Annotated in this window: 42 protein-coding genes; 21 read left to right on the top strand and 21 right to left on the bottom strand. The window is 71.4% G+C overall.

The features are described 5' to 3' along the window. Both ACTZWW_RS14635 and ACTZWW_RS14630 read right to left on the bottom strand, forming a co-directional pair. Window positions 1-1,549 (bottom strand): GumC family protein (locus tag ACTZWW_RS14635; RefSeq protein ID WP_444781703.1); only part of this gene is annotated, 1,549 nt, incomplete at its 3' end. Between the two features lie 122 nt (window positions 1,550-1,671). Next, a complete protein-coding gene (locus ACTZWW_RS14630; RefSeq protein WP_444781702.1) occupies window positions 1,672-2,229 on the bottom strand; it encodes a flavodoxin domain-containing protein in 558 nt (185 codons plus the stop codon). Between the two features lie 139 nt (window positions 2,230-2,368). Here ACTZWW_RS14630 and ACTZWW_RS14625 point away from each other — a divergent pair, with 139 nt between their 5' ends. Together ACTZWW_RS14625 and ACTZWW_RS14620 are read left to right on the top strand one after the other, a co-directional pair. Then, window positions 2,369-3,274: a MurR/RpiR family transcriptional regulator gene (locus ACTZWW_RS14625; protein ID WP_444781701.1), complete on the top strand. Its 906-nt coding sequence runs from the start codon at window positions 2,369-2,371 to the stop codon at window positions 3,272-3,274. 123 nt (window positions 3,275-3,397) lie between these two features. Next, window positions 3,398-3,622, top strand: a complete 225-nt coding sequence (locus ACTZWW_RS14620) for a hypothetical protein (protein ID WP_444781700.1) — start codon at window positions 3,398-3,400, stop codon at window positions 3,620-3,622. A 12-nt stretch (window positions 3,623-3,634) separates the two neighbouring features. Here the strand turns inward: ACTZWW_RS14620 and ACTZWW_RS14615 are convergent, their stop codons facing one another. Next, the gene (locus ACTZWW_RS14615) at window positions 3,635-4,930 is read right to left on the bottom strand and encodes a lipopolysaccharide biosynthesis protein (protein ID WP_444781699.1); all 1,296 of its coding nucleotides are present in this window, start codon (window positions 4,928-4,930) and stop codon (window positions 3,635-3,637) included. A 35-nt stretch (window positions 4,931-4,965) separates the two neighbouring features. Then, window positions 4,966-5,853, bottom strand: coding sequence for an alpha/beta fold hydrolase (locus ACTZWW_RS14610; protein ID WP_444781698.1), 888 nt, complete (start codon window positions 5,851-5,853; stop codon window positions 4,966-4,968). A gap of 339 nt (window positions 5,854-6,192) precedes the next feature. Here ACTZWW_RS14610 and ACTZWW_RS14605 point away from each other — a divergent pair, with 339 nt between their 5' ends. The 6 genes from ACTZWW_RS14605 to ACTZWW_RS14580 all read left to right on the top strand — a co-directional run bounded on the left by ACTZWW_RS14605 (window position 6,193) and on the right by ACTZWW_RS14580 (window position 11,784). Beyond that, on the top strand, window positions 6,193-7,461 hold the full coding sequence (locus tag ACTZWW_RS14605; protein WP_444781697.1) for a multidrug effflux MFS transporter: 1,269 nt from the start codon (window positions 6,193-6,195) through the stop codon (window positions 7,459-7,461). 44 nt (window positions 7,462-7,505) lie between these two features. Beyond that, entirely contained in the window at window positions 7,506-9,053 is a 1,548-nt protein-coding gene (locus ACTZWW_RS14600; protein WP_444781696.1) for an alkaline phosphatase family protein, read from the top strand. Between the two features lie 87 nt (window positions 9,054-9,140). Beyond that, window positions 9,141-9,377 carry an Lrp/AsnC ligand binding domain-containing protein gene (locus ACTZWW_RS14595; RefSeq protein ID WP_444781695.1) on the top strand — a complete coding sequence of 79 codons (237 nt, stop codon included), beginning with the start codon at window positions 9,141-9,143 and terminating at the stop codon, window positions 9,375-9,377. Between the two features lie 189 nt (window positions 9,378-9,566). Continuing rightward, complete coding sequence (locus ACTZWW_RS14590; RefSeq protein ID WP_444781694.1) at window positions 9,567-10,187, top strand: hypothetical protein; 621 nt, start codon at window positions 9,567-9,569, stop codon at window positions 10,185-10,187. A 6-nt stretch (window positions 10,188-10,193) separates the two neighbouring features. Further along, window positions 10,194-11,144 (top strand): hypothetical protein, encoded by a 951-nt coding sequence (locus tag ACTZWW_RS14585; protein ID WP_444781693.1) that lies wholly within the window; start codon window positions 10,194-10,196, stop codon window positions 11,142-11,144. A gap of 97 nt (window positions 11,145-11,241) precedes the next feature. Then, on the top strand, window positions 11,242-11,784 hold the full coding sequence (locus tag ACTZWW_RS14580; protein WP_444781692.1) for a hypothetical protein: 543 nt from the start codon (window positions 11,242-11,244) through the stop codon (window positions 11,782-11,784). A 19-nt stretch (window positions 11,785-11,803) separates the two neighbouring features. Here ACTZWW_RS14580 and ACTZWW_RS14575 read toward each other — a convergent pair whose 3' ends face one another. Then, window positions 11,804-11,938, bottom strand: coding sequence for a hypothetical protein (locus ACTZWW_RS14575; protein ID WP_444781691.1), 135 nt, complete (start codon window positions 11,936-11,938; stop codon window positions 11,804-11,806). 78 nt (window positions 11,939-12,016) lie between these two features. Here ACTZWW_RS14575 and ACTZWW_RS14570 point away from each other — a divergent pair, with 78 nt between their 5' ends. Both ACTZWW_RS14570 and mfd read left to right on the top strand, forming a co-directional pair. Continuing rightward, window positions 12,017-12,313, top strand: a complete 297-nt coding sequence (locus tag ACTZWW_RS14570) for an FAD assembly factor SdhE (RefSeq protein ID WP_444781690.1) — start codon at window positions 12,017-12,019, stop codon at window positions 12,311-12,313. 86 nt (window positions 12,314-12,399) lie between these two features. Next, on the top strand, window positions 12,400-15,954 hold the full coding sequence (gene mfd / locus ACTZWW_RS14565) for a transcription-repair coupling factor (RefSeq protein WP_444781689.1): 3,555 nt from the start codon (window positions 12,400-12,402) through the stop codon (window positions 15,952-15,954). A gap of 79 nt (window positions 15,955-16,033) precedes the next feature. On the opposite strand, the gene ACTZWW_RS14560 is transcribed toward mfd, so the two are convergent. Further along, window positions 16,034-16,285 carry a hypothetical protein gene (locus tag ACTZWW_RS14560; protein ID WP_444781688.1) on the bottom strand — a complete coding sequence of 84 codons (252 nt, stop codon included), beginning with the start codon at window positions 16,283-16,285 and terminating at the stop codon, window positions 16,034-16,036. 73 nt (window positions 16,286-16,358) lie between these two features. On the opposite strand from ACTZWW_RS14560, the gene ACTZWW_RS14555 reads away from it, so the two are divergent. The 3 genes from ACTZWW_RS14555 to ACTZWW_RS14545 all read left to right on the top strand — a co-directional run bounded on the left by ACTZWW_RS14555 (window position 16,359) and on the right by ACTZWW_RS14545 (window position 20,574). Then, window positions 16,359-16,559 carry a ribbon-helix-helix protein, CopG family gene (locus ACTZWW_RS14555; protein WP_444781687.1) on the top strand — a complete coding sequence of 67 codons (201 nt, stop codon included), beginning with the start codon at window positions 16,359-16,361 and terminating at the stop codon, window positions 16,557-16,559. 291 nt (window positions 16,560-16,850) lie between these two features. Next, window positions 16,851-19,928: an N-6 DNA methylase gene (locus ACTZWW_RS14550; RefSeq protein WP_444781686.1), complete on the top strand. Its 3,078-nt coding sequence runs from the start codon at window positions 16,851-16,853 to the stop codon at window positions 19,926-19,928. Continuing rightward, window positions 19,909-20,574, top strand: coding sequence for a hypothetical protein (locus ACTZWW_RS14545; protein WP_444781685.1), 666 nt, complete (start codon window positions 19,909-19,911; stop codon window positions 20,572-20,574). Before ACTZWW_RS14550 ends, ACTZWW_RS14545 begins: the two co-directional genes overlap by 20 nt. An 86-nt stretch (window positions 20,575-20,660) precedes the next feature. Here ACTZWW_RS14545 and guaA read toward each other — a convergent pair whose 3' ends face one another. The 5 genes from guaA to ACTZWW_RS14520 all read right to left on the bottom strand — a co-directional run bounded on the left by guaA (window position 20,661) and on the right by ACTZWW_RS14520 (window position 27,647). Further along, window positions 20,661-22,259, bottom strand: a complete 1,599-nt coding sequence (gene guaA, locus ACTZWW_RS14540) for a glutamine-hydrolyzing GMP synthase (protein ID WP_444781684.1) — start codon at window positions 22,257-22,259, stop codon at window positions 20,661-20,663. Window positions 22,260-22,579: 320 nt separating this feature from the next. Further along, the gene (locus ACTZWW_RS14535; protein WP_444781683.1) at window positions 22,580-23,752 is read right to left on the bottom strand and encodes a calcium-binding protein; all 1,173 of its coding nucleotides are present in this window, start codon (window positions 23,750-23,752) and stop codon (window positions 22,580-22,582) included. Window positions 23,753-23,877: 125 nt separating this feature from the next. Beyond that, window positions 23,878-25,206, bottom strand: a complete 1,329-nt coding sequence (locus ACTZWW_RS14530; protein ID WP_444781704.1) for an RsmB/NOP family class I SAM-dependent RNA methyltransferase — start codon at window positions 25,204-25,206, stop codon at window positions 23,878-23,880. Window positions 25,207-25,246: 40 nt separating this feature from the next. Then, on the bottom strand, window positions 25,247-25,672 hold the full coding sequence (locus tag ACTZWW_RS14525; protein ID WP_444781682.1) for a hypothetical protein: 426 nt from the start codon (window positions 25,670-25,672) through the stop codon (window positions 25,247-25,249). Window positions 25,673-25,676: 4 nt separating this feature from the next. Further along, window positions 25,677-27,647, bottom strand: a complete 1,971-nt coding sequence (locus ACTZWW_RS14520) for an ATP-binding protein (RefSeq protein WP_444781681.1) — start codon at window positions 27,645-27,647, stop codon at window positions 25,677-25,679. Window positions 27,648-27,774: 127 nt separating this feature from the next. Between ACTZWW_RS14520 and ACTZWW_RS14515 the strand changes: the two genes are divergently transcribed. Both ACTZWW_RS14515 and ACTZWW_RS14510 read left to right on the top strand, forming a co-directional pair. Further along, complete coding sequence (locus ACTZWW_RS14515; protein ID WP_444781680.1) at window positions 27,775-28,059, top strand: BrnT family toxin; 285 nt, start codon at window positions 27,775-27,777, stop codon at window positions 28,057-28,059. A 15-nt stretch (window positions 28,060-28,074) separates the two neighbouring features. Further along, complete coding sequence (locus ACTZWW_RS14510) at window positions 28,075-28,452, top strand: helix-turn-helix domain-containing protein (RefSeq protein WP_444781679.1); 378 nt, start codon at window positions 28,075-28,077, stop codon at window positions 28,450-28,452. 210 nt (window positions 28,453-28,662) lie between these two features. On the opposite strand, the gene surE is transcribed toward ACTZWW_RS14510, so the two are convergent. From surE to ACTZWW_RS14480, 6 genes are all read right to left on the bottom strand, one after another. Beyond that, window positions 28,663-29,424: a 5'/3'-nucleotidase SurE gene (gene surE / locus ACTZWW_RS14505; RefSeq protein WP_444781678.1), complete on the bottom strand. Its 762-nt coding sequence runs from the start codon at window positions 29,422-29,424 to the stop codon at window positions 28,663-28,665. 11 nt (window positions 29,425-29,435) lie between these two features. Further along, window positions 29,436-30,737 carry a serine--tRNA ligase gene (gene serS / locus ACTZWW_RS14500; RefSeq protein ID WP_444781677.1) on the bottom strand — a complete coding sequence of 434 codons (1,302 nt, stop codon included), beginning with the start codon at window positions 30,735-30,737 and terminating at the stop codon, window positions 29,436-29,438. Between the two features lie 51 nt (window positions 30,738-30,788). Continuing rightward, entirely contained in the window at window positions 30,789-31,595 is an 807-nt protein-coding gene (gene tatC, locus ACTZWW_RS14495) for a twin-arginine translocase subunit TatC (protein WP_444781676.1), read from the bottom strand. After that, a complete protein-coding gene (gene tatB, locus ACTZWW_RS14490) occupies window positions 31,592-32,164 on the bottom strand; it encodes a Sec-independent protein translocase protein TatB (protein ID WP_444781675.1) in 573 nt (190 codons plus the stop codon). Before tatB ends, tatC begins: the two co-directional genes overlap by 4 nt. 107 nt (window positions 32,165-32,271) lie before the next feature. Continuing rightward, window positions 32,272-32,517 carry a twin-arginine translocase TatA/TatE family subunit gene (locus ACTZWW_RS14485; RefSeq protein ID WP_444781674.1) on the bottom strand — a complete coding sequence of 82 codons (246 nt, stop codon included), beginning with the start codon at window positions 32,515-32,517 and terminating at the stop codon, window positions 32,272-32,274. Between the two features lie 54 nt (window positions 32,518-32,571). Further along, window positions 32,572-33,699, bottom strand: coding sequence for an ABC transporter ATP-binding protein (locus ACTZWW_RS14480; RefSeq protein ID WP_444781673.1), 1,128 nt, complete (start codon window positions 33,697-33,699; stop codon window positions 32,572-32,574). Window positions 33,700-34,021: 322 nt separating this feature from the next. Here ACTZWW_RS14480 and rocF point away from each other — a divergent pair, with 322 nt between their 5' ends. Beyond that, window positions 34,022-34,996 (top strand): arginase, encoded by a 975-nt coding sequence (gene rocF / locus ACTZWW_RS14475; protein ID WP_444781672.1) that lies wholly within the window; start codon window positions 34,022-34,024, stop codon window positions 34,994-34,996. Here the strand turns inward: rocF and ACTZWW_RS14470 are convergent, their stop codons facing one another. Further along, window positions 34,997-36,094, bottom strand: coding sequence for a COX15/CtaA family protein (locus ACTZWW_RS14470; protein ID WP_444781671.1), 1,098 nt, complete (start codon window positions 36,092-36,094; stop codon window positions 34,997-34,999). It lies immediately after the preceding gene. A gap of 152 nt (window positions 36,095-36,246) precedes the next feature. On the opposite strand from ACTZWW_RS14470, the gene ACTZWW_RS14465 reads away from it, so the two are divergent. Both ACTZWW_RS14465 and ACTZWW_RS14460 read left to right on the top strand, forming a co-directional pair. Then, a complete protein-coding gene (locus tag ACTZWW_RS14465; RefSeq protein WP_444781670.1) occupies window positions 36,247-36,462 on the top strand; it encodes a DUF2842 domain-containing protein in 216 nt (71 codons plus the stop codon). Between the two features lie 116 nt (window positions 36,463-36,578). Beyond that, on the top strand, window positions 36,579-37,517 hold the full coding sequence (locus ACTZWW_RS14460) for a metallophosphoesterase family protein (RefSeq protein WP_444781669.1): 939 nt from the start codon (window positions 36,579-36,581) through the stop codon (window positions 37,515-37,517). 161 nt (window positions 37,518-37,678) lie between these two features. Here the strand turns inward: ACTZWW_RS14460 and ACTZWW_RS14455 are convergent, their stop codons facing one another. Next, window positions 37,679-38,779, bottom strand: coding sequence for a saccharopine dehydrogenase C-terminal domain-containing protein (locus tag ACTZWW_RS14455; protein ID WP_444781668.1), 1,101 nt, complete (start codon window positions 38,777-38,779; stop codon window positions 37,679-37,681). Window positions 38,780-38,927: 148 nt separating this feature from the next. Between ACTZWW_RS14455 and ACTZWW_RS14450 the strand changes: the two genes are divergently transcribed. Continuing rightward, a complete protein-coding gene (locus ACTZWW_RS14450; RefSeq protein ID WP_444781667.1) occupies window positions 38,928-39,377 on the top strand; it encodes an Lrp/AsnC family transcriptional regulator in 450 nt (149 codons plus the stop codon). A gap of 71 nt (window positions 39,378-39,448) precedes the next feature. After that, entirely contained in the window at window positions 39,449-40,615 is a 1,167-nt protein-coding gene (locus ACTZWW_RS14445) for an aminotransferase (protein ID WP_444781666.1), read from the top strand. A gap of 7 nt (window positions 40,616-40,622) precedes the next feature. On the opposite strand, the gene ACTZWW_RS14440 is transcribed toward ACTZWW_RS14445, so the two are convergent. Together ACTZWW_RS14440 and ACTZWW_RS14435 are read right to left on the bottom strand one after the other, a co-directional pair. Beyond that, a complete protein-coding gene (locus tag ACTZWW_RS14440; RefSeq protein ID WP_444781665.1) occupies window positions 40,623-41,141 on the bottom strand; it encodes a GNAT family N-acetyltransferase in 519 nt (172 codons plus the stop codon). Further along, complete coding sequence (locus ACTZWW_RS14435) at window positions 41,138-41,413, bottom strand: type II toxin-antitoxin system TacA family antitoxin (protein ID WP_444781664.1); 276 nt, start codon at window positions 41,411-41,413, stop codon at window positions 41,138-41,140. The genes ACTZWW_RS14440 and ACTZWW_RS14435 overlap by 4 nt, the downstream gene beginning before the upstream one ends. 156 nt (window positions 41,414-41,569) lie before the next feature. On the opposite strand from ACTZWW_RS14435, the gene ACTZWW_RS14430 reads away from it, so the two are divergent. Continuing rightward, window positions 41,570-45,133, top strand: a complete 3,564-nt coding sequence (locus ACTZWW_RS14430; RefSeq protein ID WP_444781663.1) for a NahK/ErcS family hybrid sensor histidine kinase/response regulator — start codon at window positions 41,570-41,572, stop codon at window positions 45,131-45,133. Window positions 45,134-45,296 lie beyond the last annotated feature (163 nt).

Raw genomic sequence — 45,296 nt, 5'->3', positions numbered from 1 at the left:
GCGGCGGCTCGGGCGGAGACGGCTCGGGCGGCGCGGGCTGCGCGAGCGCCGGCGCCACGACGGGCGCAGCCGCAGCCGGCTCGAACGCGTGGGGAGCCGCGGCGGGCGCGGGACGGAACACGTCGAACACGATCGCCTTCATCACCACGGCGCCGGCGACGAGCGTGAGCGCGACGACGGTGAACAGGAACACGACCGGTCCCTTGCGCGGCCAGATCGGCGCCTGCGGCTCGGCCGCGCGCGAGACGATGCGCGCATCCGGCAGCGCCGCCTCCTCCGAGTCGCGGGCGAGCGCGTCGCGGTAGCGGGCGAGGAAGACCTCGAGCTGCTCGCGCTCGGCCCGGGCCTCGCGCTCGAGGGCGCGCAGCTGCACGCCGTTCTCGTTGGCGCGCGAGGCGACCTGCATCTGCTGGCCGAGCGCGGCGGTGAGCGTGTCGACCCGCGCGGACGCGAGGCGGGCCTCGTTCTCGAGCGTGCGCACGATCCGCTCGGCGGCGCCGCGGATCTGGCCGTCGAGGTCGGCGAGCTGCGCCTGCAGCGCGAGGATCCGCGGGTGCCGGTCGAGCAGCGTGCGGCTCTCGGCGGCGATCTGCGCGCGCAGGCCCACGCGCTGCTCGATGAGGCTGCGGATCAGCTCGTCGGCGGCGACGTCGGGGATCTCGAAGGCGCGGCCGGCGTCGATCAGCTCGCGGATGAGGCCCGCACGCGCCTGCGCGTCGGCGAGCGTCGAGCGCGCGGTGCCGAGCTGGGTCGAGATGTCCCCGAGCTGCTGGGAGGTGAGCGTCGCGTTGTCGCCGCCGACGAGCAGGCCCGTCCCCGAGCGGAAGGCCTCGACCCGCGCCTCGGCCTCGCGCACGCGCTCGCGCAGGCGGTCGATGTTCTGCGACAGCCAGGTCGAGGCCATGCGGGCCGCGTCGATCTTCGCGGCCTCGAGCGTCTCGAGGTAGACCTCCGCGATGACGTTGGCGCCCCGCGCGGCGAAATCGGGGTCGCTCGCCTGGAACTCGATCGCGATCACCCGCGAGCGGCCGACCGAGTACACCAGAAGGCGGTCGTAGTAGGTGCCGAGCACGCGGTCGATCGCCGCCGCGTCGTCCCCCGCGTCGCCGCCGCCACCGAGCCCGAAGAGGGAGGCGAGCCGCGCGAGCGGGTTCATGGGCCGCATCTGCGGGTCGAACTCGGGATTTCCGACGAGGCCGAGCCGGCGCGCGGCCTCCGCCGCGACCTCCCGCGAGCGGATCACCGCCACCTGGCTCGCAACCGCCTGCTCGTCGATGATCTGTCCCGTGGGATCGCCACCCGTCTGCTCGACGGGGCGGGTGAAGGCGTTGTCGCGGCTCTCGAGCAGGATCTGCGACTGGCCCTGGTAGAGCGGCGTCGCCACGAGCACGTAGGCGAGGCTCGCCACGAAGGCCAGGAGCCCCACGCCGGCGATGAGGCGCGCGTTCGCCTTGAGCGCGAGCAGGATCTCCCACAGGTTGATCATGTCCCCGCGCGGGTCGGCCGCGGGGGCGCGGCCCTCCGCTCCCGGCGTCTCGGCGCTCGTCATCGGCATCGCTCGCACACTCCACCCCTCCCGCGTGCGGCGAGCGCCGGTGCTTCGGTGCGCCGGTGCGCTGCGCCGCGGCGCGGGGTCGGAGCCGATTAGGCGATGTTAAGGTTGAGGACCGGTTAAGGACCCGCGTCCGGGCCCGGCCGAGCCGCCGCGACGGTCTCGTCGACGAAGGCGTCGAGCGCGTCCCAGTCGGTGTATTCCGTGTCCGCGTGCGGATCGACGCTCTCGCCGCGGCGGTAGGCGATGAAGCGCATCGCCCAGCTCTTGAGGAAGTCGTAGCGCGTGAAGCGGAAGGCGCCCGCCGCGTGGTGCAGCCGCGCGACGCTCCAGCCCGTCTCGGAGCGGAAGGTCTCGACGCAGCGGGCGAGGCCGGCCCAGTCGCCGGGATCGTCTCCCGCGGCCGACAGCGAGACCGAGACGAAGGCGCTCGCGCAGCCGTTCAGCGCCGAGGCATGGCGTCGCGCGAAGTCGACGAGCGCCGCCTGGTAGCGCCCCTCGTGCAGCGAGCCGGCGAGGATCGCGAGGTCGAAGGCGGCGAGGTCGAGATCCGGCTCCGCCCCGGTCGCGTCGACGAGGGTCGGCACGTGGCCGCTCGCGCTGATCCGCGCGGCGATCCGCTCCGCGATCTTGCGCGTCTGGCCCTCGGTGGTGGCGTAGACGACGAGAATCCGCATGGCGCTGCCTCCAGGCGTTTTCATGTGAGATTGGAGTCCTATCGGGCGCCCGCCCATCCGGACGAACACGAAGCGCGGGCGGCGCGCCCGTGTTGTTTCACTTCTTGAAACGCCTGTTTCAACCCGCTAGGTCGAAACCATGCAGGACACCCCGCTCGCAGAGCGCATCCTCGAGCGCTTCGATCGCCTGCCGCCGCAGCTCCAGGCAGCGGCGCGATTCGTGCTGGAGAACCCCCGCGAGGTGGCGCTCCTCTCGACGCGCGAGCAGGCGAACCGCGCGGGCGTCTCGCCGGCGGCGCTAACCCGTCTGGCGCAGCGGCTCGATCTCGACGGCTACGAGACCCTGCGGCGCCTCCACGCGGAGGCGCTGCGCACGGAGGCCGGCGGCTTCTCGGGCCGGGCGGAGGCGCTCGTCGCGGGAACCGAGAGCGCCGACGACGCGACCTTCCTCGCCGGCTTCGTCGCCGCCATGGGCGAGGACGTGGGTCAGCTCGGAGCGGCGCGCACCGCGGCCGCCCTGGTGCGCGCCGCTGACGTGATCGCGGGTGCACGGCGCGTCCACTTCCTCGGCCTGCGCGCGAGCTTCGCCGTCGCCTTCGCCGGTGCCTACGTGATGGGAATCGCCGGGGTGCGCGCCGAGCTCGTCGAGGCCCCCGGCGGCACCGGCATCGACCGGCTGCGCGACCTCGGGCCGCAGGACGCGCTGCTCGCCGTCTCGGTGCGACCCTATGCCCGGGACGTCCGACGGGCGCTCGCCTTCGCCCGCGAGCGCGGCACGACGACGCTGGCGATCACGGACGATCCCGTCTCGCCGGTGGCGCGGCTCGCGGACGTCGTCGTGCCGGTTCGGATCGATACGCCCTCCTTCTTCCACGCGATGACCCCCGCATTCGCCGCCATGGAGGGTCTCGCAGCCCTCGTCGCCCGCCGGCGCGGCGCCGAGGCGCCCGCTGCCGCGCGCCGGGCGGAGGCGCACCTCGCAGCCTTCGGTGCCTACGAGCCCGCGGAGCAGGCTCGGGTTGCCGAAGATCGGCGATCCCGGTAACCCTTAGTTAACCGCCGCGGCGCTTCCTCGGTGGAGCGGGCGCGTCGGCGTCGTCGTTCAAGCGCGGTTCAGGCGCGAACGGCCACGCTCGCGGGCATCGTAGTTCGCGTCGGAGATCACCCCATGTCCATCCAGCCGCTCACCAGCGACCGCGCTCCCGCCGAGCCGACCGGGCGCAGCCGCATGGGCGCCCTCGCCCGGGGCCTCGGGCTCGCGCTCGCGCCGATGCTGCTGTTCCTGTCGATCCCGGTGGGCCTGTCGGGCGGCTTCGTGCTCGCGTGGGTGCTCCTGGTGGCGAGCCTCGTCCTGATCACGCTCGATGCGGCGCTCTTCGGCGCGCAGCGCTGACCGGCTCACCGCTCACCGCAGCGCCGCCCGCAGCACGACGGCGAGCGCCACCGCCTCGAACACCATCGTCAGCGCGAGCGCGCTCGCCGCGCCGAGGACGCCGTAGGCCGGCGCGAGGGTGAAGGCGAGCACAGTCGCCACGATCGCGGTCGCGATGTAGACGATCGCGCAGGCGCGCTCGGCGCCGATCATGTTCAGCACCCGCTCGGCCGGCCCCACCGCCGCGAGCACCACCGCCCCCGCGGCGACGATCGCCATCGCCGGCCAGGCGGCGACGAAGGCCGCACCGAAGAGGCCGAGGATGACCTCGCCCAGCCCGACGAGCACCACGGCGAAAGCGAGCGACGGCAGGAACGTGGCGAGGCAGGCGCGCAGGACGTAGCGCCGCAGCGCGACGCGGTCCCCAGCCACATGGAGCGCGCTCACCCGATGCGCGACGGCGTTTGCGATGGCGTAGGCGACGAACTGGACGAGGGCGAGGCTCTTCACCGCGGCGAAGTAGATGCCGGTCTCCTCCGCCGGGCGCGTCATCGCGAGAGCGAGCACGTCGACGCTGCTCGCGACGAGCGCGCCGATGTCGCCCACGACGATGGGCGAGACGATCGCGAGCCACGTCCGCGGATGGAAGCGGTGCGGGCCGGCCGGCATCACCCGCGCGAGGCGCGGCGCCAGCACGCTCGTCTGCAGCGCGAGCGCCAGAGCCGCCGCGACGAGCATGGCGAGCATCACGCCGCGCGCGTCGAGCCCCACGCCCAGCGCGGCGGCGCCGAGCACGAGGCCGAGCGCGAGCACGGGCCGCAGCACGAAGGTCGGGCCGAGTGCCAGGATCGGCCAGTCGAAGGACTTAGCCACCCCCTCCTGCGCCAGCAGCGCGGCGACGAAGGGCAGCATCACGAAGGCGAGCGCCAGGACCTGGTCGTGCGCGACCGTCAGCACCACGCCGACGGAGCCGACGGCGCCGCCGACGAGGATCGGCAGGACCCGCGCCGCCTGGACGAAGCCGCGCAGCGCCTCGGCGTCTCCCTCCACGCGATACTGCGCGACGAAGCGCTGGGCCGCCGTGTCGAGGCCGAGCACGGCGACCGCCACCACGATGCCGAGTACCGTAATCGCCCCCGCCACCTCGCCGTAGGCCTCCTCTCCGACGAGCCGCGCGAGCACGATCTGCGTGAGGAAGGCGAGCGCGGCCGCGCCGACGCGGATGGCGAACGCCCACAGCGCGAAGCCGCCGCCGGCCGCGCCGATGCGCCGCCCCGCGCCGCGCGCGTTCGCCGAGAACCGCCCGATGATGCCGACCGCGCCCGTCATGGCGCGATGGGTACGCGATCGCCCTTCAGATCCGGTTACCGCGCACCGATCCGCGCCATCCAGGCCAGCAGCACGGCGTCGAAGGCGTCGGCCTCCTCCAGCATCGGCGTGTGGCCGCTCCCCTCGAGAACACGCACCTCGAGGTCGCGGGCGCTCGCGCGGAACGGCTCCCAGGTCTCCGGCGGCGCCACCGCGTAGTCCCGCGCGCCGAGCACGAGCAGGATCGGCGCTTGGATCGCCGCGAGGTGCGCGGCCGTGTCGAAGGCGGCGAAGGCCCCGCCCCAGAGCGCGTCGACGGCATCCATGTGGGTCGCGACGCCTTCCCACAGCGGCGCGGCGTCGAACGCGGGGTCGGCCCACATGCGCGCGCGCAGCGCGAGGCAGAAGGCGACGAAGCGCCGCCGCGGGTCGCGGGCGATCGCAGCCTCGAGGCCCGCCATGTCGGCCGCGAAGATCGCCTTGCGCGCGGGCGCGACGAGTTCCGCCCAGCGTCGCTCCGCACGCGACGTGACCTCGGGCGCGTGCGACGGGCCGGCGGCCACCGCGACGACGCCGGAGACGCGATCGGGATGGCGCGCGGCGTAGGCGAGCGCCATGTAGGCGTGGCCGGAATGGCCGAGGATCATCGCGCGCGCGATGCCGAGATGCGCGCGCAGCGCCTCGATGTCGGCGACGACCATGTCGAGGCCGACCGGCTCCGCCGGCACGCCGTGCGCGGGCGGGGCGAAGCCGCGGTGGTCGAGGAAGACGAGCCGCGCCCGCCGGCGCAGCGCCGGCGAGAGGACCCGCGGGTAGTAAATCGTGCTCCCGGGGACGAGGATCGTCGGACCCTCCCCTTCGATGCACCAGGTGAGAAGGTGTGGCCCGCGGCGCAGGGAGCCCGTGCGCGCGATCGGCGCGCCGGTATCGGTGGTCGTGGTCATGATGGGTCGTGCTCCGGCAAGGAGGTACGAGACGTAGAAGACCGAGCCCGATCGCGTGCGACCGAGCCTCGTCGCGGGCACCGCGTCGGCGGCACCCGGTATCGTCCGTCCCCTCGCTAGAACACGCGCGGCATCGCGGCCTCCGGCAGCGCTTCCCGTGGCGCGCCGGCCGGAGCGCCACGCCACCACCCATACACCCGGCCGCCGGCGACGTGCACCCACCTTCGCCGTCCATCGTCGGGACGTCTCGCCTCGGAGCGCCGGATGGCTGCCATGCACCGCCGCCGCTTGCACGGCGGAGGGATCGGGCGCACAACGCGTCGCCCGAGGATCCCCCCTATGAACGACCCGCGCCCCCTCGACGCGCGCGCAGCCGCCCCCGCGCCGCCCGTCGACGATTCCCACCGCCACGCACCGATGACGTTCCGCGAGTTCGTCGCGATGGTCGCCGCGCTGATGGCGCTCAACGCGCTCGCGATCGACGTCATGTTGCCGGCGATCCAGGACATCGGCGCGGCGCTCGCCGTCGCCGACCCGAACGAGCGCCAGGCGATCATGCCGGCCTATCTCGCGGGCTTCGGCCTCGGCCAGCTGCTGGTGGGCTCCGTCTCCGACCGGTTCGGCCGCCGGCCGGTGCTGCTCGCGGGGCTGGTCTTCTACGTCGCGGCGGCGATCCTGTGCGCCTTCGCACCGACCTTCGCGGCGCTGATCGTCGGCCGGGTCGTCCAGGGCCTCGCCTCGGCGGCGCCGCGCGTCGTCACCGCCTCGATCGTGCGCGACTGCTACGGCGGCCGGCGGATGGCGAGCGTGCTCTCGCTCGCCATGACGATCTTCATGGCGGTGCCGGTGGTTGCCCCCTCCATCGGCCAGGCGATCCTCCTCGTCGCCCCGTGGCGGGCGATCTTCGCGCTGCTCGCCGTCTACGGTGTCGCGATGATGATCTGGACGGGGCTGCGCCTGCCCGAGACGCTCGCGCCGGACCGCCGCCGCGGCATCGGCCCCCGCGCGCTCGCGGCGGCGTTCCGCGAGGTGTTCACCACCCGCCAGACGCTCGGCTACGCCATCGCGGCGGGCACCATGTTCGGCGCCATGTTCAGCTTCATCGTCAGCGCGGAGCAGGTCCTCGCCGACCTCTACGGGCTCGGCCCGCTCTTCCCCTTGGCCTTCGCGGCGATGGCGGGCGGGATGGCGGTCTCCTCGCTCGTCAATGCGCGCCTCGTCGGGCGCATCGGTGCGCGGCGGCTCTCGCACGCCGGCGTGACGCTGTTCTCGCTGATCGCGGCGACCGCGCTCGCCCTCGCGCTCGCGGACCTGCTGACGCTCTGGCCGCTCCTCGTGCTGCTCGCGGGCGCGATGCTGCTGGTGGGCCTGATCTTCGCCAACTTCAACGCGCTCGCAATGGAGCCCATGGGGCACATGGCGGGAACCGCGTCCTCGGTGTTCGGCTCGGTGACCACGCTGCTCGCGGCGGTCATCGGCGGCATGGTGGGACGCGCCTTCGACGGGACCGTCGTGCCGCTCTTCGCGGGATGGGTCTTGCTCGGCCTCGTCGCCCTCGTCACCATCGCCGTGACGGAGAAGGGGCGCCTCTACGGCCGAGGGGCGTGAGCCGGCGTCATCGCCCCGTCACGGTCGCGCCTCAGGAACCCCGCATGACGCTCGCCCCCTCCTCCCCCGCCGCGCCCGATCTCGACGTCCTCCTGATCACCGCCGACCAGCTGCGCGGCGACTGCGTCGGCTACGCGGGCCATCCGCACGTGCGCACGCCCCATCTCGACGCGCTGGCGACGGAGGGGACGGCGTTCCTTTCGCATTGGGGACAGGCCGCGCCCTGCGGGCCGGCGCGCGCGGCGCTCTACACGGGCCTCTACCAGATGCGCAACCGCGTCGTGGCCAACGGCGCGCCGCTCGCCGCGCATCACGACACGATCGCCAAGCTGGCGCTGCGCCATGGCTACCGCCCCACCCTGTTCGGCTACACCGACCAGTCGGAGGATCCCTCCGGGCTCCCCCCCGCCGACCCGCGGCTGCACAGCTACGAGGGCGTTCTCCCCGGCTTCTGGCCGCGCCTCGCGATGCCGGAGGATGCCGGCGCCTGGCGCGCGGCGCTGCTCGCCGAGGGCTACGCCCAGGCGGCCGACATCCGCACGGTCCACCTGCCGCGCGACGGGCGCACCGACCCGCCGACCGGCGCGCCCACGGTCTACGCGGCCGATGAGGCCGAGACGGCCTTCGTCGCGGACGCCTACCTGCGCTGGCTCGACGAGATCCCACGCGGGGCGCCGTACTTCGCCCACGTGAGCTTCCTGCGTCCGCACCCGCCGCTGATCGCGCCCGAGCCCTACGCCTCGATGCACGATCCCGAAGAGGGCGGGCCCTTCGTCGGGCGCGGGAGCCTCGCGGACGAGGCGGCGCTGCACCCGTTCCTCGCCTGGCACCTGCCGCGCATCGGCAAGGGCAGCCTCGTCGCCGGGGCGCGCGGCCCGATCTCGGATTGGGGCGAGCGCGAGCGGCGGGTGCTGCGCGCGACCTACTGGGGCCTCGTCGCGGAGGTCGACGCGGCCATCGGGCGGATCGTCGCCGAGCTGAAGCGGCGCGGGCGCTTCGAGCGCACGCTGATCGTCTTCACCGCCGACCACGGGGAGATGCTCGGCGACCACAGCGCCTTCGGCAAGTTCGGCTTCTTCGATGCGGCCTTCCACGTGCCTCTGATCGTGCGCGACCCGCGCCGGCCCGCCGGGCACGGCCGCCGTGTCGGGGCCTTCACCGAGGCGGTGGACGTGACGCCGACGATCGCGGACGCGCTCGGCGAGGCGCTGCCCGGCGCCGACGGACGGGCGCTCACCCCCTTCCTCGCGGGCGAGACGCCGGCGGGATGGCGCGACGCCGTGCACTGGGAATACGACTTCCGCACCCTGGAGGAGGAGGCCGCCCCGCTCGGCCTCGACCGCGACGCCTGCTCGCTCGCCGTGCGCCGGGAGCGGGACTGGAAGTACGTCCACTTCGCCGGCCTGCCGCCGCTGCTCTTCGACCTCGCGGGAGACCCGCACGAGACGATCGACCGCGCCGACGACCCCGCCTGCGCCGGAACGCGCCTGCGCATGGCCGAGGCACTGCTCTCCTGGCGGGCGCGCCACCTGGAGCGGCGATACACCGGCATGCTGCTGACCGAGAACGGCCCGAGCGGCGCCCCGCGCTGAGGCCCTCGCAGGCGAAGGCGGCCTTGCGCCGGCACGCGCGGCGCCGTACCAAGGGCGTGCCGTTCGACAGCCCCGGGAGCCCGCGCCGTGCAGACCTTCTTCGTCGAGATCAAATGCAAGCTCGGCAAGACCTACGACGTCGCCCGCGAGCTGGCCGACCGCGAGATCGCGTCCGAGATCTACTCCACCGCCGGCGACTACGACATCATCGCCAAGTTCCACATCGACCGCGACCTCGACATCGGCCACTTCGTGGCCGAGAAGGTGCAGACGATCCCCGAGATCGACGACACCAAGACGGTGATCACGTTCAAGGCGTTCTGAGGGGGCGGGCGCTCGCGGGCGGCGGCGCCACCCGCCATCGCACCATCCACCGAACGATCGCCCTCGGCGGGCGGACCGCGAGGTCGCCCCGAGGAACGCGTCGCGCGCGCCGCGCAATTTCGCTCTTAAGTAGTCTTGAGTTATTTTTGCTTCCAGTTCAGGATTGTGTCCCCGACTGGGAGGGCCGCCATGACTCTCGACGAATTCCTCGACTCGGCCGTCGTGCCGATGCGCGCGACGAATGCCGCCCCGCCCGAGCTCGGAACGCCGGCGCCCGTCGCTCTCGAATGTGCGCTGCTCGCTCAGGACCCACGACACATCGTGGTGGAGCGTCACGGCACCACTTACGAGGTCGAGAAGGCCGACGTCCTCTCCATCGAGATGCCGGAGGGGCCGGTCGTCACCGGGAGTCGCCGCGGGCATCCGGTCCGCCTCGTGCTGCGCGCCGAGACCGAGCTTCTCGTCGTGCGCCGCCGCCGGGCCGCCGATCTCGAGGCCGTGCTGCCGACCGTGCTCGCGCGTCCGAGCGGAGCGGCCGGCTTCACGCCGCTCGGGCCGCCTGCGCACGCGGCCTGGTTCCGGGAGCGTGGCATGGGCGCCGACGAGCGGATCATCACGACGACCAACACCGACTCGACGAGCCCCTCCGCGCGGCATGCCGAGACCGCCTCCGCGGCCGGTGGCCGGAGCGGCTCCTGGGCGAGCGACGACGTGACCGCCGCCGGCTTCGCCACGGACGAGATCCACACGGACGACGTGTCGACGGACGACATGACCGAAATGTCCAGCGGCGAATGTCGGGCCGAGTGACGCGTCATGCCCGCTCCGGTCGTCCTCGTGGTCGCGCCGGAAGAGGACGTGCACGCGCGCACGGTCGCCTACGAGGCGCGTGATCTCGACGTCGAGATCCTCTCCGTCGATCTCGCGCGTTTTCCCCACGAGGCTGCCTTGAGCGTCGCCTACGACGGGTCCGAGATCCTGTTGCGGCTCGGCGGGCGCGCGCTGCCGGCGAGCGCGCTCGCCGGCGCCTGGATCCGCCGCCCTTCCGCGCCGCGGGTCGACCCCGCGGTGCAGCAGGAGGACGCCGTCCACTTCGCCCGCGCCTCGACCCGTGCCACCTTCCTCGGCGGCCTCGGCGGGGCGTGCGCCAACGTCGTCAATCCGGTCGGCTCTTCCCAGCGGGCGAACCTCAAGCCGCTCCAGCTCGCGCACGCGCACGCCGCCGGGCTGCGCGTGCCGGCGACCCTCGTCTCGAACGATCCCGACGCGATCCGCGCCTTTGCGAGAGCGCATCCCCAGGCCTGCTACAAGACCGTCTCGACCTGGCGCTACGATCTGAAGGAGACGCGCCGGCTCGATGCGGAGACCGTCGCGGACACACGCGGGCTCTCCATCTGCCCGACGATCTTCCAGGCCTATGTCGACGGCGGGGTCGACCTGCGCGTCACGGTCGTCGACGGGGCGATCTTCGCCGCCGCGCAGCACGTCGGCGAGGGCCGCTCGCCGGTGGATGGCCGGCTCGACCGCGTGCGGATCACCCCCGCGACGCTCGACGAGGGCACGCAGGCGGGAATCCGCCGCTACATGGCCGCGATGGGCCTGCGCTACGGTGCCTTCGACTTCCGCGTCGACCGCGACGGCGCGCCGTGGTTCCTGGAGTGCAACCCCGAGGGGCAGTATCTCTGGATCGAGATCGAGACCGGCCTGCCCATCTCGCGGGCCATCGCGCTGGCGCTCGCCGGCCGCGACCCGCGGGAGGCCGGGTGAGGGGAAGCGCGCCGCCGATCGGGGACGGGGGTGACGCGCGTCCCTCGGTCGTGGCAGGCTCGGCTGGTCCATACCAGCACGGGAGACCACCGACACGATGCCCTGTTCCATCCGCACCGCTTCCTCCGCCGCAACGCTCGCCGCGTCCTTTGCCCTTGTCGCCGCTCCCGCGCTCGCCATGGACCCGGTCGGGACCATCGCCGGCACGCTCGACGGGGAGGCCCGCGAATGGCGCACCCTCTCCGTTCCCTCCGAGGGCACGACGACCGCGAACCTGCAGAGCTTCGGCCCGGTGACGATGGTCTCCATCCAGGGCCACGACGCCGAGAGCGGCTCGATCATGCGCGGCGTCCTGTCGATCGAGCTCGGCCTGATGGGCACGGACGCGTCGGCCATGCGGGTGGACGAATCGGTCGGCTATTATCCCGACGGCATGAGCGGCCCCTTCTGGGTCGCGGGCCAGGAGGGCGGCCCGCTCGAGATCGCCTTCGACACGCTCGCCCTCACCGGCGACCCGGCCGCCGCCGGCACGGTCACCGCCGACCTGTGCCGCAAGGAGGGCATGTTCGATCCCGCCGACACGAGCGACTGCATCCGGCTGGAGGCACGGTTCGAGACGCCGCTGTCGATCGAGGAGTGAGGGACGGGGTCGTGGAGCGCTAGGCCGGCGCCGCGAGCGCGACGCGGACCTCGTCGACCATGCCGAGCCCACCGTCGAGCGTATCGCGCAGGATGGAGGCCAGCGCGGCGAGGCCGGCGCGCTCCGCGCCGTCCGGCGAGCCACCGCCGCGCACCCCCAAGCCCACCGCGCTTCCAATCCCCGCCCCACCGGCTATATACCGCCCCGGACCACCCCACCCCCGGAGCGCCCCATGACCGGAACCACCCGCACGAGCGCCGACCTCGATCCGCGGCGCAAGAAGATCCTGTTCCGCTCCTGGCACCGCGGCATCCGCGAGATGGACCTGATCATGGGCCGCTTCGCCGACGCCGAGATCGGCGGCTTCTCCGAGGCCGAGCTCGACACGTTCGAGGCGCTGATCGAGGTGCCCGACCGCGACCTGTTCCGCTGGATCACCGGCGAGGACGAGACGCCGGCGAACTACGACACGCTGCTGTTCCGGCGGCTGAAGGACTTCCACACCCACGGCGCGCCGATCCACGCCTGATCCAGGCCCCTCCCCTCCCCCGCGCGCCCGCCGGAACCCGCGGCGGGCGCGTGGGCGTTCTCGCACCGCTACGACACCCGAGACCCATGGCAAAAGCGCCCGCGCCCCGCGCGTCCCTGTCCCTGCTGCCCAAGCGCGCGGTCGATCTCGTCGCCGCCGGGGAGAGCCTCACGCTGGCGAGCGCGCCCGACGGATTCGACGCCATGGCGCTCGGCGCGCTGGCGCTGGGCTTGAAGGAGAAGGCGGAGCGCTCGGCCATCCTTGTCCACGTGGCGCGGGACGGGCAGCGGGCGCAGGCGCTGGAGCGGGCGCTGGCCTTCGTGGCGCCCCGGCTCGAGGTGCTCTCGTTTCCCGCCTGGGACTGCCAGCCCTACGACCGCGTCTCGCCCGCGGGCGCCGTCTCCGCCCAGCGGATGACGACGCTGGCGCGGCTCGCGCGCACCAAGTCTTCGCCCGAGCGCCCGCGCATCCTCTCGACCACGGTGAACGCGCTCCTGCAGCGCACTGTGCCCAAGGCGCGCATCCTGGCGGACACGTTCTCGGCCCAGCCCGGCAACGTCATCGCGATGGATTCCATCGTGCAGTGGCTCGAGGTCAACGGCTTCCTGCGCACCGGCACGGTGCAGGAGACCGGCGAGTACGCCGTGCGCGGCGGCATCATCGACCTCTGGGCTCCGGGCCTCGCCGCGCCGGTGCGGCTCGACTTCTTCGGCGACAGCCTCGAGTCGATCCGCGCCTTCGACCCGGAGACGCAGCGCACCACGACGACCATGCGCGGCCTCGACTTCGTGCCGATGTCCGAGGTGCAGCTCACCTCGGCCTCGATCAAGCGGTTCCGCCAGGGCTACGCGGCGGCGTTCGGCGCGCCGGGGCGCGACGACCTGCTCTACGAGGCGATCTCGGAAGGGCGGCGCTATGCCGGCCTCGAGCACTGGATGCCGCTCTTCTACGAGAGGCTCGACACGCTGTTCGCCTATGTCGAGGGCGCGCCGATCGTGCTCGACCACCAGGCCGAGGACGCCGCAGCCGAGCGGCTCGCCACGATCCGCGATTATCACGACGCGCGCCGGCAGCAGGCGCACGAGCGCCAGCCCGGCGTCGCGCCCTACAACCCGCTCGCCGCGGACGCGCTCTACCTCTCGCCCGCCGAATGGGCGGCGCGGCTCGAGGGCGGGTCGACCGTCCGCGTCACGCCCTTCGCCCTGCCGCCGACCGATACCCGCCTCGTCGTCGATTGCGGCGCCCGGCGCGGGCGCGCCTTCACCGCCGAGCGCGAGGCGGAGGGCACGAACGTGTTCGAGGCCGCCGCCGCGCACGTGCGCGCGCTCCAGCAGGCCGGCAAGATCGTCGTCCTCGCCGCCTGGTCGGAGGGCTCGCGCGAGCGCCTCGGCCACGTCGTCGCCGACCACGGCATCGGCCGCACGAAGCCGGTGCGGCGCCTCGCCGAGACGATGGAGCTCGCCCGCGACGAGGTGGCGCTCGCCGTGCTCGGGATCGAGGCCGGCTTCGAGACGGACGGGCTCGCCGTCATCGGCGAGCAGGACATCCTGGGCGACCGCCTGGTGCGTCCGCGGCGCCGCGCGAAGCGCCCGCAGGACGTGCTTTCGGAGGTCTCCGCGCTCACCATGGGCGACGTCGTGGTCCACGCCGACCACGGTATCGGCCGCTTCGTGGGGCTGAAGACCATCGAGGCCGCGGGCGCGCCGCACGATTGCCTGGAGCTGCACTACGCGGGCGGCGACCGGCTGTTCCTGCCCGTGGAGAACATCGAGCTCCTGACCCGCTACGGGTCGGAGGACACCGAGGTCCAGCTCGACAAGCTCGGCGGCGGCGCCTGGCAGGCCCGCAAGGCCAAGATGAAGAAGCGCATCCGCGAGATGGCGGGGCAGCTCATCCAGATCGCCGCCGCGCGCATCCTGAAGGAGGCCCCGAAGCTCGCCCCGGCGGAGGGGCTCTACGACGAGTTCGCCGCGCGCTTTCCCTTCGAGGAGACCGAGGACCAGCTCGCCGCCATCGACGCGGTGCTGACCGACATGGCCTCGGGCCGCCCGATGGACCGGCTCGTGTGCGGCGACGTCGGCTTCGGCAAGACCGAGGTGGCGCTGCGCGCCGCCTTCGCCTGCGCCATGGCGGGCAAGCAGGTGGCCGTCGTGGCGCCCACGACGCTGCTCGCGCGCCAGCACTTCAAGACCTTCTCCGAGCGATTCAAGGGCCTGCCCGTCCAGGTCGGCCACGCCTCGCGCTTCGTCGGGACGGCCGAGACGAAGCGCGTCAAGGAAGGCCTCGCCGACGGCACGATGGACATCGTGGTCGGCACCCACGCGCTGCTCGGCAAGACCGTGAGATTCCGGGACCTCGGCCTCGTCGTGGTGGACGAGGAGCAGCACTTCGGCGTCGTCCACAAGGAGCGGCTGAAGGAGCTGCGCGCCGAGGTGCACATGCTGACGTTGTCGGCGACGCCGATCCCGCGCACGCTCCAGCTGGCGCTCACCGGCGTGCGCGAGCTCTCGATCATCGCGACGCCCCCGGTGGACCGCCTCGCGGTCCGCACCTTCGTCACGCCCTTCGACCCGCTGCTGGTGCGCGAGGCGCTGCTGCGGGAGCGCTACCGCGGCGGGCAGTCCTTCTACGTCGTGCCGCGCATCGACGACATCGCTGAGGTGAAGGAGTTCCTCGACCGGGAGATGCCCGAGGCCAAGGTCGCGGTGGCCCACGGCCAGATGCCGGCGACCCAGCTCGAGGACGTGATGACGGCGTTCTACGAGGGCAAGTTCGACATCCTGCTCTCGACCACGATCGTCGAATCGGGCCTCGACATCCCCACCGCCAACACGCTGATCGTCCACCGCGCCGACATGTTCGGGCTCGCCCAGCTCTACCAGCTGCGCGGGCGCGTCGGACGCGCCAAGACCCGCGCCTACGCGCTCTTCACCGTGCCGGCGAACCGCACGCTCACCGTCCAGGCCGAGCGACGGCTCAAGGTGCTGCAATCGCTCGAGACGCTGGGCGCGGGCTTCCAGCTCGCCTCGCACGACCTCGATATCCGCGGAGCGGGCAATCTCCTGGGCGACGAGCAGTCCGGCCACATCAAGGAAGTGGGCTACGAGCTCTACCAGCAGATGCTGGAGGACGCCGTCGCCCAGCTCAAGGACGGCGCGGACGAGCCGGTCGAGGACCAATGGTCGCCCAACATCGCGCTGGGCGCGCCGGTGATGATCCCCGAGAGCTACATCGCGGACCTGCAGGTGCGCCTCAACCTCTACCGCCGGCTGGCCTCCCTCGACGTCCTGGAGGATATCGAGGCCTTCGGCGCCGAGCTCGTCGACCGCTTCGGCGCGCGCCCGCCGGAGGTGGACCAATTGCTCGAGGTGATGGCGATCAAGCTGCTCTGCCGGCGCGCCAACATCGAGAAGGTGGACGCCGGTGCGAAGGGCATCGTCGTCGCCTTCCGCAACAACTCCTTCGCGAACCCGCAGGGCCTCGTCGCCTATGTCGCCGAGCAGGGCCCGGCGGCGAAGGTGCGCCCGGACATGAAGATCGTCTTCTCCCGCGACGTGGAGGAGGTCGACCGCCGGCTGAAGGTGACGAAGTCGATCCTGCGCAACCTGGTGAAGATCGCGGAGAGGAAGACGGCGGCGTGAGGGGTGCGCGCACCCCTCACGCGAACGCGAGAGGGGGCGGGGGTGAGGGAATCCGGCTCGCCGGGGCGGGGTTCGTGGATTACGCCATCTCCCCGCGCAACGCGTCGACCCGATCCCGACCGGCGACGATCACGGCCTGGGCGGCGGCGATCAGCTCGGCGAGGCCGTTGCGCACCGGATCGTCGAACCTCGCGACGGCCGGCTCGAGCGCGACCATGAGGTTGAGTCCGCGGTTCAGCTCGTCGATGGCGTCGAGCAGGCCGTCGGCCCGAGCGGCGCGCGAATCATCGTGCGCGCCGGCGGGCGGCGCGGTATGCATGGCGTCGGACATCGGGACGGGTCCTTCTCGGCTGCGGGCCCACCGGTCCACTCGGCGGCATGTTATTGACACACGATAAAAGCTGATGTCGAAACCTGTCGCACAGAAAAAGCGCGGCCGGCCCGCCACCGGCGTAACGCCCCGCGTCGGCGTCCGCTTCCCCGACGAGGTCACCGCCGCCGTCGACGCCGCCGCGCGGGCGCAGGAGGACGAGCCGAATAGGTCGGAGATGATCCGGCGGATCGTGACGGCTTGGTTGCGGGAGAATGGGTTTTTGGGGCGGTGAGCGTCCTTAAGGGGAAGGAAAGGGACGCCGGCATCCGCGGTCACGGTGGCGCTCGCCGCCGCTCACCCCGCCGTGGTTGGACCGAAGAGCATCGCTTGCGCTCGTGTCCCACGTCTAAGCCTCTGCCAAGTCGGGGAGCAACCGCAGTCGGACCAGGTCATGATCGTACACGCCGCACACCGTCGCCGTTTACGCATAAGATCGAGTCTGATACGCACTCGTCTTGAGATCGGTGTCCGTCGTATCCGTCGGACCTCGTGAGTCGATGCCGACGGCGCGCTGGAGGACAGCTTGACAAGCGCTGCCTACAAACAAGCGCTGGAAGCGACAGGGTATCTCGCGTCCAGCGGACTACCAGCACCAGGATTGGTACCGGCAGACGACTTGCGCGCGGCTAAAATGCGTGCCATTTTTTCAGATGAACGAGTTGGATTGCAGGCGGATGCCGTCTTCTCGGCACAAAATGTGCCTACCAGCATCTTCAAGGATGCCGGACACGAAGAGCCCTCTGAAGAGGACCTCCGCCGGTGGCATGAAGCGGCGTGGAATGTCGGTGTCGCGCCGCTGCTGTGGATCATCACGCCAACGGACGTGCGCCTTTACAATTGCTACGACTCGCCCTCGCGAACCGACGACCGCGCGGGACAAGCGCCCCATGCCCTGGATCGTTTCGTCCTCGACTCCGGCGAGCGACTTCGCGCACTAGACCTTCAATGCGGCCGTATCGCCACCGAGACGGGCGCATTCTGGACTAGCGCAATAGGATGCAAGATCGACCGAAGCCACCGCGTTGATCGGGAACTACTCGCTGAGATTTCGGCCCTCGAGAACCGTTTGACCGCTCTCAGCAAACCTGCAACCGAGGGCACCCTCGCCCGTGCCCGCGATATCGCGCAGCGATTTATCGGGCGCTGTATCTTCACTTGGTATCTGCTGGACCGGGGTATTGCCCAACCGTTCCTGCCGGACGACCTGCCTGCGGACCTCAGCGTGATGTTCGCAACACCGTCGAACGCCTTTGCGCTGTTTGATTGGCTGCGGACGACCTTCAACGGCGACCTGTTCCCGATGGACGACCCCGGGGCGGAGCGCGAGCAATTGACCCCGCAGCATCTGGCGCTAATCCGCGATTTCGTTGAAGGGCGCAGCCTAATTCCAGAGCGCCTCGGTCAGGGCCGTCTTTTCCGCTTCCGGTTCAATGCCATTCCGGTCGATCTTATCAGCTCTATCTATCAACAGTTCGCGCGCACGAGCGCAGCGGACGAAGCGCGATCGCAAGGTCTCCACTACACTCCTGTCGAGCTCGTCCACCTCACGCTCGACCCCGTCTTCGAGGGCCTTTCGTCGGACGCGTCCATTATCGACCCGGCCTGCGGCTCGGGGGCATTTCTCGTTGAAGCATTTCGCCGGCTGGTCTGGCGCGCCGCGGAAGGAAAGCCAGCCGGTCGAGAACTCGTGCGCAGAATCCTCTATAGCCAGCTCTTTGGCATCGACATCAACCGGGCGGCGCTGGGGATCGCGGCGTTCAGCCTCTATCTTGCTGCTCTCGAACTCGACGAGCAGCCGATCAGCGACATTTGCGATCTAAAATTCGATCGCCTCATCAATACCACCCTCTTCGAAGCGGATTCCTTGGGCGGCGAACTGCCAGCAGCGATCCGCAGCCAATCCTTCGGTGCAGTAGTCGGCAATCCCACCTGGACGTTCGTGAAGAGGGAAGGTACTGGCAGGCGGCGCACTTCTGACACCTCGACGCTGCGCCCCAGGCGGAGCCCAGACCAAGCGTTTCTCTCGCTCGGCGCGGAACTCGCCGGACGGGATGGCCGCGTCGGTATGGTGATGAAAGCGACGCCGTTTTTCTCAAAGGACGTCCACGCCATCGCTGCGCGAAACCATCTTCTAGAACGTCTCGCGCCAGTAGCCCTGATCAATCTCTCCTATCTCCGCCGGGAAGAGCTCTTCCCCGATGCCCGCGGTCCGGCGCTGCTATTCTTCGCGCGCTGCGGCCTCGGGCCTCAAGCGGACCGCATGCTCGTCGGATCCATTCCATGGTCTCCCGACTTCCGCCGGACAGGTGTCTTCGGCCTCGGGCCTGGTGAAATCCGGTCCGTCCCGCTCAGACGCGTGCTAGCGACGCCGCCCTTCCTCAAAGCGGCCACGTTCGGGACTGTTCGCGATGGCTGGCTAATTGAACGGCTGGAAAAGGATTTCCCGCGGTTCAACACGCTGCTTGAGGGCCTACAGCGCGACCCATCCGCCAATCGCGGCCAAGGCTTTCAGGTTCGGGGTGACAAGAATGCGCCTCCGGCCAGCTTTCGACGCCTCAAGGTCGTCACGCCCAAAAAGTTCTCGGCGTTCCGTCTCGACCATGCCTCGCTTGATGATTTCACACATCCGACGCTACATCGACCTCGACGCGAGTCGATCTTCGTCGGCCCGATCTTGCTGTGCTCCAAGGTGGGTAATGCTTCCGGCACCGAGCGGGGACGCTACAGCGCCGCGGTCAGCTCGCGCGACGTGCTGTATACACAAAATTTCTACGGCGTGTCTTTTGCTGGCGCTAACGTAACGTACGCGTACGCGCTCAGTGGCATTCTAAACTCCAGCCTTACGGCATTCCAGTTCGCCCTTGGCGGGGCAACGTGGGGGCTTGAGCGCCCGACCGTGGAACCCCATGATCTTCTGTCGCTGCGTGTCCCAGATCTAACCAATGTCGATCCGGCCCTCCTCAAGGCGCTGATCGACGCGGAAGAGAAAGCGGCCGCCAACCCGGGAAGCGTCGCCCGCCTCGAGGCGCTCGATGAGGCCGTATTCAACGTTTATGATCTGGACTCGGCCGAGCGAACGCTCGCCCGCGACAGCGTCAGACGCGCGCGCTACCTCATTTTCGAGAATCGTAGCGAGCGCGCCGGGCTCATCACCCCGCCGGATACAATGGCTCTCCGCGCCTATGCTGGTCAGCTCGTGGAGACGGTCGACGCCTATCTACGAGCCCGCAACGTGCGCCATCTTGAAGCGGTCATTTATCCGGCGTATGTGACCAAGGCCGACCTCGCATCGGGTATTCCCGGCATCACGGCCGTCCGGTTCGTAATGGCGCAGGGCGGCCCCGGGCAAGAGCCAGTCGTTCGCGACGGAGAGCCGGAAGAGCTTCAAGCTCTTAGCGCCATGTTGCGAGGCCAATTTGACGTGCCGATCCCTCCATATCTCAACGAGCGGCGGCAAATCAGGCTCTACGGATCAGACGATCTGTTCATTCTAAAACCCAGCGAAGTCCGCAACTGGACACGCACCGCGGGCCTGAACGACGCCGACGTCATCCTCGCCGATCATTGGCTGCGCGGAGGGCATGCCCTTGCTCACGCCTGACCTGCCATTCGGCCAGCCTGCTTTTGAATTGTCGGACGATCAAATCGCCACCGTCCTGGACCTCCTCTGCCGGGGCTGCGATGAGGCGAGGCCTCACCTTACCCCCGGCATGCTCGAAGTGCCGATGACCATTGTTGTCCGCAAAGCGATGCGCCGCGTCAAAAAATCACTTGGTCTGACCAACCTTCAAATTCGTGGAGAGCACGAGCTTGAAGATATGGCGAACAGCGATCCGACCATTCTAGGCCGCATCGACATCACGCTGCAGTTCCTTCATCAATTCGGCGAGGAGGATGCCTACGTCGCAGTCGAATGTAAGCGCGTTCAAGCGGGCGACTCCTCCTTAAATGGCCGCTACGTCACTAATGGCGTAGAGCGGTTTGCCAGCGGTAAGTACGCCGCAGGTCATGATTGGGGCTTCATGCTCGGCTACGTGCTGGCGCTTCCGGCGTCAACGATCGTCGATGCCGTCGATGCGAGCATCCGGAAAGCCTATGGTGAGGCCGCCGGGCTTGCGGCTGAAGCCGCCAACACCCTCGCCCTGGCCGTCTTGGAAGGTGCATTGGTCCAGAACGGCCATAACATCCGGCTAAAGCATGTGTTCGTCGACATGGCACCAGCCGCCACCACCAGCTCGAGTTCCTGAAGACGGACGGCGGCGCACCGGTGGTCCGAAAGCCTGCGATGGAAAATTGCTTTCGGCTGGGCTAGCTTCACACTGGCGTATCCCCCTCACTCCCACTCGATCGTCCCCGGCGGCTTGCTCGTCACATCATACACCACCCGATTGATCCCCCGCACCTCGTTGATGATACGCGTCGCCACCTTGCCCACGAACCCCATGTCGAACGGATAGAAATCCGCCGTCATCCCGTCCACCGACGTCACCGCCCGCAGGGCGCAGACGTACTCGTACGTCCGGTAGTCGCCCATCACCCCCACCGTCCGAACCGGCAACAAGACCGCGAAAGCCTGCCAGATGTCGTCGTAGAGGCCGGCGCGGCGGATCTCCTCGAGGTAGATCGTGTCGGCCTTGCGCAGGATGTCGAGCTTCTCCGCCGTGATCTCGCCGGGGCAGCGGATGGCGAGGCCCGGGCCGGGGAAGGGGTGGCGGCCGACGAAGCCCTCGGGGAGGCCGAGCTCGCGGCCGAGCAGGCGCACCTCGTCCTTGAAGAGCTCGCGCAGGGGCTCCACGAGCTTCATGTTCATGCGCTCGGGCAGCCCGCCCACGTTGTGGTGGGACTTGATGGTGACGGACGGCCCGCCGGTGAAGCTGACGCTCTCGATCACGTCCGGGTAGAGCGTGCCCTGGGCGAGGAAGGCGGCGCCGCCCACCTTCCCGGCCTCGGCCTCGAACACGTCGATGAAGAGCCGCCCGATGGTCTTGCGCTTCGCCTCGGGGTCGTCCACCCCCGCGAGCGCGCCGAGGAAGGTCTCCTGCGCCTCCACGTGCACGAGGGGGATGTTGTAGGCGTAGCGGAAGAGGCTCACCACCTCCTGCGCCTCGCCCGCGCGCATCAGCCCGTGGTCGACGAAGACGCAGGTGAGCTGGTCGCCGATCGCCTCGTGGATCAGCACCGCGGCCACAGCCGAGTCGACGCCGCCGGAGAGGCCGCAGATCACGCGCTGCGAGCCCACCTGGGCGCGGATGCGGGCGATCGCCTCCTCGCGGAAGGCGGCCATGGTCCAGTCGCCCGTGCACCCGCAGATCGTGCGCACGAAGTTGCGCAGAAGGTGGCGGCCGTGCGGGGTGTGCACCACCTCCGGATGGAACTGCACGCCGTAGAAGCGCCGCGCCTCGTCCGCGACGGCGGCGAAGGGGGCGGCGTCGGAGACGCCGATGACGGTGAAGCCCTCGGGGAAGCCGGTGATCCGGTCGCCGTGGCTCATCCAGACGGGATAGCGCTGGCCGACCTCCCAGACGCCCTCGAAGAGCGGGCTCGGCGCGACCACCTCGACCTCGGCGCGGCCGAACTCGCGGTGATGCCCGACCTCCACCGCGCCGCCGAGCTGCGCCGCCATCAGCTGCTCGCCGTAGCAGATGCCGAGCACCGGCACGCCGGCGTCGAAGATCTCCTGCGGCGCGCCGGGGGCGCCGGCCTCGGTGACGGAGGCCGGCCCGCCGGAGAGGATGACGCCCCTGGGCTTCATGGCGCGGAACGCCTGCGCCGCCGACTGGAACGGCACGATCTCGGAATAGACCCCCTCCTCGCGCACCCGCCGGGCGATCAGCTGCGTCACCTGCGAGCCGAAATCGACGATGAGGATCTTGTCGTGGCTCGTCGCGGCGGCGGCATCGACGACGGGGGCGGCGGAGGTCGGGGTGGTCATGAGGGCGCTTTCGTCTGGCGCGGGGGCGCGCCGGCGCGCCCGTCCGCTGTCCCTCCCGGGATTACGCCAGGACGCCGGGTCGCGCAACGCCGCGCGACGACGCGAGGCCGCGCGACACCGCGAAGCAGGAAGCCGCCGGGGACCTCCTCCCCGACGGCCTCCGCCGACGCCGCCGGCCCGGAGCCGACGGGAAAGCTCGAATGAGGAGGCGTGATCGACCCGGACGGGCCGTGCGGCATCACGTGCACCTCGCGAGCCGGGACGCCGGCCCCGGAGGCGGCGGCGGGCTCCCCCCGCTGCCGCCGATCACGCGATCACGGTCAGCCGTCGGCGAACAGGACGGTCTCGACGTCGTCGCCGACATCGGTCACGCTACCGTCGTGGCGGTTCGTGTAGCGGCTGTAGGCGTCCCGCTCCTCGACGTCGTAGTCGTCGCGCGAGCCGGAGAACAGAACCACGTCGTCGCCGTCACCGCCGGTCACGGCGTTGTAGGTCGGCGGATCGAAGGGCTGCATTCCCGGGATCAGGAAGACGTCGTCGCCGTTCCCGCCGCGCATCGTGTTGGCGCCGCTCCCGCCGGCGAGCACGTCGTCGCCGTCGCCGCCGAGGAGCTCGTCGTCGCCCTCGCCACCCACGAGCGTGTCGTCGCCGGCGCCACCGGCGATCCGATCGTCGCCGGAATCGCCGTGGATCACGTCGTCGCCCGCCCCGCCGTCGGCCTGATCGTCGCCGGAGCCGAGGCGGATGTCGTCGTCGCCGTCCCCGCCATGGGCGATGTCGTCACCGCGGCCTGTGCGGATCGTGTCGTCGCCGCGGCCGCCGGAGACACGATCGTCGCCGCGCCCGGTGCGCACGACGTCGTCGCCGTCCTCGGCGATGACGGTGTCGTCGCCGTCGCCGGTGGTGACGGTGTCGTCGCCCGACCCGCCGTAGACGGTATCGTGGCCGTCGCCGGTGTCGATCGTGTCGGCGCCCGAGCCTCCGTCGACGCGGTCGTTCCCCGCACCGGTGGTGATTCGATCGTCGCCGGCTCCGCCGAGCACGATGTCGTCGCCGTCACCGCTGTCGATCGTGTCGGCGCCGTCCCCGCCGTCGACGTGGTCGTTGCCGGAGCCGGTGGTGATGCGGTCGCGGCCGCTGCCGCCGTAGACGACGTCGTCGCCAGAGCCGCCGTCGAGCGTGTCGTCGCCCGAGCCGCCGTCGAGCGTATCGTCCCCCGAGCCGCCGATCAGGCGATCGTTGCCCGATCCGCCGATCAGCGTGTCGTGGCCGGAGCCGCCGACGAGCGTGTCGTCGCCCGAGCGCCCGATCAGCAGGTCGTTGCCGGAGCGCCCGAAGAACGTGTCGTCGCCGGAGCCGCCGACGAACTTGTCGTTCCCGGACGTGCCGAAGCCCGGGGAGCCGAGGCAGGAATTGGCGAAGAACACCGCATCGAAGTGGCTGTTCGACAGGCTCCCCCGGTCGAAGGGGCAGCAGGTCCGATCGATCGTCATGGCTCTTCTCCCGTCAAGAAGATATGAGTGCCGCATCAGCGAGTATGCATAACGCGGCATGACGATCAAGTGGAATCATTCATTACGTATCAATGATTCGTCTGCATTATATAAAATCAGCCGATTTATGTCTTTCTGTCCAGTGCCGCAACGTAGAACCCGTCCACGCCGGTGCGAAGGGGTGACATCTGCAGGCCGTGCCGAGTCGAGCGCACCTGTGGCGCGAGGCTCGAGAGCCCTGCGGCCTCGAGCAGCGCGCCGGCGGGCACGGGCACGAAGCCCGCGTGCCGTGCGAGGAATGCGTCGAGGGCGCCGTCGTTCTCCGCCGGCAGGACGGAGCAGGTGACGTAGACGATGCGCCCGCCCGGGGTGACCAGCCGCGCCGCGCGGTCGAGCACCGCGTCCTGCTCGCCCCGGCGCTGGGCGAGCGAGCCGGGCCGCAGGCGCCACTTGGCGTCCGGATTGCGGCGCCAGGTGCCGGTCCCGGTGCAGGGCGCGTCGACGAGCACGACGTCGGCGCGGCCGTCGAGGTCCTCCACCGCGTCCGCCTTGCCGCGGGGGCTGCGGATCTGGACGTTGCGCACGCCCGCCCGTGCGAGCCGATCGTGGATCGGCGCGAGCCGGCGGGTGTCGGCGTCGGTGGCGTAGATCTGCCCGGAATTCTCCATCAGGGCCGCGAGCGCCAGCGTCTTGCCGCCGGCGCCGGCGCACAGGTCGACGACCTGCGCCTTGGCCGCCGGGCGTGCGAGGAGCGCGGCGAGCTGCGAGCCCTCGTCCTGGATCTCGATCCAGCCCTTGAGGAACTCGGGCTCGCTCTGGAGCGCCGGGCCGCGCCCGTCCTCGCCGAGCGCGATGCGCAGGCCGGCGGGGGCGTGGGGCGTCTCGATCGGCGCGAGGAAGGCGAGCGCGTTCTGCGCCTCCTCGCGGGTGACGAGGAGCGTGTTGACGCGGATGTCGAGGGGCGCGCGCTCGGCGAGCGCCCGCGCCTCGGCGACCACCTCCGCCTCGCCGAAGATCGCAGCGAGCTCGTCGTGGATCCAAGCGGGGTAGTCGCCCTGCACGTGGTGCGGCGCGTCCGTCAGGTGGGGCCGCCCCAGGCGGGCGCGCTCGTCTTCCGAGAGCGGTGCCGGCGCGAAGCGCGAGCCGTCGCACAGGGCGGCGATCTGGTCCGCGCTCATCCCGCGCTGGAGGGCGAGCATGCCGAGCACGAGGGCGCGACCGCCCAGCGGCTGATCGCCCTCCCCGCCCTCCTCGCGCGCGCCCATCACCCAGGCGGCGGAGGCCCGCCGGCGCAGGGCGTCCCAGACGAGCGTGGCGATGGCCGCGCGGTCCTTCGATCCGGCGAAGCGGTGGGAGAGGCCCCAGTCCTTCAGGGCGTCGGCGGCGGGGCGGCGGCGGGCGAGGAGGTCGTCGAGGACCTCCATCGCGCCGGAGAGGCGGGCTTGCGGTGTCATCGTCCGCATGTGGCAGGTTCGCCCCCGCGCCGCAAGCGCGTCAGCAGGCGATCCAGCCGATCCGGTTCGGGCCCGAGGCGGTCTCGCGCGTCCGTTCGCCGGTGCGCACGATGGTGAGCTCCGACGAGAGCCGCGCGCCGGTCTCGGCGTCGTGCTCGAAATAGACGAGCGCGCCCATCGAGCGGACGATCCGCGCCTCCACCCAGGGCCGCTCGCCGCGGGCCCGCGGGCCGCTCTGGCGCATCAGGATGCGCGCGTCCTCGAAGCGCACCGTCTCGCGCAGCGAGGCGGGATCGCGGGCGAGGCACCACTCGCCCTCCAGGAAGGCGATCTCCTCGCGCGACACGGGGCAGTGGCGCATGGCCGAATCGCACTCGTCCGCGTGCTGGCGCAGCTGGAAGGCGAGGTAGGTCCCGAAGGCGCCGAGCCCGAGGACGATCGCGGCGGCGACGGCGAGCTTGCGCACCGTATCAGCCCTCCTCGGCCTCGATGACGAGGATGCGCGCACCCTCCGCCACCTGGTCGCCGGGGCCGGCGGCGATCTCGCCGACGGTGCCGGCGATCGGCGCGGTGAGCGGATGCTCCATCTTCATCGCCTCGACGACGGCGAGCCGCTGGCCCTTCTCGACGCGCTCACCGGCGGACACGAAGAGCGCGACGACCTTGCCGTGCATCGGCGCCTTGACGAGCCCGCCGGCGTCGAGATGCTCGAGATCGACGCTCGCCGGGTCGAACAGCGCGACGCGGGTCTGGCGCCCCTCGCGCAGGACGAGGACGTCGCCCTCGGCCTCGACGAGCGTCGCCTCGGGCTCGCCCATGCCGAGCGTGGCGCCGGGGATCTCGACGGCGGGGCCGTCGGCGTCGAAGGTCACGTGCGCGTCGAGCCGCTCGCCGTCGACGAGGAGCGGCAGCGTCGTGCGCCGCTCGCCCATGAGCTGGAAGCCGTCCTCGGCGAGCCAGGGACTGGCTCCCTCGCGCAGCGCAGACCGCGCGGCCTCCCGCGCGGCTGCGAGATCGGCTGAGACCAGCGACAGCGCGCCCGCGGCGACCGCGGCCGGGTCGCGCTCCTGCGGCACGGCGCCCAGCGCCTCGAGGTTGCCGTCGATGAAGCCCGTGTCGAACGCCCCCTCGCGGAAGGCGGCGGCGTCGACGAGGCGGCGCAGGAAGGCGGCGTTGGTGCGCGGGCCGGCGACGACCGTCTCGCCCAGCGCACGAGAAAGCGCGTCGAGCGCCTCGCCGCGGGTCTCGCCGCGGGCGATGATCTTGGCGATCATCGGGTCGTAGAACGGCGTCACCTGGTCGCCCGCCTCGACGCCCGCGTCGACGCGCACGTCCTCGCCCTCGGGGAACGAGAGCGCGAAGAGGCGCCCCGTCGAGGGCAGGAAGCCGCGCTCGGGATCCTCCGCGTAGAGCCGCGCCTCGACGGCGTGACCCATCAGCGGCACGTCCTCCTGGCCGAACGGCAGCGCCTCGCCGGAGGCGACGCGCAACTGCAGCTCGACGAGATCGAGGCCGGTGATCGCCTCCGTCACCGGGTGCTCGACCTGGAGGCGCGTGTTCATCTCCATGAACCAGAACCGGTCCGCCCGCAGGCCCTCGCGCCCGTCGGCGATGAACTCGACCGTGCCGGCGCCGACGTACCCCACCGCCCGCGCGGCCTCGACCGCGGCGCGGCCCATGGCCTCGCGCACGTCGGCGGTCATGCCGGGCGCCGGCGCCTCCTCGATCACCTTCTGGTGGCGGCGCTGGAGCGAGCAGTCGCGCTCGTTCAGATGCACGACGTTGCCGTGGGCGTCCGCGAAGACCTGGATCTCGACGTGGCGCGGCGCGAGCACGTACTTCTCGACGAGGACACGCGGATCGCCGAAGGCTCCTTGAGCCTCGCGTTGGGCCGACGCGAGCGCGGCGTCGAAGTCCGCCACCTTGTCGACGCGGCGCATGCCCTTGCCGCCGCCGCCGGCGACCGCCTTGATCAGCACGGGATAGCCGATCTCGTAGGCCTTCTGGCGCAGGAAGTCGGGCTCCTGGCGCGCGCCGTGGTATCCGGGCACGACGGGCACGCCGGCCTTCTGCACGAGGGCCTTCGCCGCGTCCTTGAGCCCCATCGCCTCGATCGCCTCCGCCGGCGGCCCGACGAAGACGATGCCGGCGTCCGCGCAGGCGCGGGCGAAGGCGGCGCGCTCCGACAGGAAGCCGTAGCCCGGGTGGATGCACTGCGCGCCGGCGCTCCTCGCCACGTCGAGGATGGCGTCGATCCTCAGGTAGCTCTCGGAGGCCGGCGCCGGGCCGATGCGGTGCGCCTCGTCGGCGAGGCGTACGAACAGCGCGTCGCGATCGGCATCCGAATACACCGCGATGGTGCGCAGGCCGAGCCGCCGCGCGGTCCTGATGACGCGCACGGCGATCTCCCCGCGGTTGGCGACGAGCACGGATGACAGCACGGGCGACCTCCTGGCGTGGATGCCCGTCCTTTGGACTGGAGCGGCGGGCGAAGGTCAAGGGGTGCCGGGGCGCGGCGACTTCGCCACCGGTGTGGACAGGAATACGGATGGTCCGTAGTATGGTGACGTGGACGCGCCGATCGACTTCGAATGGGACGATGCGAAGGCCTCGGCCAACGAGGCCAAGCACGGCGTATGCTTCGATGTCGCAGCGGAGGTCTTCCGCGACCCGCGTCGGCGCGTGAGCGGCGACGACCGTCGCGACTATGGCGAGGAGCGCTTCACCACGGTGGGCACTGTCGGCACGACGTGCCTCGCCGTCGTGTTCACCATGCGCGGTGACACCGTCCGCATCATCTCGGCGCGACGCGCCAACCGGCGTGAGCGGCGGCTCTACCAGGGAGGGACGTGACGTGGAGGAGGTGACATGGCGATCGTGAGACGTCGGCTCGCAGAGGGTCCGCCGAGGCGCTTCACGCCCGAGCAGCAGGCGCGTCTGGACGCGATGACGGAGGAGGAAATCGAGGCGAACGCGCTCGGCGATCCCGACAACCCGCCCATGACCGACGCCATGCTGGAGCGGGCGGAGACCGGATACGCCGTCCGCAAGACCCGCGAACGTCTCGGCCTCACCCAGGCGGCGTTCGCCGCCCGCTACGGGATCTCGCTCGGGCGGCTGCGCGACGTCGAGCAGGGGCGCCACGATCCCGACCCGGTGCTCGTCTCCTACCTGAAGCTCATCGCCCGCGACCCGGAATGGGTCGCCGAGACAATCGCCGGGCGCGCCGCCGACCACGCGGCGTGACACCCCAACACCCCGGGTCGCGAAGCGGGCCCGGGGCCCAGATCCGCAGGGGTATGTTCAGCGTGCGCGAAGCGCGCGCGTCCACGGACGCTGCCGGAGGCGTTGCGCGCCGCGGCGTATGCACGCCGCTCCACCAAGCACCTGTGGTTCTGGGTCCCTGACTGCCTTCGGCATCGGGGATGACAGCCGTCCGGGGCGCCCCCCCCGCCGTCAGTCGAACAGCTCGGCCAGCGCCGTCATCGTCGGCTCGTCGGTGAGGTCGAGCTTCAGGGGGGTCACGGAGATGCGGCGGTTGGCGAGCGCCCAGAGGTCGGAGCCGTGGCCGGGCGTGAAGGGGGCGCGGGCGAAGGCGATCCAGAAATAGGGATTGCCGCGCCCGTCGCGCCGCTCGTCGATGCTCAAGAGCTCCTGGTTGCGCAGGCCCTGGTGGGTGACGGCGACACCCTCGACCTTCTCCGGCGCGCAGTCGGGGAAGTTGATGTTGACGAGCGTGTGGCGCGGCAGCTCGAGGCCGAGCACCTTGCGCACCACCTCGGCCCCGTGCGCCTCGGCGCAGCCCCACTGGATCGCCCCGCGCCCGCCGGCGCCGTAGGCCTGGGAGAGCGCGATCGAGCGCACGCCGAGCATCGTCCCCTCGATCGCGGCGGCGATCGTGCCCGAGTAGGAGACGTCCTCGGCGACGTTCTGGCCGCGGTTGACGCCCGACAGGATCAGGTCCGGCTTGCGCTCGGCCATGATGTGGCGCAGCGCCAGGATCACGCAATCCGTCGGCGTGCCCTTCACGGCGAAGTGGCCCTCCGCCGTCTCCCGCAGACGCAGCGGGTCGTTGAGCGAGAGCGAGTGCGAGACGCCGGACTGGTCCGTCTCGGGCGCCACCACCGTGACGTCGTCGGAGAGCTGCCGGGCGATCTTCTCCAGGCTCTTGAGGCCCGGGGCGTGAATGCCGTCGTCGTTCGTGCAGAGGATGCGCATGGGGGAGGATCTCAGGCTTTCTCGATGCGGGTGATGCCACCCATGTAGGGCGCGAGCGCGTCCGGCACCGTGACCGAGCCGTCCTCGTTCTGGTACGTCTCCATCACCGCGATCAGCGCGCGGCCGACCGCGATGCCCGAGCCGTTCAACGTGTGGACGAAATGCGGCTTGCCGTCGCGCCGGAAGCGCGCCTGCATGCGCCGGGCCTGGAAGTCCCCGCAATTCGAGCAGGACGAGATCTCGCGATAGGTGTCCTGCCCCGGCAGCCAGACCTCGATGTCGTACGTCTTGCGCGCGGAGAAGCCCATGTCGCCCGAGCACAGCGTGACGACCCGGTAGGGCAGCTCGAGCGCCTTCAGCACGGCCTCGGCGCAGCCGAGCATGCGCTCGTGCTCGTCGTTCGACCGCTCGGGCGTGGTGATCGAGACGAGCTCGCACTTCCAGAACTGGTGCTGGCGCAGCATGCCGCGCGTATCGCGCCCCGCTGCGCCCGCCTCGGCGCGGAAGGAGGGGGTGAGCGCGGTGAAGCGCAGCGGCAGGCCGTCCTCGGGGAGGATCTGCTCGCGCACGAGGTTGGTGAGGGGGACCTCGGCGGTGGGGATGAGGCCCAGCCGGCTCTCGCGCGGCGCGTCGAGCGCATCGCCCTTGATCGCCCAGAACTGGTCGTCCTCGAACTTCGGCAGCTGCGCCGTGCCGAAGAACGCCTCGTCGCGCACCATCAGCGGCGGCGCCACCTCCGTGTAGCCGTGCTCGCGGGTGTGCAGGTCGATCATGAACTGCCCGAGGGCGCGCTCCAGCCGGGCGAGTTGCCCCTTCAGCACCACGAAGCGCGAGCCCGACAGCTTCGCCGCGGTCTCGAAGTCCATCAGCCCCATGGCCTCGCCGAGCTCGTAGTGCTCGCGGGCGGCGTTGGAGCGGCGCGGGGTGCCCCAGGTGGAGCGCTCGACGTTCGCGCTCTCGTCGGGCCCCTCCGGCACGTCCGAGGCGGGGAGGTTGGGGAGCGAGGCGAGCTCGCGCTCGAGCGCCGCGACGGCGTCCTTCTCGGCGGCCTCGAGGTCGCCCAGCCGCTCCTTGAGCCCCGCGACCTCGGCCATCAGCGCCTGCGCGCGCGCCTCGTCGCCCGCCTTCTTGGCGCCGCCGATCTCCTTGGAGAGGCCGTTGCGGCGCTCCTGCGCGGCCTGCGCCTCGGCGATGACGCCCTTGCGGCGGTCGTCGAGGGCGAGCAGCGCCGCGGAGTGCGGCGGGAGCCCGCGCTTGCGCAGGCCCTCGTCGAAGGCCGCCGGGTTCTCGCGGATGGCGCGGATGTCGTGCATGTCTCTCGAGCCGGTGCCGGGTCTGGTGCGCGGCGCCGGATCGAGGTCGCCTCACTCGTTCGCCGCGTCGCGTGCGGCCTCGGCATCCGCACGCTTCTTCTCGACCATGCGGACCGCGAAGATGGAAGCCTCGTAGAGAAGCAGGGTCGGGATCGCAAGGGCGAACTGGCTGATGATGTCGGGGGGCGTGAACAGCGCCGCGACGATGAACACGAGCACGATCGCGTACTTGCGCTTGTCCTTGAGGTAGGCCGAATCGATGATCCCCGCCCGCGCGAGCAGCGTCAGCACCACCGGCAGCTGGAAGCAGATGCCGAAGGCGAAGATCAGCGTCATGATCAGCGAGAGGTACTCGCTCACCTTGGGCAGGAACTCGATCGTCGGCGCGCCCTCCACCGCCAGCTGCTGCATGCCGACGGAGAAGATCATCAACAGCGGCATCGCGACGAAATAGACCACCATCGCGCCGAGCGCGAACAGGACCGGAGTCGCCACGAGGTAGGGCAGGAAGGCCTGGCGCTCGGTCTTGTAGAGGCCCGGCGCCACGAACTTGTAGATCTGCGTCGCGATGATCGGGAAGGCGAGGAAGGCGGCGCCGAAGAACGCGACCTGGAGCTGCGTGAACAGGTACTCGAGCCCGTGCGTGTAGACGAGGCGCGCCATCTCCGGCGAGCCGACCGCGTTGACGTAGGGCTGGACGAGGATGTTGTAGATGTACTTCGCGAAGCCGAAGGAGGCCGCGAACAGCACCACGAAGGCGATCATCGAGCGGATCAGCCGCTGGCGCAGCTCGATCAGGTGCTCGATGAGGGGGGCGCGCGACGCCTCGATGTCGTCGGGATCGACCGAGATCGTCACGGCTTGACCTCTTCCTTCTCGGCCGGCGCGGCGCTCGCGACGGGAATCGGCTGCGGCGGGGGAGCGGGAGCCGGTGCGGGCGTGCCCGCCGCCTTCGCGCCGGGATCGTCGGTCGCGACCACGGCGTCCGACGCCTTGACGAAGGAGACCTTGCCTTCTGGCGACTGGACGACCGCGGCCTTGCCGTCTGCGCCGTCAGCGGGGTCCTTGCTCGGGTCCGTGCCAGGGTCCTTGGCGAGGCTCGGCCCCGCCGCGCCCGGCTTGCTCGCCGCCGCCTTGGCCGGGCTGCCGCCCTCCACCGCCCGCTTGAGCTCGTCGCGCGCCGCCTTGGCGGGGTTGAGCCCCGCCTGCGCGGCGCGGCCCATGCCCTCGACCTCCTTGCGGACCTGGTCGAGCTCCGCCTCGCGGATCGCCTGGTTGAACTGGCCCTGGAACTCGGACGCCATGCGGCGCACCTTGCCGACCACCTGGCCGACGGCGCGCAGGGTGCGGGGGAGGTCCTTGGGGCCGATCACGATCAGCGCCACCGCGCCGACCAGCAGCATCTCCCCCCAGCTCAGATCGAACATGGCTTCCTGCCCCGGGATCCCGCGCGGCCGACGGTCGCGTCACGCAACGTCATGCAGTTCGGTGCGCGCCGCAGCGGATGCATCACGACACGTCCGCCGATGCCGCGTCAGCCGGCCTTGTTGGCGTTCGCGTTCTGGGCGCTCGGCGCCGCCTGGCCCGGCTGGTGCTCGATCGAGCGCGGCGGCTCGTTCGCCTCCGCGCGGGCGGTCTCGCTCTCGTCCTCGGACATGCCCTTCTTGAAGGCCTTGATGCCCTGGGCGACGTCGCCCATCATCGCCGAGATCTTGCCGCGCCCGAACAGGAGCACGACGAGCAGGCCGACGACGATGATTTGCCACAAGCTCGGGGTCATGAGCGTTCCCTCCAGCGCCGGCCCGCGGCGCCACCTATTCCAACCGCGCCCAACCTAGTGGCGGGCCGTGGCGAAAACAAGAACTTCGGCCGGGTCGACATCGATTCCCACGTCCTCCCCCTCCCCCGGTTCCCAGCTCTCGCGGCAGCGCGCCTGCAAGGGCGCGTCGAGCCCCTGGACGGCCACGTGGACGAGGTCGACCTCGCCGAGGAAGCGGCGCGCGACGATCCGTCCCGGCAGGCAGAAGCCCGGCGCGCGCAGCCGGATCGCCTGCGGGCGCACGCACACGATCGCCCCCTCCCCCTCCGTCAGGCCGGGCGCCGGGAAGGCGCCGAGCGGCGTCTCCACGCGCCCGCGCCGCACCGTCCCCTCGACCTCGTTGAAGTCGCAGAAGAAGCGCGCCGCGAACAGGTCCGCCGGGCGGCGGTAGATCGCCTCCGCCGTTCCCTCCTGCACGATGCGCCCGGCGCGCATCAGCACGATGCGGTCGGCGATGCGCATCGCCTCCTCCGGGTCGTGGGTGACGACGATGGTGGTGGCCCCGGTCTCGCGCAGGATCGCCACCGTCTCCTCGCGGATGCGGTCGCGCAGGCGCCGGTCCAGGTTGGAGAAGGGCTCGTCCATCAGGAGCACGCCCGGGCGCGGCGCGATGGCGCGGGCGAGCGCGACGCGCTGCTGCTCGCCGCCCGAGAGCACGTGCGGATGCTCGCCCGAGAGCCGCTCGAGCCCCACCCGCGAGAGCGCCCGCGAGGCGGCCGCCAGCGCGTCGACCTTTGGCAGGGCCTTGAGGCCGAAGAGCACGTTGTCGAGGATCGTCATGTGCGGGAAGAGCGCGTAGTCCTGGAACATCAGGCCCACGCCCCGCGCCTCCGGCGGAACCCAGGTCGCCTCGCCGCTGACCTCCCGCCCGTCGAGCAGCACGCGCCCCTGCGTCGGGCGCTCGATGCCCGCCGCGACGCGCAGCAGCGTCGTCTTGCCGCAGCCGGAATGGCCGAGCAGGCAGACGAGCTCTCCCGGCTCGACGCTGAGGCTCACCCCGTCCAGGGCACGGGTGACGCCGTAGTCGACGTGCACGTCCTCGAAGGCCACCTGCGCCGGGATCGCCGCCCCCGCGGTCCCACGCTGCCCGAAGCGCCCGAAGGTCAGGCGATCGGCGATGGCGGCGGTGCGGGAGGGCTTCATGCGGTGCGCGGCTCGAGGGTGAGTGGTGGGAGCTATGTGCGTCATCGCCGGGCGTTTGTCGACCGGGCGGATGAGCCGACGAGATCGGTGGAAAAGCAATCCATGAATGCAATCCGCCGCCGCTCTCCCCTCCCCACGAGGGGGAGGGGAGAGCGTCGGCGCACGGCATTCGTCTCGAGCGAGATTTCCAACGGGTGCCGATCTCCGTCTCCTATCCACGATGGAGGGATCACGACGCCGGTGGCTTTCGCCCTGTGACGCGGATATCACTCCGGCGGCGGCGCGGGCACGGCTCGTCGCCCGAAGCATTCGGAGCAAGGACATGATCCAGGCGCTCGGCGGGGGCGGGGTCGCCCGCACGGAGATCACCCTCGTCGGCGTGCCGATGGAGGCCGGTGCCGGTGTGCGCGGCTGCTCCATGGGGCCGGCCGCCTACCGGGCCGCGGGGCTCGTCGAGGCGCTGCGCGATCTCGGCCACGGCGTGCGCGACGACGGCGACATTCCCGTCCCCCGCCCGGTCGGAGGGGAGACGACGCTCAAGCCGCTCGTCGAGACCTGCCGCAACGCGCGCGAGGTCGCGGGCTGGACGCGCGCGGTCCACGACCGTGGCTACGCGCTGATGAAGCGCGGCGGCATTCCCGTCTTCCTCGGCGGCGATCACGCGCTGTCGATGGGCTCGGTGGCGGCGGCGGCGCGCATCGCGCAGGAGGAGGGGCGCGACCTCGTCGTGCTGTGGCTCGACGCGCACGCGGACTTCAACACGCCCGAGACCTCGCCGTCGGGCAACATGCACGGCATGTCGCTCGCCTACCTCACCGGCGAGCCGTCGCTCGCGCCGCTCATGGACGACATCACGCCGATCGATCCGACGCGGGTGCACATCTTCGGCCTGCGCTCGATCGACGCCAAGGAGCGGCGGATCGTCGATGCGACGGGCGTCACCGTGTCGGACATGCGCGTCATCGACGAGTTCGGCGCCGCCGCGCTGATGCGCGACTTCCTGGCGAGCCTCGATGCGGCGCGCACCCACCTGCACGTCTCGCTCGACGTCGACTTCCTCGACCCCGACCTCGCGCCCGGCGTCGGCACCACCGTGCCGGGGGGCGCGACCTATCGCGAGGCGCATCTCGTGATGGAGCTGATCAACGAGAGCGGCCTCGTGCGCTCGGTCGACCTGGTCGAGCTCAACCCCTACCTGGACGATCGCGGCAAGAGCGCCCGGATGATGACCGAGCTCCTGGCGAGCCTGTTCGGGCGCACGATCCTCGACCGCAAGCCGGCGCGTCCGCCCGCCTGATCAGGCGCGCGCCGCCGGCGCGTCCCGTGCGGCGCGCAGGTGCACGACCGCCATCACGAGGATGATCATCGCGAGCACCTGGTGCGCGAGGCCGGCCCAGAGGGGCACCACCAGCAGCAGCGTCACCACGCCGAGCGCCGCCTGGGCCGTCGTCAGCCCCGCGAGCGCCACCGCGCGCTTCGCCGCCGCCCCGCCGGGGCCTACCCGCCACGCGGCGAGCGCGTGCCAGAGCGCGACGGCGAGGAGCGCGTAGGCGACGAGGCGGTGGTTGAGCTGCACGAGCGCGACGTTGTCGACGAAGTTCTCGATGAAGGGCTCGACGGCGAACAGGGTCGTGAGCGGCGGCGCGAAGCCGCCGTCCATCAGCGGCCAGGTGTTGAAGGTGAAGCCGGCCCGCGAGCCGGCGACGAGGCCGCCGAGCGCGATCTGGAAGACCAGCAGCGCGAGCACGATCTTCGCGCCCCGCACCACCGCGGGCGAGACCGGCGCGCGCTCGCGGACCGACAGCCCGGTCGCGACCCAGGCCAGCAGCCCGAGGATGAGGGTCGCGATGGTGAGATGCGCGGTGAGCTTGATGGGCGCGACCGCGGTCATGCCCGGCTCGAGCCCCGACGCGACCATGATCCAGCCCACCGTCGCCTGGAGGCCGCCGAGCGCGCCGATGACGAGCAGCCCGCCGGCGAGGCGCGTCGAAACCGCCCCTTTCAGCCAGAAGAAGACGAGCGGCAGGAAGAACACTACCCCGAGCAGCCGGCCGAGCTGGCGATGACCCCACTCCCACCAGTAGATGACCTGGAACTCGGCCAGGCTCATGCCGGCGTTGAGCAGGCGGTACTGGTCGATCTGCCGGTACTTCTCGAACTCGGTGAGCCAGGCGGACTCCGAGAGCGGCGGGATCGCGCCGGTGACGGGCTTCCACTCGGTGATCGAGAGCCCCGAGCCCGTGAGCCGCGTCGCGCCGCCGACGGCGACCATCGCGATCACCAGGAGGACGAGCGTCCACACCCAGGCGCGCACCGCGGCGGCGAGGCGAGGTCTCGCCGCGGCGCCGGAGGGCTCCGTTGTGGACCTCGTCGACTCTACCGCCAGCGTGCTCATCGCAATCCGTCGCTCGTTCCAGAAGGCGCGGCCCGCGTCAGTCCGCGCGCTTGATCCATCGGCTCGCGGCGGACATAGAGGCACGATCGCCCGCCCGCCAGCCCCCGCATCGCCGCACCCGCGGACGCGGCGGGCACATCGGAAGACACCGCATGACCCAACGTACGCGAAAGCTCGTCGGCACGATCGTGATCATCGTCTTCGTGATGATCTACGGCCCGATCGCCATGACGCTCGCCGACAGCCGCATCGCGGAGCTGCCGGGGATCGCGCAGGCGGTGGTCTACATGCTGCTCGGCCTCGTCTGGGTCGTGCCGGTCCTGCCGCTGATAAAGTGGATGCAGAAGCCGGATCCCGACCAGGCCTGAGCGGCGCCCCGCACGGTTGCGCGCCTGGCCGGTTCGCACCTCCCGACGAGGGTCGAGGTTGACCTTCGGGCGGCGAAGGGCGAACTCTCCGGCGCGCGGAGACGTTTCGACACCCGATGTTCCGGATCGCCCACCTCACGGACCCCCATGTCGGTCCCCTGCCCCGCCCCCGGCTCCGGGAGCTGCTGAACAAGCGGCTCACCGGCTTCTTCAACTGGCACAGCGGGCGCACGAAGGCGCACGACATGGAGCTCCTGGCCGCGCTCGTCACGGACATGCACGACCAGGAGCCGCATCACATCGCCTGCACGGGCGACGTCGCCAACATCGGGCTGCCCGAGGAATGGTCGACCGCGCGCGTCTTCCTCGAGGGGCTGGGGCCGCCGGACCGGGTGAGCTTCGTGCCCGGCAACCACGACGCCTACATCGAGGGCGCGCTGCAGGGCCTGCTCGCGGTCTGCGGGCCGTGGACGGAGGACGACGGCGGGGCGCTCGGCAAGTTCCCCTACGTGCGTCGGCGCGGGCACGTGGCCCTCGTCGGCCTGTCCTCGGCGATCCCCACCGCGCCCTTCGTCGCCAGCGGACGCATGGGCCGGCGCCAGATGGAGGCGGCCGAGCGCATCCTCGCGCAGCTCGGCGAGGAGGGACTCGTGCGCGTGGTGATGATCCACCACCCGCCCCACGTCGCCGGCGCCTCGGCGGGCCGCAACCTCACCGACGCCAAGCGCTTCGAGGCGATGATCGCCCGCACCGGCGCCGAGCTCGTGCTGCACGGCCACAACCACATCGGCTCGGTCGCGACGATTCCCGGGCCGCACGGTCCGGTCCCGGTCGTCGGGGCGCCGTCGGCGTCCTCGCGCGGCGGCACGATCACGCACCGCGCCGCCTACTACCTGTTCGACATCGACGAGGAGGCGGGCGAGACCCCCCGCATCCGCGCGCAGCTGCGCGGCCTCAAGCCCGACGGGACGATCGGCTTCCTCGAGGAGGTCTCGCTCACCGAGAAGTCCGGCGGGATCAAGGTGACCTTCCGCCCCGAGCGCCGCGCACGCTGACGTTCCTCCCCCATCGGGGGAGGTGGCGCCGGCGAAGCCGGTGACGGAGGGGGGCGCCGGAGGCGCTTCGGCGACAGGCGAAACGACCACCGTCGCGCTGCGGGACCCCGCCCCTGATCCGCTTCGCGGATCGTCCCCGCCCCGAGGGGGCGGGAGGCGCGTCAGGCGGCGGCGCGGGCGTCGTCGCCGCGGGCGTAGGCGCGGCCGAAGCGGTTCTCGAGGAACGCAGCGAGGCCGATGTCCTCCTGGCGCACGAAGCCCGCCTGCGGGAGCGCGCCGCCGGCGAGGAGATCGAGCACGGCGCAGACCGCCGAGGCGGTGGTGATCTGGATCGCGGAACGCACCCGCCCGCCGATCCGCTCGGCGTAGATCTTGCGGGCGAACGTCTCCTGCGTGAGCTGGCCGTCCTTCTGCCCCGACACCGTGACGAAGACGATGACGACGTCCTGCATCGTCGTGGGCACCGCCTGCTCCAGGATGTCCTTGAGCATCTCGCGCCGCTCGCGCAGCCGCAGGTCGTCGAGGAGCGCCTTCATCACCGCGCAGTGCCCGGGGTAGCGGATCGACCGGTAGTTGAGCGTGCGCACGCGCCCCGCCAGCGTCTCGCAGAGCGTGCCGAGGCCCCCCGAGGTGTTGAACGCCTCGTAACGCACGCCGTCGAGCGAGAACTCCTCGCGCTCGCCCAGCGCGGCCGCCTGCACGAGCCGCCCCTCGCGGATCGCCTCGCAGGGCTCGATGTACTCGTTGATCACCCCGTCGGTCGACCAGGTGAGATTGTAGTTGAGCGCGTTCGTTGGGAATTGCGGCAGGGCGCCGACCCGCAGCTTCACCTCGTCGAGCGTCTCGAAACGCGCCGCGAGATCGTGCGCGACGATCGAGACGAAGCCGGGCGCGAGCCCGCATTGGGGGATGAAGGCGCTCGACGCCCCGTCCGCCAGCGCCTTCACGCGTCGGGTCGTCGCGACGTCCTCGGTGAGGTCGAGATAATGCGTGCCGCTCGCCGCCGCCGCCTCGGCGATCGCCGCGGTGAGCTGGAAGGGGGCGGCCGAGATCACGGCGAAGGCGCCCGAGAGGCGCGCGCGCAGGGCGGCGGCGTCGGTGATGTCGAGCGTAGCCGCGGTCACCGGCGTGCCCTCGGTCGCGCGGGCGAGCGCGGCCTCGTCGCGATCGGCGAGCGTGACGGCGTAGTCGCCCGTGTCCGCCAGCATGCGGGCGACGATGCGGCCGATCTTGCCGGCGCCGACGACGACGATGTCCTTCATGGTGTACTCCCGAGACGGTCCGTGCGTGGTTGTCCGTGCGTGGTTGTCCGTTCCTGGCGGATGCCGGCAGGCTAGCCTTCCGCCGTGGCGGAAACGACGCTACGTTCCGCGCGTTTCGACGCTCAAGACGGGCGAATCGCCGATGCCGATGGACGATACGACGACGGACAGGACGACCGACAAGGATCGCGCGCTCATCGCGCTGCTGCGCGAGAACGCCCGCGCCCCGGTGGCCGAGATCGCCCGGCGGCTCGGCGTCTCGCGCACGACCGCGCAGAGCCGGATCGAGCGGCTCGAGCGCGCCGGCATCGTCGTGGGCTACGGGGCGCGGCTCTCGGCGGACTACGAGGCGGGGCTCGTGCGCGCGCACGTCATGATCGTGGCCGCGCCGAAGCTGACCCCGGCGGTGACGAAGGCGCTCGCGGCGATGCCGGAGGTGCGCCGACTGCTCTCCGTCTCGGGCGCCTTCGACATGATCGCCGAGGTCGCCGCCGAGAGCGTCGCGGTCCTCGACGCGGTGATCGACCGCATCGGTACGCTCGACGGCGTCGAGCGGACACAGACGTCGGTGGTCTTGTCCACGCGATTCGAGCGCTGAGGAGGCTGGCGCGCGTGCCGCGGCTGCGCTTTGCTGCGCGCTCGTCTCCGCTTTCCGCTCAGGGTCCGCACATGTCCCCTCGTCTCTCCCCCGCCGTCGCAGCCATCCAGTCCCCGCCGATCCCCGAGGCGCAGGGCTGGGCGCGCGCCTGGGACGGGACGCGCGGGCCGCTGATCGACCTCTCGCAGGCGGCGCCGGGCGGGGCGCCGCATCCCGACCTGCTGGAGCGGCTCGCCGCCGCCGCCGGCTCGGCGGACGCCGCGCGCTACGGGCCGATCCTCGGCGACGAGGCGCTGCGCGCCGCCCTCGCGGCGGACGTGTCGGGGCTCTACGGCGGGCGCGTCACGGCCGAGGACGTGGCGATCACCGCCGGCTGCAACGCGGCCTTCGTCACCACGATGCTCGCGATCGCCGCGCCCGGCGACGCGGTGCTGCTGCCGACGCCGTGGTACTTCAACCACGAGATGACGCTCTCGATGCTCGGCATCGCGGCGCGCCCCCTGCCCTGCCGGGCCGAGGACGGCTTCGTGCCGCGCGCCGAGGACGTGGACGGCCTCGTCGACGCACGGGTGCGCGCGATCGTGCTCGTCACGCCCAACAACCCGACGGGCGCGATCTACCCGCCCGAGACGATCGCAGCCTTCGCCGCGCTCGCCCGCGCGCGCGGGATCTGGCTCGTCGTCGACGAGACCTACCGCGACTTCCTGCCCGCCGGCGCCGGCGCGCCGCACGCGCTCTTCCGCGACGACGGCTGGCGCGAGGGCGTCGTGCACCTCTACTCGTTCTCGAAGAGCTACGCCGTCCCGGGCCATCGCCTGGGCGCGCTCGTGGCCGGGCCGGCGCTCGTCGAGGCGGCGGGGAAGATCCTCGACAACGTGCAGATCTGCCCCGCCCGCGCCGGCCAGGCCGCCGTCGCCTGGGCGATCGCGGCGCTGCGGCCCTGGCGCGAGGAGGCGCGCGCCACGCTCGAGGGACGCGCCGCCGCCTTCGCCGCCGCGCTGGCGCCGCTGCCCGGCTGGGAGATCGCCTCGATCGGCCCCTACTTCGCCTACGTCCGCCACGACCGGCCCGGCACGCCGGCCGCCGAGGTCGCGCGAGCGCTCGCCCGCGAGCGCGGGGTGCTGATGCTGCCGGGCAGCTATTTCGGGCCGGGGCAGGAGGATTACCTGCGCGTGGCGTTCGCGAACGTGGACGGGGCGCGGCTGGCGATGGTGGGGGAGCGGCTGGGGGCGGGGTGAGCGGGCATCAGCGCTCGAGCAATGCGCGGATGTCCTTGAGCAGAATGAAGAGGTGAAACGGATCGCTCGGGCTCGGCTCGAAATCGTATCGCGCGTACCAGGCACGCGCTGCGTCGTCCTTCGCGTGGACGAGGAGGGCCCGAATGCCAGCGTGTTCGGCGACGGTGAGCGTACGCAGCAGGGCATCCTGCAGGAGCTCGCTCCCGACGCCACCACGCTGCTCCGTCGCATCCACTGCGAGCCGCGCGAGCAGCGCGACGGGAACCGGATGCCTCGCGAGGCCTTTCGCGACCCTCGGCGGGACGAGGTCGGGATCGACGGAGCCGACGGTGAGGCTATAGTAGCCGATCACCCGACGCGCGCCACGGCACAGGACGAACGTCCGCGTACTGCCCGCCTTCTGGTTCGTCAGCGCGAAGCGCTTCAGGAAACGATCGAGCGCTTCCCTCCCGCAAACGAAGGTGTCGACGTCGTGCTGGGCTCCGAGCGGCTCGATGCCGCTCAGGCGCTCTCGTGCGACACTCACTCGATGATGCTCTTCTTGGCGAGAAGAGCTTCGAGCCGCGGCTTGTGGACGACGGGCCTGTCGAGGATTTCGTTGAACGCCTTCCAGCGCTCCTCGTCGAGGCGGAAGGTCCGGCGGTCCATGAGCGCTTCCTCGGCCGCCGTGATCCCCGCATCCACCAGGAAGTCCGTCACGTTCTTGTGCGTGGCGCTCGCAGCCTGCTGGAGGAGCGCCTTGACCTCGGTCGTCGTGCGAATCTCGATACGCTCGGCCTTCGCTTCCCGGGTCGCCATGGTCCGCTCCTCCCCATCGATAGCGATCGAATAGCATACGGACATCATCCGTACAACCCTGTCCGCCGCCCAGTCCTCTGTTCCAGACGCCCCTCTCGCTTTCCCCGCCCGATCCGATAATCTAGCCGGGTCCGAAGGTTAGCGGGGTCCCCCACCATGGTCGCCGGCTGGGTCGTCGTCGTCGCGGCCCTCCTCTATCTCTCGCTCCTCTTCGCCGTCGCCCATTGGGGCGATCGGTCGGGGGGCTCGCTCGTCGCCGGGCGGGCGCGGCCGTGGGTCTATGCGCTGGCGCTGGCGGTCTACTGCACCTCGTGGACGTTCTACGGGTCGGTCGGCCTCGCGACGGGGTCGGGCCTCGACTTCCTGATGATCTACGTCGGGCCGATCCTGGTCTTCGTCTTCGGGCACCGGGTGCTCGCGCGGATCGTGCGCATCGCCAAGGACCAGAACATCACCTCGGTGGCGGACTTCGTCGCCGCGCGCTACGGCAAGTCGGAGCGCGTGGCGGCGCTCGTGTGCCTCATCGCGGTGGTGGGCTCGCTGCCCTACATCGCGCTCCAGCTCAAGGCCGTCTCGTCCTCGCTCGACGTCTTCCTCGCCGCCGACGAGACCATGGCCTACGCCCGCACGACCTTCCCGATGTTCGGCGATCTCGCCTTCGTCGTCGCGGCCGTGCTCGCCTTCTTCGCGGTCGGCTTCGGCACGCGCCATGCGGACGCGACCGAGCACCAGGACGGTCTCGTGCTGGCCATCTCGCTCGAGAGCGTGGTCAAGCTCGTCGCCTTCCTGATGGTGGGCTTCTGGACGATCGCCGTCGTCTTCGGCGGCATACCGGGCCTCGTCGAGCGCCTCGCGAGCCCGCGGCCCGGCCAGGTCTCGATGAGCGACTTCCTGGGGCAGACCTCGAGCCCCGGCTATCTCGCGACGCTCGCGCTGCTCTCGGCCATCGCCATCGTCATGCTGCCGCGCCAGTTCCACATGGGCGTCGTCGAGAACCGCGAGCCCGACGACCTGCGCCGCGCCGCCTGGCTGTTCCCCCTCTATCTCGTGCTCATCAACGTCTTCGTCGTGCCCATCGCCATCGCCGGCGCGGACGCGCTCGCGCCCGGCACGGTCGATGCCGACATGACGGTGCTCGGCCTGCCGCTGGCGCAGGGCGCGGGGGCGATCGCGCTCGTCGCGTTCATCGGTGGGCTCTCGGCGGCGACCGCGATGGTGATCGTCGAATCGGTCGCGCTCGCGATCATGATCTCGAACCACCTCGTCATCCCGCTCGTGCTGCGCCGGCGCGGCGCCTTCGCCAGCGCCGCACAGCCGGGCGAGCGGGGGAGCGTGCCCGACGACCTCGGCGGCTTCGTGCTCGTCGTGCGGCGCATCGCGATCGTCGCGATGATCATGCTGGCCTACCTCTACTACCGCGCGGCGGGAGACGCGGCGCTCGCCGCGATCGGGCTCCTGGCCTTCGCGGCGCTGGCGCAGATCGCGCCGGCCTTCATCGGCGGGCTCGTCTGGGGTCGCGGCACGGCGGCGGGCGCGGCGGCGGGGCTGTCGATCGGCTTCCTCGTCTGGGCCTACACCCTCATGCTGCCGTCGATCGCCTGGCATTCGCCGATCGTGGACGATCTCCTCGCGGCCGGCCCGTTCGGCGTCGAGGCGCTGCGGCCGACGAGCCTGTTCGGCACGAGCCTGCCGGAGCTGACCCACGGCGTGATCTGGAGCCTCGGGCTCAACCTCGCGGCCTACGTCCTCGTCTCGCTGGCGCGCCCGATGACCGCCCTCGAGCGGCTCCAGGCCGCCGCCTACATGCCGGCGACGGACGCGCCGGCGACGCCCTCCTTCCGCTTCTTCCGCGCCGTGGTGACGGTGGACGAGCTGCGTGCGAGCGTGGCGCGCTATCTCGGCGAGGAGCGCGCCAACCGCTCCTTCGAGGGCTTCGCCTCCGCGCGCGGCGCACGGCTCGAGGCGGGCGCGGAGGCCGACATCCACCTCCTGCGCTACGCCGAGCACCTGCTCGCCTCGGCCATCGGCGCCGCGTCGGCGCGCCTCGCGCTGTCGCTCGTGCTCAAGCGCCGCAACGTCTCGACGGCGGACGCGCTCAAGCTCCTCGACGACGCCTCCGCCGCGATCCAGGCGAACCGCGACCTCCTCCAGCACGCGCTCGACCACGCCCGCCAGGGCATCACCGTGCTCGACTCCGACCTGCACATCCTGTGCTGGAACCGCGCCTTCGTCGATCTCTACGACCTGCCGGCGGACTTCGTGCGCGTGGGACTCTCGCTCGACGAGATCGTGCGCTTCAACGCGAGCCGCGGGTCGTACGGGCCGGGCGTGATCGAGCAGCAGATCGCCCAGCGCATCAACTCCTTCGTCCACGAGACGGCGCCGGTGCGGCTGCGGCTCTACCCACGCGAGCGCGTCATCGAGATCCGCACGACGCCGCTGCCGGACGGCGGCTTCGTCACCACCTACACCGACGTCACCGAGGCGGTCGCGGCCGAGGAGGCGCGCGCCCGCAACGCCGAGGAGCTCGAGCGCCGCGTCGCGGAGCGCACGGAGGAGCTCACCCGCCTCAACGAGGCGCTCACCCGCGCCAAGGCGGAGGCCGAGGAGGCGAACGCCTCCAAGACGCGCTTCCTCGCCGCCGCCTCGCACGACATCCTCCAGCCGCTCAACGCCGCGCGTCTCTACGCCACCGCGCTCGTCGAGCGCGATCGCTCGGGCGGCGACGCGACGCTCGCTGAGAACGTCGACGCCTCCCTCGACGCGGTCGAGGAGATCCTGACCGCGCTTCTCGACATCTCCCGCCTCGACACCGGCGCGATGAAGCCGCAATGGTCGAGCTTCCGCCTCGACGAGATGCTGCGCCAGCTCCAGCGCGAGTTCGAGCCGGTGGCCGCCGAGAAGGGCCTGCGGCTGCGCTTCGTCGCGCCCTCCCTCACCGTTCGCTCCGACCGGCGGCTGCTGCGCCGGCTCCTGCAGAACCTGATCTCGAACGCCATCAAGTACACGCCCTCGGGCACCGTCCTCGTCGGCGCGCGCCGGCGCGGCGGGAAGCTGCGGCTCGACGTGCTCGACACCGGGCTCGGCATCCCCCAGTCGAAGCAGCGCATCGTCTTCCGCGAGTTCCAGCGCCTCGACCAGGGCGCCAAGGTGGCGCGCGGGCTCGGGCTCGGTCTCTCCATCGTCGAGCGCATCGCGCGCGTGCTCGACCACAAGCTGGATCTCTCCTCGGAGAGCGGGCGCGGCTCGCGCTTCTCGGTGCTGCTGCCCGTCGTCGCGCCGCTGCCGGCGATGGCGCAGCCGGCGGAGGCGCCCGTCGTGCCGGCGATGCCGCTCGCGGGCCTGCGCGTGCTGGCGATCGACAACGAGCCGGCGATCCTGGAGGGCATGCGCACGCTGCTCGGCGGCTGGGGCTGCCGCATGACGACCGCCGCTTCGCTGAAGGAGGCGATGGAGCGCCTGCGCCACGAGACGCACGGGCCCGACGTCGTCATCGCCGACTATCATCTCGACGAGGGCACCGGCATCGAGGCCATCGCGGCCCTGCGCTGGAAGCTCGGCGACCTCCCCGCCATCCTGCTGACCGCCGACCGGACGCTGCCCGTGCGCGACGAGGCGGCGGAGAAGCAGATCCACGTGCTCAACAAGCCCCTCAAGCCCGCCGCCCTGCGCGCCCTCCTCGCGCGCTGGCGCGCGGAGCGCCGCGCCGCCGCGGAGTAGCGCGCCCGCATCCTCCCCGCAGGGGAGGACGGAGGCCGAAGGCCGGAGGGTGGGGAGGACGGCGATGCCGCTCGCCAGCAGATCCGAAGGCCCCACCGTCCGCGCGAAGTGTCCAGCGGATAAAAGGTTGACAGATCTGACCGGATGAATGGTTGACAGATCA

Source organism: Salinarimonas sp. NSM (assembly GCF_052380005.1).
Lineage (GTDB): Bacteria > Pseudomonadota > Alphaproteobacteria > Rhizobiales > Beijerinckiaceae > Salinarimonas.
Note: the sequence above shows the minus strand (reverse complement) of the source record. Positions and strands in the feature narration are given on the sequence as shown.

What these genes read in the sequence shown, in the direction of transcription:
- ACTZWW_RS14630 (WP_444781702.1), bottom strand. Translation starts at nt 2,229, where the DNA reads ATGCGGATTCTCGTCGTCTACGCCACCACCGAGGGCCAGACGCGCAAG.
- ACTZWW_RS14625 (WP_444781701.1), top strand. Translation starts at nt 2,369, where the DNA reads ATGCAGGACACCCCGCTCGCAGAGCGCATCCTCGAGCGCTTCGATCGC.
- ACTZWW_RS14620 (WP_444781700.1), top strand. Translation starts at nt 3,398, where the DNA reads ATGTCCATCCAGCCGCTCACCAGCGACCGCGCTCCCGCCGAGCCGACC.
- ACTZWW_RS14615 (WP_444781699.1), bottom strand. Translation starts at nt 4,930, where the DNA reads ATGACGGGCGCGGTCGGCATCATCGGGCGGTTCTCGGCGAACGCGCGC.
- ACTZWW_RS14610 (WP_444781698.1), bottom strand. Translation starts at nt 5,853, where the DNA reads ATGACCACGACCACCGATACCGGCGCGCCGATCGCGCGCACGGGCTCC.
- ACTZWW_RS14605 (WP_444781697.1), top strand. Translation starts at nt 6,193, where the DNA reads ATGAACGACCCGCGCCCCCTCGACGCGCGCGCAGCCGCCCCCGCGCCG.
- ACTZWW_RS14600 (WP_444781696.1), top strand. Translation starts at nt 7,506, where the DNA reads ATGACGCTCGCCCCCTCCTCCCCCGCCGCGCCCGATCTCGACGTCCTC.
- ACTZWW_RS14590 (WP_444781694.1), top strand. Translation starts at nt 9,567, where the DNA reads ATGACTCTCGACGAATTCCTCGACTCGGCCGTCGTGCCGATGCGCGCG.
- ACTZWW_RS14585 (WP_444781693.1), top strand. Translation starts at nt 10,194, where the DNA reads ATGCCCGCTCCGGTCGTCCTCGTGGTCGCGCCGGAAGAGGACGTGCAC.
- ACTZWW_RS14580 (WP_444781692.1), top strand. Translation starts at nt 11,242, where the DNA reads ATGCCCTGTTCCATCCGCACCGCTTCCTCCGCCGCAACGCTCGCCGCG.
- ACTZWW_RS14570 (WP_444781690.1), top strand. Translation starts at nt 12,017, where the DNA reads ATGACCGGAACCACCCGCACGAGCGCCGACCTCGATCCGCGGCGCAAG.
- mfd (WP_444781689.1), top strand. Translation starts at nt 12,400, where the DNA reads ATGGCAAAAGCGCCCGCGCCCCGCGCGTCCCTGTCCCTGCTGCCCAAG.
- ACTZWW_RS14560 (WP_444781688.1), bottom strand. Translation starts at nt 16,285, where the DNA reads ATGTCCGACGCCATGCATACCGCGCCGCCCGCCGGCGCGCACGATGAT.
- ACTZWW_RS14555 (WP_444781687.1), top strand. Translation starts at nt 16,359, where the DNA reads ATGTCGAAACCTGTCGCACAGAAAAAGCGCGGCCGGCCCGCCACCGGC.
- ACTZWW_RS14545 (WP_444781685.1), top strand. Translation starts at nt 19,909, where the DNA reads ATGCCCTTGCTCACGCCTGACCTGCCATTCGGCCAGCCTGCTTTTGAA.
- guaA (WP_444781684.1), bottom strand. Translation starts at nt 22,259, where the DNA reads ATGACCACCCCGACCTCCGCCGCCCCCGTCGTCGATGCCGCCGCCGCG.
- ACTZWW_RS14535 (WP_444781683.1), bottom strand. Translation starts at nt 23,752, where the DNA reads ATGACGATCGATCGGACCTGCTGCCCCTTCGACCGGGGGAGCCTGTCG.
- ACTZWW_RS14530 (WP_444781704.1), bottom strand. Translation starts at nt 25,206, where the DNA reads ATGACACCGCAAGCCCGCCTCTCCGGCGCGATGGAGGTCCTCGACGAC.
- ACTZWW_RS14510 (WP_444781679.1), top strand. Translation starts at nt 28,075, where the DNA reads ATGGCGATCGTGAGACGTCGGCTCGCAGAGGGTCCGCCGAGGCGCTTC.
- surE (WP_444781678.1), bottom strand. Translation starts at nt 29,424, where the DNA reads ATGCGCATCCTCTGCACGAACGACGACGGCATTCACGCCCCGGGCCTC.
- serS (WP_444781677.1), bottom strand. Translation starts at nt 30,737, where the DNA reads ATGCACGACATCCGCGCCATCCGCGAGAACCCGGCGGCCTTCGACGAG.
- tatB (WP_444781675.1), bottom strand. Translation starts at nt 32,164, where the DNA reads ATGTTCGATCTGAGCTGGGGGGAGATGCTGCTGGTCGGCGCGGTGGCG.
- ACTZWW_RS14485 (WP_444781674.1), bottom strand. Translation starts at nt 32,517, where the DNA reads ATGACCCCGAGCTTGTGGCAAATCATCGTCGTCGGCCTGCTCGTCGTG.
- ACTZWW_RS14480 (WP_444781673.1), bottom strand. Translation starts at nt 33,699, where the DNA reads ATGAAGCCCTCCCGCACCGCCGCCATCGCCGATCGCCTGACCTTCGGG.
- rocF (WP_444781672.1), top strand. Translation starts at nt 34,022, where the DNA reads ATGATCCAGGCGCTCGGCGGGGGCGGGGTCGCCCGCACGGAGATCACC.
- ACTZWW_RS14470 (WP_444781671.1), bottom strand. Translation starts at nt 36,094, where the DNA reads ATGAGCACGCTGGCGGTAGAGTCGACGAGGTCCACAACGGAGCCCTCC.
- ACTZWW_RS14465 (WP_444781670.1), top strand. Translation starts at nt 36,247, where the DNA reads ATGACCCAACGTACGCGAAAGCTCGTCGGCACGATCGTGATCATCGTC.
- ACTZWW_RS14460 (WP_444781669.1), top strand. Translation starts at nt 36,579, where the DNA reads ATGTTCCGGATCGCCCACCTCACGGACCCCCATGTCGGTCCCCTGCCC.
- ACTZWW_RS14455 (WP_444781668.1), bottom strand. Translation starts at nt 38,779, where the DNA reads ATGAAGGACATCGTCGTCGTCGGCGCCGGCAAGATCGGCCGCATCGTC.
- ACTZWW_RS14450 (WP_444781667.1), top strand. Translation starts at nt 38,928, where the DNA reads ATGGACGATACGACGACGGACAGGACGACCGACAAGGATCGCGCGCTC.
- ACTZWW_RS14445 (WP_444781666.1), top strand. Translation starts at nt 39,449, where the DNA reads ATGTCCCCTCGTCTCTCCCCCGCCGTCGCAGCCATCCAGTCCCCGCCG.
- ACTZWW_RS14435 (WP_444781664.1), bottom strand. Translation starts at nt 41,413, where the DNA reads ATGGCGACCCGGGAAGCGAAGGCCGAGCGTATCGAGATTCGCACGACG.
- ACTZWW_RS14430 (WP_444781663.1), top strand. Translation starts at nt 41,570, where the DNA reads ATGGTCGCCGGCTGGGTCGTCGTCGTCGCGGCCCTCCTCTATCTCTCG.